Annotated in this window: 51 protein-coding genes and 4 riboswitches (1 of these 55 running past the window's edge); of the genes, 23 read left to right on the plus strand and 28 right to left on the minus strand. The window is 56.2% G+C overall.

The genetic code is table 11. The features are described 5' to 3' along the window. Window positions 1–41 precede the first annotated feature (41 nt). Both CIK74_RS10800 and CIK74_RS10805 read right to left on the minus strand, forming a co-directional pair. The gene (locus CIK74_RS10800; protein WP_096256222.1) at window positions 42–1391 is read right to left on the minus strand and encodes a TIGR01777 family oxidoreductase; all 1350 of its coding nucleotides are present in this window, start codon (window positions 1389–1391) and stop codon (window positions 42–44) included. Between the two features lie 76 nt (window positions 1392–1467). Continuing rightward, window positions 1468–2022, minus strand: coding sequence for a DinB family protein (locus CIK74_RS10805; protein WP_096256223.1), 555 nt, complete (start codon window positions 2020–2022; stop codon window positions 1468–1470). Between the two features lie 77 nt (window positions 2023–2099). Between CIK74_RS10805 and CIK74_RS10810 the strand changes: the two genes are divergently transcribed. From CIK74_RS10810 to CIK74_RS10820, 3 genes are all read left to right on the plus strand, one after another. Further along, window positions 2100–2999, plus strand: coding sequence for a 3-methyladenine DNA glycosylase (locus tag CIK74_RS10810; protein WP_096256224.1), 900 nt, complete (start codon window positions 2100–2102; stop codon window positions 2997–2999). Window positions 3000–3200: 201 nt separating this feature from the next. After that, window positions 3201–3488, plus strand: coding sequence for a hypothetical protein (locus tag CIK74_RS18530; RefSeq protein WP_141392930.1), 288 nt, complete (start codon window positions 3201–3203; stop codon window positions 3486–3488). Between the two features lie 61 nt (window positions 3489–3549). After that, entirely contained in the window at window positions 3550–5133 is a 1584-nt protein-coding gene (locus tag CIK74_RS10820) for a sodium:proton antiporter (RefSeq protein WP_096256226.1), read from the plus strand. Window positions 5134–5141: 8 nt separating this feature from the next. Here CIK74_RS10820 and CIK74_RS10825 read toward each other — a convergent pair whose 3' ends face one another. Beyond that, complete coding sequence (locus tag CIK74_RS10825) at window positions 5142–6272, minus strand: methyltransferase domain-containing protein (protein WP_096256304.1); 1131 nt, start codon at window positions 6270–6272, stop codon at window positions 5142–5144. 472 nt (window positions 6273–6744) lie between these two features. Between CIK74_RS10825 and CIK74_RS10830 the strand changes: the two genes are divergently transcribed. Further along, on the plus strand, window positions 6745–7419 hold the full coding sequence (locus CIK74_RS10830) for an ankyrin repeat domain-containing protein (protein WP_170947848.1): 675 nt from the start codon (window positions 6745–6747) through the stop codon (window positions 7417–7419). An 11-nt stretch (window positions 7420–7430) separates the two neighbouring features. Here CIK74_RS10830 and CIK74_RS10835 read toward each other — a convergent pair whose 3' ends face one another. Further along, on the minus strand, window positions 7431–7841 hold the full coding sequence (locus CIK74_RS10835; protein ID WP_096256228.1) for a YchJ family metal-binding protein: 411 nt from the start codon (window positions 7839–7841) through the stop codon (window positions 7431–7433). 219 nt (window positions 7842–8060) lie between these two features. Here CIK74_RS10835 and purS point away from each other — a divergent pair, with 219 nt between their 5' ends. From purS to purL, 3 genes are read left to right on the plus strand one after another with little or no spacing between them, the layout of a single operon-like run. Beyond that, window positions 8061–8312, plus strand: coding sequence for a phosphoribosylformylglycinamidine synthase subunit PurS (gene purS / locus CIK74_RS10840; RefSeq protein ID WP_096256229.1), 252 nt, complete (start codon window positions 8061–8063; stop codon window positions 8310–8312). Next, window positions 8312–9064: a phosphoribosylformylglycinamidine synthase subunit PurQ gene (gene purQ, locus CIK74_RS10845; protein WP_096256230.1), complete on the plus strand. Its 753-nt coding sequence runs from the start codon at window positions 8312–8314 to the stop codon at window positions 9062–9064. The genes purS and purQ overlap by 1 nt, the downstream gene beginning before the upstream one ends. After that, the gene (purL, locus tag CIK74_RS10850) at window positions 9061–11376 is read left to right on the plus strand and encodes a phosphoribosylformylglycinamidine synthase subunit PurL (protein ID WP_096256231.1); all 2316 of its coding nucleotides are present in this window, start codon (window positions 9061–9063) and stop codon (window positions 11374–11376) included. The genes purQ and purL overlap by 4 nt, the downstream gene beginning before the upstream one ends. A gap of 69 nt (window positions 11377–11445) precedes the next feature. Here purL and CIK74_RS10855 read toward each other — a convergent pair whose 3' ends face one another. Further along, the gene (locus CIK74_RS10855; protein WP_240520528.1) at window positions 11446–12057 is read right to left on the minus strand and encodes a GerMN domain-containing protein; all 612 of its coding nucleotides are present in this window, start codon (window positions 12055–12057) and stop codon (window positions 11446–11448) included. 324 nt (window positions 12058–12381) lie between these two features. Then, a complete protein-coding gene (locus tag CIK74_RS10860; RefSeq protein WP_096256232.1) occupies window positions 12382–13155 on the minus strand; it encodes a type 1 glutamine amidotransferase domain-containing protein in 774 nt (257 codons plus the stop codon). Between the two features lie 259 nt (window positions 13156–13414). Here CIK74_RS10860 and CIK74_RS10865 point away from each other — a divergent pair, with 259 nt between their 5' ends. Next, window positions 13415–14539, plus strand: a complete 1125-nt coding sequence (locus CIK74_RS10865; RefSeq protein WP_096256233.1) for a siderophore-interacting protein — start codon at window positions 13415–13417, stop codon at window positions 14537–14539. A gap of 35 nt (window positions 14540–14574) precedes the next feature. Here CIK74_RS10865 and CIK74_RS10870 read toward each other — a convergent pair whose 3' ends face one another. After that, the gene (locus CIK74_RS10870) at window positions 14575–15144 is read right to left on the minus strand and encodes a hypothetical protein (protein ID WP_096256234.1); all 570 of its coding nucleotides are present in this window, start codon (window positions 15142–15144) and stop codon (window positions 14575–14577) included. A gap of 274 nt (window positions 15145–15418) precedes the next feature. Here CIK74_RS10870 and CIK74_RS10875 point away from each other — a divergent pair, with 274 nt between their 5' ends. Together CIK74_RS10875 and CIK74_RS10880 are read left to right on the plus strand one after the other, a co-directional pair. Beyond that, window positions 15419–16129 (plus strand): HNH endonuclease family protein, encoded by a 711-nt coding sequence (locus tag CIK74_RS10875; protein ID WP_096256235.1) that lies wholly within the window; start codon window positions 15419–15421, stop codon window positions 16127–16129. 167 nt (window positions 16130–16296) lie between these two features. Next, the gene (locus CIK74_RS10880) at window positions 16297–16497 is read left to right on the plus strand and encodes a hypothetical protein (protein ID WP_096256236.1); all 201 of its coding nucleotides are present in this window, start codon (window positions 16297–16299) and stop codon (window positions 16495–16497) included. A 10-nt stretch (window positions 16498–16507) separates the two neighbouring features. Here the strand turns inward: CIK74_RS10880 and CIK74_RS10885 are convergent, their stop codons facing one another. Beyond that, window positions 16508–16864: a zinc ribbon domain-containing protein YjdM gene (locus CIK74_RS10885; protein WP_096256237.1), complete on the minus strand. Its 357-nt coding sequence runs from the start codon at window positions 16862–16864 to the stop codon at window positions 16508–16510. 168 nt (window positions 16865–17032) lie between these two features. Between CIK74_RS10885 and CIK74_RS10890 the strand changes: the two genes are divergently transcribed. After that, a complete protein-coding gene (locus CIK74_RS10890) occupies window positions 17033–19267 on the plus strand; it encodes a bifunctional UDP-sugar hydrolase/5'-nucleotidase (protein WP_096256238.1) in 2235 nt (744 codons plus the stop codon). Window positions 19268–19334: 67 nt separating this feature from the next. On the opposite strand, the gene CIK74_RS10895 is transcribed toward CIK74_RS10890, so the two are convergent. From CIK74_RS10895 to CIK74_RS10960, 14 genes are all read right to left on the minus strand, one after another. After that, window positions 19335–20702, minus strand: coding sequence for an FAD-dependent oxidoreductase (locus CIK74_RS10895; RefSeq protein ID WP_096256239.1), 1368 nt, complete (start codon window positions 20700–20702; stop codon window positions 19335–19337). A gap of 156 nt (window positions 20703–20858) precedes the next feature. Further along, complete coding sequence (locus CIK74_RS10900; RefSeq protein WP_170947849.1) at window positions 20859–21182, minus strand: putative quinol monooxygenase; 324 nt, start codon at window positions 21180–21182, stop codon at window positions 20859–20861. Window positions 21183–21187: 5 nt separating this feature from the next. Next, window positions 21188–21604: an MmcQ/YjbR family DNA-binding protein gene (locus tag CIK74_RS10905; protein WP_096256241.1), complete on the minus strand. Its 417-nt coding sequence runs from the start codon at window positions 21602–21604 to the stop codon at window positions 21188–21190. A gap of 81 nt (window positions 21605–21685) precedes the next feature. Beyond that, on the minus strand, window positions 21686–22102 hold the full coding sequence (locus CIK74_RS10910) for a CoA-binding protein (protein WP_096256242.1): 417 nt from the start codon (window positions 22100–22102) through the stop codon (window positions 21686–21688). A gap of 129 nt (window positions 22103–22231) precedes the next feature. Further along, window positions 22232–23650 carry an NtaA/DmoA family FMN-dependent monooxygenase gene (locus CIK74_RS10915; RefSeq protein ID WP_096256243.1) on the minus strand — a complete coding sequence of 473 codons (1419 nt, stop codon included), beginning with the start codon at window positions 23648–23650 and terminating at the stop codon, window positions 22232–22234. Window position 23651: 1 nt separating this feature from the next. Beyond that, window positions 23652–24875 carry an acyl-CoA dehydrogenase family protein gene (locus tag CIK74_RS10920; protein WP_096256244.1) on the minus strand — a complete coding sequence of 408 codons (1224 nt, stop codon included), beginning with the start codon at window positions 24873–24875 and terminating at the stop codon, window positions 23652–23654. Between the two features lie 47 nt (window positions 24876–24922). After that, a complete protein-coding gene (locus CIK74_RS10925) occupies window positions 24923–26542 on the minus strand; it encodes an ABC transporter ATP-binding protein (protein ID WP_096256245.1) in 1620 nt (539 codons plus the stop codon). 39 nt (window positions 26543–26581) lie between these two features. Further along, the gene (locus CIK74_RS10930) at window positions 26582–27478 is read right to left on the minus strand and encodes an ABC transporter permease (protein WP_096256246.1); all 897 of its coding nucleotides are present in this window, start codon (window positions 27476–27478) and stop codon (window positions 26582–26584) included. Window positions 27479–27495: 17 nt separating this feature from the next. Further along, window positions 27496–28452, minus strand: coding sequence for an ABC transporter permease (locus tag CIK74_RS10935; RefSeq protein WP_096256247.1), 957 nt, complete (start codon window positions 28450–28452; stop codon window positions 27496–27498). Window positions 28453–28463: 11 nt separating this feature from the next. Beyond that, window positions 28464–30101: an ABC transporter substrate-binding protein gene (locus CIK74_RS10940; RefSeq protein WP_096256248.1), complete on the minus strand. Its 1638-nt coding sequence runs from the start codon at window positions 30099–30101 to the stop codon at window positions 28464–28466. A 121-nt stretch (window positions 30102–30222) separates the two neighbouring features. After that, a riboswitch (SAM riboswitch) is annotated at window positions 30223–30314 on the minus strand. 293 nt (window positions 30315–30607) lie between these two features. Then, a complete protein-coding gene (locus CIK74_RS10945; protein ID WP_096256249.1) occupies window positions 30608–31519 on the minus strand; it encodes a MetQ/NlpA family ABC transporter substrate-binding protein in 912 nt (303 codons plus the stop codon). Window positions 31520–31544: 25 nt separating this feature from the next. Beyond that, entirely contained in the window at window positions 31545–32240 is a 696-nt protein-coding gene (locus CIK74_RS10950) for a methionine ABC transporter permease (RefSeq protein WP_096256250.1), read from the minus strand. Then, entirely contained in the window at window positions 32237–33271 is a 1035-nt protein-coding gene (locus tag CIK74_RS10955) for a methionine ABC transporter ATP-binding protein (RefSeq protein ID WP_096256251.1), read from the minus strand. The genes CIK74_RS10950 and CIK74_RS10955 overlap by 4 nt, the downstream gene beginning before the upstream one ends. Before the next feature lie 146 nt (window positions 33272–33417). Further along, window positions 33418–33508: riboswitch (SAM riboswitch) on the minus strand. A gap of 269 nt (window positions 33509–33777) precedes the next feature. Then, the gene (locus CIK74_RS10960; protein ID WP_096256252.1) at window positions 33778–34299 is read right to left on the minus strand and encodes an ASCH domain-containing protein; all 522 of its coding nucleotides are present in this window, start codon (window positions 34297–34299) and stop codon (window positions 33778–33780) included. 411 nt (window positions 34300–34710) lie between these two features. On the opposite strand from CIK74_RS10960, the gene ggt reads away from it, so the two are divergent. Further along, a complete protein-coding gene (gene ggt, locus CIK74_RS10965; RefSeq protein WP_096256253.1) occupies window positions 34711–36534 on the plus strand; it encodes a gamma-glutamyltransferase in 1824 nt (607 codons plus the stop codon). Between the two features lie 72 nt (window positions 36535–36606). On the opposite strand, the gene CIK74_RS10970 is transcribed toward ggt, so the two are convergent. Together CIK74_RS10970 and CIK74_RS10975 are read right to left on the minus strand one after the other, a co-directional pair. Continuing rightward, the gene (locus CIK74_RS10970) at window positions 36607–38010 is read right to left on the minus strand and encodes an LLM class flavin-dependent oxidoreductase (protein ID WP_096256254.1); all 1404 of its coding nucleotides are present in this window, start codon (window positions 38008–38010) and stop codon (window positions 36607–36609) included. A gap of 63 nt (window positions 38011–38073) precedes the next feature. Then, window positions 38074–39408 (minus strand): acyl-CoA dehydrogenase, encoded by a 1335-nt coding sequence (locus CIK74_RS10975; protein ID WP_096256255.1) that lies wholly within the window; start codon window positions 39406–39408, stop codon window positions 38074–38076. Window positions 39409–39424: 16 nt separating this feature from the next. Further along, window positions 39425–39524, minus strand: a riboswitch (SAM riboswitch). 265 nt (window positions 39525–39789) lie between these two features. Then, window positions 39790–39897, plus strand: a riboswitch (SAM riboswitch). On the opposite strand from CIK74_RS10975, the gene CIK74_RS18790 reads away from it, so the two are divergent. Both CIK74_RS18790 and acs read left to right on the plus strand, forming a co-directional pair. Continuing rightward, window positions 39897–40049: a hypothetical protein gene (locus CIK74_RS18790; protein ID WP_170947851.1), complete on the plus strand. Its 153-nt coding sequence runs from the start codon at window positions 39897–39899 to the stop codon at window positions 40047–40049. Its footprint overlaps the riboswitch before it by 1 nt. Then, a complete protein-coding gene (acs, locus tag CIK74_RS10980) occupies window positions 40046–42010 on the plus strand; it encodes an acetate--CoA ligase (RefSeq protein ID WP_096256256.1) in 1965 nt (654 codons plus the stop codon). Before CIK74_RS18790 ends, acs begins: the two co-directional genes overlap by 4 nt. Window positions 42011–42072: 62 nt before the next feature. On the opposite strand, the gene CIK74_RS10985 is transcribed toward acs, so the two are convergent. Further along, window positions 42073–43926, minus strand: coding sequence for a BCCT family transporter (locus CIK74_RS10985; RefSeq protein WP_096256257.1), 1854 nt, complete (start codon window positions 43924–43926; stop codon window positions 42073–42075). Window positions 43927–44455: 529 nt separating this feature from the next. On the opposite strand from CIK74_RS10985, the gene CIK74_RS10990 reads away from it, so the two are divergent. Beyond that, window positions 44456–44887 carry a Fur family transcriptional regulator gene (locus CIK74_RS10990; protein ID WP_096256258.1) on the plus strand — a complete coding sequence of 144 codons (432 nt, stop codon included), beginning with the start codon at window positions 44456–44458 and terminating at the stop codon, window positions 44885–44887. A 117-nt stretch (window positions 44888–45004) separates the two neighbouring features. Further along, the gene (gene katG / locus CIK74_RS10995; protein ID WP_096256259.1) at window positions 45005–47182 is read left to right on the plus strand and encodes a catalase/peroxidase HPI; all 2178 of its coding nucleotides are present in this window, start codon (window positions 45005–45007) and stop codon (window positions 47180–47182) included. A 70-nt stretch (window positions 47183–47252) separates the two neighbouring features. Here the strand turns inward: katG and CIK74_RS11000 are convergent, their stop codons facing one another. From CIK74_RS11000 to CIK74_RS11010, 3 genes are all read right to left on the minus strand, one after another. After that, window positions 47253–47885, minus strand: a complete 633-nt coding sequence (locus CIK74_RS11000) for a methylated-DNA--[protein]-cysteine S-methyltransferase (protein WP_096256260.1) — start codon at window positions 47883–47885, stop codon at window positions 47253–47255. Then, window positions 47882–48379 (minus strand): sigma-70 family RNA polymerase sigma factor, encoded by a 498-nt coding sequence (locus CIK74_RS11005; protein WP_096256261.1) that lies wholly within the window; start codon window positions 48377–48379, stop codon window positions 47882–47884. Before CIK74_RS11005 ends, CIK74_RS11000 begins: the two co-directional genes overlap by 4 nt. Window positions 48380–48480: 101 nt before the next feature. Further along, window positions 48481–49098 (minus strand): histidine phosphatase family protein, encoded by a 618-nt coding sequence (locus CIK74_RS11010; RefSeq protein WP_205738276.1) that lies wholly within the window; start codon window positions 49096–49098, stop codon window positions 48481–48483. Between the two features lie 239 nt (window positions 49099–49337). Between CIK74_RS11010 and CIK74_RS11015 the strand changes: the two genes are divergently transcribed. The 7 genes from CIK74_RS11015 to ptsP form a co-directional block, all read left to right on the plus strand. Beyond that, window positions 49338–50702, plus strand: a complete 1365-nt coding sequence (locus tag CIK74_RS11015) for an O-acetylhomoserine aminocarboxypropyltransferase/cysteine synthase family protein (RefSeq protein ID WP_096256263.1) — start codon at window positions 49338–49340, stop codon at window positions 50700–50702. Next, complete coding sequence (locus tag CIK74_RS11020; RefSeq protein WP_096256264.1) at window positions 50702–51196, plus strand: CoA-binding protein; 495 nt, start codon at window positions 50702–50704, stop codon at window positions 51194–51196. Before CIK74_RS11015 ends, CIK74_RS11020 begins: the two co-directional genes overlap by 1 nt. 374 nt (window positions 51197–51570) lie before the next feature. Next, window positions 51571–52260 carry a polysaccharide deacetylase family protein gene (locus CIK74_RS11025; protein WP_205738277.1) on the plus strand — a complete coding sequence of 230 codons (690 nt, stop codon included), beginning with the start codon at window positions 51571–51573 and terminating at the stop codon, window positions 52258–52260. Window positions 52261–52419: 159 nt separating this feature from the next. Further along, on the plus strand, window positions 52420–53196 hold the full coding sequence (locus CIK74_RS11030) for a DeoR/GlpR family DNA-binding transcription regulator (protein WP_096256266.1): 777 nt from the start codon (window positions 52420–52422) through the stop codon (window positions 53194–53196). Then, the gene (locus tag CIK74_RS11035; protein WP_096256267.1) at window positions 53193–54170 is read left to right on the plus strand and encodes a 1-phosphofructokinase; all 978 of its coding nucleotides are present in this window, start codon (window positions 53193–53195) and stop codon (window positions 54168–54170) included. Before CIK74_RS11030 ends, CIK74_RS11035 begins: the two co-directional genes overlap by 4 nt. A 2-nt stretch (window positions 54171–54172) precedes the next feature. Beyond that, a complete protein-coding gene (locus CIK74_RS11040) occupies window positions 54173–56185 on the plus strand; it encodes a fructose-specific PTS transporter subunit EIIC (protein WP_096256268.1) in 2013 nt (670 codons plus the stop codon). Further along, a protein-coding gene (ptsP, locus tag CIK74_RS11045) for a phosphoenolpyruvate--protein phosphotransferase (protein ID WP_096256269.1) crosses the window boundary here: on the plus strand, window positions 56182–57671 show its 5' portion. The gene runs 205 nt beyond the window's last position; only the first 1490 of its 1695 coding nucleotides appear in the window; it begins with the start codon at window positions 56182–56184; its stop codon lies off the right edge, out of view. The genes CIK74_RS11040 and ptsP overlap by 4 nt, the downstream gene beginning before the upstream one ends.

The raw sequence follows: 57671 nt of genomic DNA on the forward strand, positions 1-57671 counted from the left end.
CCCAATGACGCGGAGCTTAGTGTTTAAACAGTAGAACTCAGCTAGTTCCCGCCAAGGCAGTGGGCCAGTTCCAGTTCAATGTGTTCATGCCGAAATTCATGTCCAGTATCCAACAGCTTCTGCGGGACTACCCGCTGGTCCGCCAAGGCCAACAACTGGGTACCTTCCGTACCGAGCAGCAGCTTCGGCGCTGCCGCGGGCACAGGAATGATGGCTGGACGGCGCACTGCTTTGGCCAGAGCCTTGGTGAATTCGATATTGTTCACCGGGTGAGGTGCCACAGCATTTACCGGACCATCAAGCTGCGTGTCCCACAAAGCCCGGTGGTAAATATCTACTAGATCGTCAAGACCGATCCACGACAGGCATTGGGTACCAGTACCTAGTCGGCCGCCGAGTCCGGCGGTGAAGATTGGCCGAAGCACCGCAAGCATGCCACCGCGGGGGCTGAGCACAATACCTGTACGGATTTGCACTCGGCGCATCGAGGATACTCCGGCACCGGCTGCTTGTTCCCAGCGCTGAACAACGTCGGCTAAAAAATCTGAGCCAACGGGTTGCGGGATCGACTTTTCATCAACCGGGGCGGGCCCACTCTTTGCACCATATATTCCCACGGCAGAGGCGCTGACGAACGTTGACACGTTTGCTCGGGCAGCAAGTTCGGCCAGGGCCTGTGTCGGCTCAATACGACTGGATTCAATCGCCTGACGGTGTTTGTCGCTAAACCTGCCAAAGATGCTAGCTCCAGCGAGGTGAATCACCGCGTCGCACCCGTCAAGCAAGTCATCCGCCGGCGCCATCGAATCCCAACGTCGCTCATTGGCAGACTTCGGGGTGCCGCGCACTAGCTTGATTACGCGATGCCCGCCGGTGGATAAGAACGCACACAATGCTTCCCCGACCATTCCGCTTGAACCGGTCACCGCGATGGTCAATGGCTTCAGCCCTGCGGCGGCGGCTCGCTGGTGGGCGGCAAAGTCTGCGCCGAGCTGACGATGACGATAGGCAAGCATGCGCGCAGTCTGGCGGGCAGGAAGATTCGAATTGATACGGTCGATAACCGTCGTCGCATCTCCGTCGGCAGGTTCGAAGAGGTGCTCATGCTTCCAGTTCACCGCCCGTGTGGCGATGGCTCGCAAACCTTGCGGTTCTACTTCGTCGACAAATTTTCGTTCTGGAATATAACCATCTGGCTGGTGCTGGGCGAACCAACGCAGACCGCCTGGCAATCCCAGCACCGCCGTTCCGTCACGTAACGACTCGGCTTCGGCTACTACCTTCAGCGGAAGCCAGGGCGGCAGGAGTCTGCGAATTGCTCCGGGGCGAGAAAACCACGCAAAAACCTCGGCAGGGGGTGCTTGAATTTCGCTTGAACGCTGGTGTGTCATGGGGCAATACTACGTCGGACCGGGCGCCTGTCTTGCCCCCAAATTTTCTCTATCGTGCATTCATTGACATCTAGATTCAGGCATACCAAGCCGGAAGATAGTCGAAAGGTGCATCCTCGCCGACTCGTCCGTCGATAGCCTCACGCAGTAAGTCCGCATGTCCGGTATGCCGGCCATATTCCTCGATCAGATCACAGATCACCCGACGTACACTGGCGTGCCTGCCTTCAAACTCCAATGCCGACGGTGCATCGAGTCCCCCGGCAGCGACCACTCCGGCTTGTATTCTCCGACTTTTAGCGACCATGGTGTCGTAGCGCTGGTAAAGCGCCGAGGGGTCATCTTTTGGGTTTACCGCAAACTGGTCACGTCCTTCCGCGGTGAGTTCAAGAAGAACCTCTGGACGTTCACGAGCGATGAAGTAAGTGAACTTTTCATCCTCAACGGCCGCAAGATGTTGCAGTAATCCGCCAAGGCTCAACTCACTGCTGGGTAGCCTGAACATCAACTGCTTAATGTCCAGACCGTCGGCCTTATATCTGAAAGTGACTCGCAACCGGTCAAGCATGCCAAGCAGGTGCACTTGCTCGGTTCCACCCATTGGCGGTTCCCACGGGGGAAAGTTTTCCATGTTGCACTCCTTTATCCGAGATGTGAGTTGACGTACCAAACTGGTTTCGTCAGCTAATGAACTGAATAATTAGAAGTATGCTCCCGACCGGAACCACATTGGAAGCCCCGCAGTGGCTAGCACGCGCCGCCGCGCATGAAGAACGCGCGCGGACCTTTGGCGAACCATTTGTGCAACGGCGAATGACCGGAGCAAAACATCCCATCGAAGATTTTCTCTTCACCTATTACACGCAGAAGCCGGGCCAGCTTTACCGTTGGCACCCCGGAATTGGTGTGGCCTTACTCGGCGAAGAAGCTCAAGAACGTGCCGATTGGAAATTTTATCGCGCGGTACAAACACCTGACGGACCTGGCCTAGAACTTGATATACAGAAGTTCTCCGAGTCGCGAACACGTGTCACCGAATTTGCTCGCATCCTGTTGCGCAATACCGCACAGCGGCCAGCGAACTTTTCCTGTTTTGGATTACATGAGTGGGCAATGGCCTACAAATCTGAGCTCAACGGTATCCGTCATGAATACTTGCCATTACGCTTGGGCGCCAGCGGAACCGATCAGGTGGTTGAAAACCATAAGATTCGCTGCACCCACTTTGATGCGTTCAGGTTTTACACCCCTCAAGCGGTGCCGCTCAACGAATTGCAGCCAACGCGGGACACACAGGTGGACCTTGAACAGCCCGGATGCCTTCATGGAAATATGGACCTCTATAAATGGGCCTATAAGTTGAGCCCTGCGGTACCGACCGATTTAGTCATGGACTGCTTTGAGCTTGCATGGGACATTCGTACCATGGACATGCAAGCTTCCCCCTATGATTTGGCCAAGTGGGGTCATGCTCCCATCCGGATCGAAACTCCCGAGGGCAAGGCGCAGTACGTGAGGTTGCAAAAAGAGTTTGCACAGCGTGCGGATGTGCTTCGTTCCAAACTATTGCAGGTAGCACTTAGCCTGCCAATTGCCCCAAAACACTAGCAAACTCCCATGTTGGCCGAGCACAATGAGCTTATGGGACGACTCAAAGATCAGCTCAGCACCTCTGCTTTAGCGTGTCTAACACCGCTTTTGGCCGGGCTGTTGCTCGCCGGTTGTGCGACGTCGAATCCCCAATCGGCTTCCGCTCCCGCTAGCACATCAGCGGATCTAAAGATCAGCATTAGTTTTGATGGTAAATCTGTGGACAACGAATATCATCTTCAGTGCCGTGGCGCCCGAGCGACCGAATCCAGCACACTTCCGAACGCCAATGATGCCTGCGAATTACTGGTGAAAAATCCCGAATTACTCACCAGCAAACCCTCCGCACAACAAACTTGCACCGAAATCTATGGTGGACCGGTCACCGCGAAAGTTAAAGGAGAAATTGGGGATCAGCCTGTCCAAGCAAACTTTGACCGACACAATGGTTGCGCCATCAGCATCTGGGATTCGCTGGCTCCGTTGCTAGGCGAAGGACTGCGGTAACGAGTTATTTTTCCTCGCAAATACCTTGAGTTATAGATGCCGCGACTAGAATAGGAAGACTATGGAGTTCTTCCTGCTGATCATTGCGCTGTTATTCGCCACTATATTGATTGTCGGACTGGGTGAACGCATCAAGCTGCCCTATCCGATTTTGATGTTGATCGTGGCGACCTTGGCAGGGTTCTTGCCGTTCATCCCCGAACTGCATATAGAACCGGAATTGATCCTCCCAATTTTCCTGCCCCCATTGCTCTTCGCCACAGCGCAACGAAGCTCTTGGTCGGTGTTCCGGCTGCGCTGGAAAGCACTGATCCGACTGGCAGTGGTGTTAATCGTGGTGACTGCCGGTGCAGTCGCGGCTACCTCGCTCGTCTTCGCACCGTTCCTTTCTATTCCTTTAGCTATCGCTCTCGGAGCGATCGTGGCACCACCTGACCCGGTCTCCGTTGATGCCATCGCAACCAAGGTGAAGATGCCACGCAGGCTCACCTCATTATTGGAAACTGAGGGTCTCTTTAACGACGCGATGGCTATCGTGCTCTTCCAGCTTGCGGTCACCGCAATGCTAAACGGCACCGAGGTTGGATTTAATCTTGTCCCAAGCTTCTTGATCGGTGCAGCACTTGCCATACTCGTGGGCTTCATCATGGCCTGGATCGTCGGTGCATTGAACCGCTTCGTGCCTAACCTTGCAGCACGTTGTGCCGCAACCTTGGTGGCACCCTACGCGGTGTACATGCTGGCTGAAGAAATCCATGCCTCGGGCGTGGTCGCCGTCGTAGTTTTGGCCCTAGAACTTGGGCGGCGCGACCGCCCACAGGACTCCCAGGAGCGTCTAACTCGACGCGCGTTCTGGGAAGTACTCGAAATGTTAGCCACCGGTCTGGCCTTCGGAATGATGGGTTTGGAAATGAACTCGGTCATCCAAGAAGAAGGCAGCAACCTAATCCGTTTCATCCCCGGCGTCGCGGCGATCTGTGTGGTGGTGATTTTGGTGCGCACGCTATGGATGTTCGGGACCTATCACTTGCCAAATACCTTGCGGGGAATGAACAAAGTCTCCGCGGCAAAAGACTCCTTGGTGCTCACGTGGTGTGGCATGCGCGGTTTGGCGACGCTGGCGCTAGCCTTGGCGTTGCCGAAGGTCACCGCGGATGGCACACCTATCGAGGGAAGAAACTTCGTAGTCGTCGCAGCGTGCACGGTGTTGCTAGCGACCCTGGTGGTTCCCGGTTTAACGCTTCCGGTACTGATGCGCGTGCTCAAATTGCGGGACAATGACCAAGCGACCAAAAAGGCACGCCGGGCGTTGGCCCGACGTGCCGAAGATGTAGCGGTAAAGACGTTGAAGACAAATATGGATTTGCATGATCTACCGGAAAACTACCGACATGTAGTCACCCGACGCATGCACGATCTACACAACATCCTGCTGTCGGATCCTGATACCCACGATGCGATCACCGATGAGAAGTACACACAGTTGCGCGCGGTAATCACCAAGGCAGACGCGATCCAGTCCACCGCGCTAGCAGCAGCTCGTGATGAGCTGCTTCAGGCCAGGCGTGAACCGGGCGTCGATCCACACATGGTTGACGAGATCATGCTGCGCATTGATAGGCGCACCGCGACCTTGGATCGCTAAATCGGCGTCTAGCTCGCGATGCGTTCCAGACGAACAATGACCTCATAGTGATTTGTCTGTGGGAACATATCCATCACCCGCGCTTGTTTGGCGCTAAAGCCATCAAGGCGCTCCAAGTCGCGAGCCAGAGAATTAGTGTTGCAACTGGAATACACCAGATGTTGCACGCTGGAAGCATTCAGCCATTGAGCCAGCTCAGCAGAGATGCCGCGGCGCGGAGGGTTAAGTACTACGGCGTCCGGCGCTTGCTCTGCAGCTAATGCGAACTCGGTGGCGTCCATGGCTGTAAAGGTCGTATTTTCTTGACCCAGTTCTTCGGCCGCAAGATTAGCCGCCGCAACCGACTCGGTACTGGTTTCAATTCCTTGAACCCGACGATCGCCTTCGGCACAGTGCAGCGCAAAACCACCGACACCGCAATATAGATCCCAAACGCTGGCCGGGTTCGCGTCGTTAATCCACTGTCGCGCCTGACGGTACAACGCCGCGGCGATTTCGGTATTTGTTTGGAAGAAGCCCTGTGGGCGTAGGTGCATCGGCACCCCATTAAGACCGAATTCCAGGGTAGTGCGACGAGTGAGGATAATTTCTTCCTCGCCTTCCAATACGGCTTTGTGCTCGGGCAGGAAGTTCACCGAGACAACGCTATACCGTGGCAGCAGCTCCAAAAACTGCGGTAATGAATCACGCAGCGCAACAAAATGTTTTTTAGTGCGTAGTACCCAACGCACCATCACAGCACCGGTATCTGACAGCGTGAGAATGACGTGTTTGAGCTCGCCCTTACGCTTCGGCACGCTGTAAGGAATCATTTTCAGTTCCTTGATGAAGCGCTCGATCACGGGGAACAGCGCGCGCAACTCGGGGGCGCATACCCCGCAGTTACGTAGGTCAACGCCGTGTCCATCGGCGTCGAGAATACCGATGGTGGGATTGTCGGTAGTTCCGGAGATCACCATTTTCGCCTTGTTGCGGAATCCTGATTCCGAGCTGGCCTGTGGCGGCAAAAATTGTAGATCGGGGAACTGCGCCAGCGAGGTGGCGCAGTGATCGACTTTGGCTTGGAGCTGATCAGCGTATGGCACCGTCATTTGCGTGCAGGAGTGGCAACGGTCGGCGGAGAAGTAAAGGCATTCCATGGTGTCTTCGATTTTACCGAAGTTCTCTGAACGTTCGGCACAAAGCAATTTCGACGGTTATTGACCGCAAATCTTCAGCTTTCCCCGATATGCTCACTAGCAGATCGATATTAGGTATGAACTACGGTGACTACCCAGAAACTTCCGATTTTCGAAAGGAAAGATGGCACTTCGACACGGGCATTCCACTCAAATGCGTGGTTACGCATTACTAGCGCTCCCCTTGGCAGCCGTAATCGGAGCATGCACGAGTTGCTCTTCCTCAGTTCCTCAAGCTGCGCCCGTCCCGTCGACTGCCTCTTCCAGCGCTCCAGCAAGCCTGCCGGTTCAAAGCCCAGCTGCAGCGCCTTCTGCCACTCAACCTAAAAAAGCCACAGCTTCTAGTGCCCCAGCCAGCGCGGCAACTAAGACTGTCACCAACAACCGGTCTAAGCCAACAACATCACCGACAACCTCCGCTACGCAGGGAGACGTGACCCCGCTGTCCAGCGCCGCGGCCTCCGGTTCTGGTTCGGCTAGCTTCAAGCAACTTCCCGGAAGCACTCCAGCACTTTCGGCTTCTACCACTGCTCTTTATGCGGCGGTTGCCGACCGGAATCCGAAGGCCGCACGCAAGGCCTTAAAAGCCGGCGCCGAGCTGGAAGCACAGGATTCACGGGGGAACACTCCGCTGATGCGTGCGGTACTCAATCGCGATCAGAAGGTCGCAAAGACCTTGATAAACGCTGGTGCCCTACCTGATGCAAAAAATTCTTCCCAAGATTCACCCTTCTTAAAGGCCAGTGCTTTGGGCTTAGAAGAAGTTCTGCGTTCGGCTCTGTCCCACGGAGCGAATGTGAACAGTGTGGACCGCCTCGGCAGTACCGCCCTCTTCTTAGCTAGTGAAGAAGGCCAGGTCGAGTCGGTACGGATCTTGTTACAGCATGACGTTCCATTGGACAAGGTTAATGACCTTGGCTGGAGCGCGTTGCATGTGGCTATCGCCTTGGGGCAAGGATCAAATAGTTCGCTGTCAATCGTCCGTTTGCTCTTAGCAGCCGGAGCCAATCCACACCTGAGCGACCCGTCGGGGTCCAACGCATTTGATTTGGCAGAGAAGCGTAATCTCACCCAGATGCTGTCAACTCTTCGCACTTCAAGCAAGTAGCCTCCAGCGCGTTATAGGGCATCGACGTAAAACCAAGCACCATTTTCGCGCACGAATGAGCTCACTTCACGTTGGCTAGCTTGTCCACGTCCATGGGCGTAATGCGCCTCAAAGTCCACGACCCCTCGTGTAGCGTCCGGACCTCCAGCTCGGGTTTGATGAATTTCCAAGCCCAACCAGCGCATACCGGCATCTAGTTCAAGTTCCTTAGGACGTGTGGTTTCGTGCCAGGTATCAAGTAAATACTGCGTTTTCCCCAGCACAAAGGCGCTATAGCGTGAGCGCATTAATTCTTGGGCGGTCTGTGGCAGATTTTCTCCGTTGGCACGCCCGTCATGAAAACGTTGGCAGCAGTCTAAATATCTGCGCTGTTCGGCGTCGAGCTCACGGCAGGGACAACGGGTTTCCTTGGAGTTTTGCACGTATTTAGTTTACTTGGGAGCTACGGTGGCCCGGCCCACGAGCCGAAGATCACATGACTTATAACGGGCTAGAACTGTGCTTATACACACCTATGCGTTTTACCTCTCGCTTACCCGGTAGACTGATTAAGCAAGCTCGCGGAGCGCCAAATCCCCCTGGTGTGAGACGGCATCTCCGTGTGGCATTTAACTTAACCTCGCCAACAGGAGATATGCCGGATGCCCCGCATCGTTGTAGATGTCATGCTCAAGCCAGAAATCCTTGACCCTCAGGGCAAGGCCATCGCGGGAGCACTTCCCCGCTTAGGCTTCACCTCCTTCGAAGCTGTCCGCCAGGGCAAGCGTTTCGAACTCTTTGTCGATGGCGAGGTGACCGACGAAGTTCTCGCCCAGGCGCGCGAAGCTGCAGAAACTCTGCTTTCTAACCCGGTTATCGAAGACGTTGTCAACGTCGAGGTCGTCGCAGACTAATGAGCACCGAACTTCCTTTAATTGGCGACTACTCAACGCCAACTACGCAACTGTCTGGTGCACGCATCGGTGTGGTGACCTTCCCGGGCACCCTCGATGACCGTGACGCCGCTCGTGCGGTTCGCGCTGCCGGTGCCGAAGCGGTGTCCTTGTGGCACGCCGACACCGATTTGCAGGATGTCGACGCCGTGGTGATCCCCGGCGGATTCTCCTATGGCGATTACCTGCGCGCCGGAGCGATCTCCCGCTTCGCACCCATGATGGACAAGATTGTTGATGCCGCAAATTCGGAGGCGAAGCTTCCGGTTCTGGGTATCTGCAATGGTTTCCAGATCCTCACCGAGTCGCATCTGCTACCCGGTTCGATGATTAAAAATGATCACCTGAAGTTCCTCTGCCGTGACCAGCTGTTGCGCGTTGAGAACAATCAGACCGCCTGGACCAACGGCTACGAAGCCGGCCAGGAGATCACCATCGTGCTGAAGAACCAGGACGGCCAGTACGTGGCTGACGAGAAGACCCTGGACATGCTCGAAGCCGAAAACCGCGTGGCATTTAGCTACGTGGGCTGGAACCCTAACGGCTCGCGCCGTTCGATCGCCGGCATCAGCAACGAAGCGGGCAACGTGGTCGGCCTGATGCCGCACCCAGAGCACGCCATCGAAGCCGGTTTCGGTCCAGATCACCGTGGTACCGACGGGCTGACGTTCTTCACCAGTGTTTTGACCCACCTTGTTGGAGGCAAAAAATGAGCCTAGAAGCCACCAAAGAATTTAACATCGACACCGTCGAGAACGCCGCAGCTACCCCAAAGGTGGAACTGCCTTGGACCGAGCTTGGCCTGAAGGACAATGAGTTTGCCGAGATCGTCAAGATCTTGGGACGCCGTCCAACGGCGGCGGAACTGGCCATGTATTCGGTGATGTGGTCCGAGCACTGCTCGTATAAGTCCACCAAGAACCACCTGCGCCAGTTTGGCCAGAAAGTCACCCCGGAGATGAAGAAGGACCTGATGGTCGGCATGGGCGAAAACGCCGGTGTCACCAACTTGGGCGATGGCTGGGCCGTCACCTTCAAGATCGAATCGCACAACTCCCCTTCGTTTGTTGAGCCGCACCAGGGTGCTGCTACCGGCATCGGCGGTATCGTGCGCGACATCATCTCCATGGGCGCACGCCCCATTGCAGTGATGGATCCATTGCGTTTCGGCGCAATTGACCACCCGGATTCCCAGCGTGTGGTGCACGGCGTGGTTTCCGGTATCGGTAGCTACGGCAACTCACTGGGTCTGCCGAACATCGGCGGCGAAACTGTCTTCGACCCTATTTACCAGGGCAACCCACTGGTGAACGCACTAGCCGTAGGCGCACTGCGCCACGAAGATCTACGCCTGGCTAACGCCTCCGGCGTGGGCAACAAGGTCGTGCTCTTCGGTGCACGCACCGGTGGCGATGGCATTGGTGGCGCCTCGGTGCTGGCTTCGGAATCATTTGATGACACCAAGCCATCCAAGCGCCCAGCGGTACAGGTTGGCGACCCGTTTGCCGAGAAGGTACTCATCGAGTGCTGCCTGGAACTGTTCAAGGCTTCGCTGGTTGAAGGTATCCAGGATCTGGGCGCCGCAGGCATCTCCTGCGCCACCAGTGAATTGGCAGCCAACGGCGACGGCGGCATGAACGTCGAACTGACCAGCGTCCTACTGCGCGATCCAACCCTGACCCCAGGCGAAATCCTGATGTCAGAGTCCCAGGAACGCATGATGGCTGTGGTGACCCCGGATAACGTCAAGGCTTTTGAAGCCGTGATGGATAAGTACGCCGTGGAATACTCCTGGCTAGGCGAGGTCACCGACGATAACCGTCTGACCATCACCTGGAACGGTGAGGTCATCGTAGACGTTGACCCAAGCACCGTGGCAGTAGACGGTCCGGAATATGACCGCCCCTACGCACGCCCACAGTGGCAGGACGCGCTGCAGGCCGACACCTTCAAGGCTTCGGATGCCGGCAAGAACTTGCCAGCTTCCGGGGATGAGATCAAGGCTGCGGTGCTTGAACTCATCGCTAGCCCGAACATGTGCGACAAATCGTGGATTACCCGCCAGTATGACCGTTACGTCGGCGGTAACACCGCGTTGTCTTCCCCGGATGATGCTGGCGTTGTCCGTATCGATGAGGAAACCGGCCTAGGCGTAGCCATCGCTACCGATGCTAACGGCCGCTACACCTACCTGGACCCTTACCTAGGGGCCCAGCTGGCGTTGGCCGAGTCCTACCGTAACGTCGCTACCTCCGGTGCGATCCCGATTGCCGTCTCCGACTGCCTGAACTATGGATCCCCCGAGGATCCTGATGTGATGTGGCAGCTGGCAGAAGGTATCCGCGGACTGTCCGATGCCTGCCAGGTGCTCGGCGTTCCGGTCACCGGCGGTAACGTGTCCCTGTACAACCAGACCGGCACCACTGCGATCCACCCAACCCCGGTGGTTGCGACTCTGGGCAAGCTTGATGACGTAGCACGTCGCACCCCTTCGGGCTGGCGCGAGGATGCAGACGGACAGGCAATCTACCTTATTGGTAAGACCTTCGATGAGCTAGACGGGTCGGAGTTCGCCAACCTGCGTGGGCACCTGGGCGGTCTGCCTCCGAAGGTTGACCTGGAAGTTGAGAAGGAACTCGGTGAGATCCTGATCAACGCCAGCCGCGACGGCATGATCGACGCGGCGCACGACCTGTCTGAAGGTGGCCTTGCAGCTGCCTTGTCAGAAATGGTTCTGCGCTACGGCGTCGGCGCCCGTGTGGCCTTGGATGACATCAAGAAGCGTGACGGACTGGATTCCTTCACCACCTTGTTCTCCGAGTCACAGTCACGTGCAGTGGTTGCAGTTCCACGCAGCGAAGAAGTTCGATTCAACGACATGACCAGCGCCCGCGGAGTTACCGTGGCACGTTTAGGTATCGTCGATGCGCAGTCAAAGTCTCTTGAAGTACAAGGTGAATTCACCGTGTCTGTCGAGGACCTACGCGAAGCGCACGAAGGCACCATGGTCAAGTACTTTGGCTAAGCCATAGTTACTGCTCTGAAACGGTGGTCTTCCTCAATTTGAGGAAGACCACCGTTTTTTGCATACCGGTCATTTGGAACTGAGCGCCTCTTCAATTTTCTCGCCCTCCACCAAGATTTCGGCTTCCCCGGTACCCGCTGCGGTCATCGCCGTGTATTTGAGCTGTTCGACAATACGCGGATCATCACAAGTACCACTTGAACTGACGGTACCGTTTAGCTGGACCGTCACCACATCACCGTCCACCATGGACGACACGTATTCGAGGTCCGAGGCGGTCAATGCATTGCGTAGACCAGAACTTCCAAGCTCCTCGGAATCGTTCGCAAGCAGTGCCGCTACCGACGCCTCGACCTGGTTAGTGAATTCTTTCGGCCCGGTTTCGGTAGCAACTATCGAGTCACCACAGCCAATTTCGGGTCCTGATTTACCTGCGTCGCCTACCGCTACGTAAAACAGCGTCAGGCTGGCACTCGTCGCCGACGTCGAGCTTCTCGCACCGGCTGGGGCAGAACTGACGGGAGCTGGGGAATCTTGTAACGGAGTTGAGCTCTGGGTAGCGGCTGGAGGCGCAGAGCTTTCGGTCATGCCTTCACCATCGTTTGCGCTGCAACCGGCAGCAAGGAAAAGTATTCCGAGCCCGAACGCTATGGGCAGTTGAGAAATCCGTTGAGGTCGCATGGTTTCCTCCTCAGGAGCCTGCACGAACAGTGCTTCAACTGTAACGACGCGCGTTGGGGTCATACCAGCACGGCTGGATTGCAGTTTGACGCCTTTGCGGCCACCTCTTTCTAACGGGCGCGCACCTAACTGTTGTCGGAAACCACCACGACATTTGGTCTCGTAAAACAGGTCAATGGTGCTCCCCCGCGAAGACGTAGATTCCAATGACAACTAATTAATGCAAAATGGTTCGGGGTGGCAGATANNTATCTGCCACCCCGAACCATATTCTAGGTTCTTCTGAAGTGAGAAGCGCGAAGCTAGTTCTCACGAAACGGGAGGTTAGTGTCCCTCGCGTTCCTTATGCGATGAGGATTTCTTGGCGTCATGGGCCGCGCGCAGATCCTCGGAGTCATGCTGCTCAGCGGCCTTTTCCTGATGAATGGCTTCGGCAAAAAGCTTCTCCATCTCTTTCGCCACACCACCGGCCGACGCAGGGTTTTGACCTGTGACTAGGCGCTCGTCGACAACAACTTTTTCTTCAAAGTTCTCGGCTGCCTCATGAGTCGCGCCCTGCTCAACGAGCTTGTCCTGCAAGAGGAATGGAACGATCTTCTCTTTACCAACAGCTACTTCTTCGTCATTCGTGAATGCTGCGACGGTGCGCCCCTCGACGAGCCGCAGACCGTTCTTCAGTTCCACGTTGACCAGTCCTGCTGGACCATGGCAAACGGCTCCAACCAGTCCACCTGAGTCGTAGATGCTGCCCACTAGCTTCTGCAGCCCTTCGTTGTCTGGGAAGTCCCACATGGTGCCGTGCCCACCGACGAGATACACACCGTCGTACTGTTCCGGATCGACAACGTCGATTCGGGCGGTGTTATACAAACCTGCCCGCGTAGTCTCGTCCTGCGTGAAAGCCACCTGGATTGGATCATCTTTATCGACGGTATCTTGTGGCGGCTGACCTCCCTTGATGGAAGCAAAGTCAACAAAATGCCCGGAATCTTTGAAGACTTTCCATGGGTGCGCAGCCTCGGCCACGTTGTACCCGGTCTTCTCTCCGGTCTCTTCAATTTCGGAAACGCTAGTTAGAACCATGAGAATTTTTTTCACGGAATGCTCCTTTCGCCCTTTTTACAGCCTAGGCACGTGATCTCATTCTGGCTAGCAATCTCAGCGACCTTTCAGCCGGGACTCAGCAAAACCATCATGCTTGTTCTACTTTTCCTAAGGTGGCCAAAGTTCAAGATTTGACGCTATCGGTTCGCATAACCGTAGACATCAAGAGCCATGGGCTTGTCAGCTTGCGTGACGTGACGGACACTCAAGGAAAGAGCATTGTCGGAAAATATAAGCAGCGGGGGCACCGGTCATGTCTAAACACCATAAACATAGTAGGTACGGTCCTCAGCTCGTCGTCGAGGCGCCAGAACATTTCACCTTGCAGGTGCTGAACCAGGCAGAAAAATCTGGTGCCAAAGTTGGGGCTAAAATTGCCAAGCGGGCGCTGAAAAATGCTCGCGGTAGCGGTGCCGAACTCAACGCCCTGCAAACCGATGAGCTACTCCTTGCCGCACAACAAGCAGGAGCCGCTGCTGCGATAGCCGCGGCACGTCGCGTTTTGGGAAAATCCCTGCGCTCAAAGGAACCGATTCCCCAAGTTATCGATATCGGCGATACATCTCTTCGGTCTGAGCGGGAAAGAACGCCGTCTACTAACAACGGATTCGGCCAGCATGTGCTCGTCGTTAAACGTGTTGAAAATCTAAGCCCAGAAATGATTCGCGTTATCGCTGGCGCCAAACAACTTGCTGGATACCGACCGAATGGCAAAGCAGACCAGTACGTCAAGGTTTTCTTTGCCGATCCGGCACTTGCCCTCAACGCACCGTACGACCTCAAAACCTTGCGCCGCTCACTGCCGCGCGAACAGGTTCCTTGCACCCGTTCTTATACGATCCGATGGATCGATCAGGAGGCAGAGGAACTAGCCATCGACTTCGTATTGCACGGTGATGGTGGTCCTGGCAGCGCATGGGCCGCGACTGCTAAGCCAGGAGATCCATTGGTCATCTCTGAATCGCGCGGGAAATTTAGTCTAAGCGGCAGGGTCGATAACTACGTGTTCGCCGCAGACGAGGCCGGGATACCAGCAGTCTCTGTGGCCATGGGGATGCTCCGAAGCGATGCCAAGGGTGTTGCACTTCTTGAAGTTGATGGTCCGGAGAGTGAATTTGATATTGACCATCCGTCGGGAATTGAGTTGCGCTGGGTACATCGTAATGGGCTCCATCCTGGAACCAGTGACGTGCTCGTTAATGCCTTCTCCTTGCTCGCGCCGCCTAACACCAGCACTAGCGTGATGGTGCATGCCGAGCGCTCCACAGCAAAGACAATTTCGCATATGGCCAACAGATGGGAGCTTAACAAGCGAGACGTTCATGTCTCCTCCTACTGGACCTTGCGAACTAAGCGTCCAAGAACCCAACCGCAGTAGTTTCGGGTACGCAGCTCACCCACGAACACTGCGGGCTATCCGTGAAGATGGATTTCATACCGGCCTCGGACGCTTGGTTCTGGGTCGATATTTACACGTAGCGACTCAGCCGTTGTCTTTAGTTCAAAACTCTTTTTGACCGTGGATAGCGGCTGTTCGCAAAGGAGTGACGTCGTCATGAGCCGTTTGTCGTCAGCGAAAGCCGAGATTTCAACTTGACCTTCACCCGAGCAAGCTAACAAGACCCCATAGGTTCCTGGTTTATGTTCACCCGATAATTCGAGGGCATCCCCCATGGCCCCGTATTCGGTATCGACGGTAAAATACCCTGCGTTGCTGAGGCCCATCGTGACCCCATCATTATCCAGCGACTCATCGTCAATCAGATCAACCTCCCTGACCGCGTTAAACACCTCTTCCAGAGGAACCTTCGGTTCTACATAGGTGCCTGTCTCGATTGCAACCTGCTCCTCTTCCCAGGCACTGAGCTGTTGTTCATGTCGTATCTGGAGCTCTTCTAAGCCTGCTTGCTTCTCCAGCACGGAGGCTGGAGTGCCGGTACAAGCGGTCAAGGCCATCATCGATGCAACCAATACAGATAGCATTCTTCTCAACGGTATCGCTCCTCAATTAGCCACCCTGACCTCGCTCTAGAAAAGATTATTTCATCGGATGAAGTTAAACAATAGGAGTCAGAATGCTTGATTCGCATTACGACGCTCAATCTGGTGCGAAGTTTGAATTGCGCACGCGCTAACGGAGCCATCTCACAATGCCACACGCCTTCGAATGCGTCTTTTCGTCGGTTGCTCAAAATATAGTGCAAAGGGTGGAGCGTATCTCCACGAAATTTAATTTGAGCAGGAGAACCACCCGAGCATGCGCTTGTTGCGTCGCACTTTATCTATTGCATTACTTGCCAGCACCCTCGCATTGGGTGGTTGCGCTTCGCTGGGATCCATCGAATTTTCTGATTTTCAGGCCGAAAGCACTACGCCAGTTACAGCTCCCACGCTGGGCAATCCGGAAGAATTCACGACTTCGCTCAAACAATTAGAGACCATCAGGATTAAAGGTCGCGCCCCAAAAACAGGCTACACGCGTGACCAGTTCGGCAAGGGATGGAAGGATCCGGACCGAAACGGCTGCGACGCCCGCAATGATGTCTTGGCACGCGATCTGGTAAATGTAGTGTTCAAGCAGGCCCGGGTGAACTGCGTAGTTCTCAGTGGTGTTTTCCACGATCCTTATACCGGAGAATCAATCGATTTTCAGCGCGGTCAGACAACCAGCTCGAAGGTTCAAATCGATCACGTAGTCGCACTATCGGACGCCTGGCAAAAGGGAGCTCAAAAATGGGATCCGCAGACTCGGCTCGAATTCGCGAATGACCCGCTGAATCTAATGGCCTCGGATGGTTCTGCCAATGCTTCCAAGGGTGACAAGGACGCGGCAACGTGGCTACCGCCGAACAAACAGTTCCGTTGCGCCTACGTTTCGCGGCAGACGCAGGTCAAAGCAAAGTACGATGCTTGGGTGACTAACGCGGAGCATGCGGCGATCAGCACGATCCTAAAATCTTGCCTCTAAGCCGCACTCGGAGGTAGGCATCCTACAAAAGGATGAGGGCAATAGGTCAAAGTTGCACCAAAAGTTTTATATTCAAAGCAGACAAACTGTGGCAGAATTCTATTAGTCCAGCGTTTCGCGTATGCACTTGGGCGCGACCGATGATTTTCTACAGAAACTGGTGCACCATGAAGACACGACTGCTCGGCTCATCAATCTTGGCCGTCAGCGTCTGCGTCTTCCTGCTCGCTTTGAACATTGGGCAACGTGAAATTGCGACGACCTGCTGGGTAACGTCCTCATTGATGTTCATCGCTGCAGCAATGATCCTAGTGACCGGCACCCTTGACCGCTCAAACGTCACCGCCGGCGATCCACATCGCCAATAGGTTTAACAGACTAGATTTTCTTCACGATCGAAGACTTCAATTCCATTGATCCAAAACCATCAACTTTGGCAAAAATATCGTGGTCTCCGCTACCTGGCGTGAGTCGGATATTGCGAACCTTAGTTCCAGATTTTAGTGCACTCTGCGCGCCTTTGACCTTCATGGTCTTCACGATGGTGACCGAATCGCCGTCCTGCAAAACATTACCAACGGCATCTTTAATCTCAGCGCTTGCTTCATCGCTCGATTGATCGGCTGTGGGAGCCGCATTCCATTCGTGGGCACATTCAGGGCAAACCAACAACGTGTCCATGGCGTAGGTGTATTCGCTGGCGCATTCTGGGCACGGCGGCAAAGTTTCACTCATGGGCTGTAGTTTACCAAGGCCATCGAATCAACAGCCAACACAGCGTCCCACCGTGTGTCCGCCTAAAAATTTACCGAACGATGGACAAATTTCATAAGAAAACATCGACAGGTTCACCTTCTTGCGATAGACATGATGCATGTCACTCGCACACTACTAGGAGGACCTATGTCTGCAATCAGGCAGATAAGGAACACTGGGCTAGCATCACTAGCCACTTTGTCCCTGCTCACTACGGGCGCATTCGCCGCTCAGGCAACAACCACCGCAACACCAGCGGCGGACGAAAACGTCACCCTCAACCTGCTGGGAATCAATGATTTTCACGGCCGCATCGCGGCCGATGGCGATTCGGCAGGCGCTGCGGTACTCGCCGGCGCAGTTGATGCGCAACGAGCCGAAAACCCGAACACGCTATTTGTCTCTTCCGGCGATAATATCGGCGCTTCCACTTTCGCTTCCGCCTCGCAAGAAGACAACCCGACCATCGATGCACTCGCCGCCGGCGGATTAGATGTTTCGGTCGTTGGCAACCACGAGTTTGATCGCGGGTTCGCTGACCTCACCGAACGGGTCATCCCACGTTTCGGCGATAAAGCTGGAGAAGACGGTGCTGACTTTGCCCTCGGAGCAAACGTCTACGAGAAGGGCACCAAGGAGCCTGCTTTACGCGAATATGCAATCCGTGATGTAGCTGGCATCAAGGTGGGCTTCATCGGCACGGTCACCGCAGATGTTCCATCATTGGTGAGCCCAGAAGGTATCAAAAACCTAGACTTCGGCAGCGAGCTGGAAGCCGCAAACCGTGTCGCCAAGCAACTCTCTGACGAGGATCCCGCAAACGGCGAAGCAGACGTATTGGTCTTGCTGACTCACAACGGTTCAGACAGCACCGACTGCGGCGCGATCGCCGGCGAAAAAACTGATTACGGAACACTGATCCGCGACGTAGATGACAGTGTCGACGCAATTTTCTCCGGCCACACCCACCAAGCATATAACTGCGATATTGACGGACGTCCGGTCATCCAGTCGCACCAGTACGGAACAACTCTTGGCCAGATTTCCCTCGAAATTAACCCGGCCACTTTTGAGGTCGCGAAGAGTACCAGCGCATTGATTCCACTGGCCGAAGAAGACGCCAATGGTGACTGGTCGCCGTTGTTCGAGGCCAATGCCGAGGTGCGGAGCATCGTGGATCAGGCTGTGGAAGATTCAGAGGTAGTCGGCAGTGAACCGGTCGGCCAGATTTCCGAAGACATCCTGCGTGGCGGCGAGGAGCCAGGTTCTGACCGCGGTGTCGAATCAACCCTTGGCAATACCGTGGCAGACATTCATCTATGGGCCACGTCTAATAAAGATTTTGCTGGTGAGCCAGCAGAAATTGCATTCATGAACCCTGGCGGATTGCGCGCTGACTTGCTCTATGGCGAGGACGGAACGGTGACCTACAAGGCTGCCGCGGATGTCCAGCCATTTGCAAACACACTGATCACCTTCGACATGACCGGTAAGCAGATCCGTGAAGCGCTAGAGCAGCAGTGGCAGCCAGAAGGCTCCGAGCGTGCCAAATTGCACCTGGGAATCTCCAACGGCTTGGAATACACCTACGTCGAAGATGCAGCTTTTGGTAAGCACATCAAAGACATCACCTTCAACGCAGAGCCACTCAACGAAAGCGCCACCTTCAAGGTAGCTGCTAACGCATTCTTGGCTACCGGCGGCGATAACTTCTCAGCCTTTGCCTCCGGAACCGGTCACACCGATAGTGGTCAAATTGATCTGGATGCAACGGTCAACTACTTCAAATCACACGATCTAGTTTCGCCAGCACCATTAGGCCGCGCCTCACTGGCTGGCACCGACTGGGCCACCGTGGAAATTGACCCAACACAGGTAGTTGTCGGCGAAAGCGCTCAGGTTTCAGTTTCCGGTTTGGAACAGGGTGCAGAGCTCAGCGCAACGGCCTTCGATGGTGCTCTTGTCGTTGAGGACATCCCAGCCGCAGACGCTGAAGGCAATACTTCCTTCGAACTTGCCGTTCCTTCCGATGCAACCCTGGGTGAAAATTCACTGGTCGTCTCGCAGATTCAGCGCGAAGGCATCTCGGTGGACTTCACCGTGATCGAAGGGGCAGTCGCTCCGACTCCAAGCGATGAACCAACCGAAGAGCCATCGCAGAGCCCATCGGCATCGGCCGAGGCGACGCAAAGCCCTTCGCAGTCGCCAAGCGTTTCCCCATCAAATGACACCAACGAGTCTCCGAGCAAACAGCCTCGGGACAAGGATTCTTTGGCTGACACCGGTTTCTCCGCAAGCTGGATTGGAATTGCCGCTGGCGTAGTAATCGTGGCCGGGATTATCTTGTTGCTGATTCGCAGTCGCAAGAAGAACTCCCACTAAATAACGCTAAGAATTATGGCACCTCGGAATTTTCCGGGGTGCCATAATCCTTTAAATCCTTTTGGAACTATTTAAAGCTACCCAAGACATCATTGAGTGCTTCAGTAGAAGAGGGATGAGTGAAGATCGAATCACGCAAAGTGCTCGCGTTGATCCCTGCACGCATGGCCATCGCAACTAGGTTGATGACCTCTTGCGAATCTACGTGCATTAACGCGGCGCCAAGAATTTGGTCGGTCTTGCGCTCCACGACAAATTTGATGATGCCCCGCGGATCACCCACAATTTTGGGACGCGGCATCGCCGCGATATCTGCAACCTTTTTCGTCGCGACCTTGATGTCTAGTCCTTGTGCACGAGCTTGATCTTCATTCAATCCCACGCGGGCCAAGGGTGGTGTGACAAACATGGTGCTCGGTACCGCAACACGATCTTCGAGGTTTCGTTTACCTTCGCCTAAAAATTTGTCTTTGAGTATCCGGTTGTCATCCAACGAGGTGTAGGTGAATTGGGCTCCACCAATGACGTCGCCAAGTGCGTAGATCCCTTCCGCATCCGTCGCCAGGTATTTATCCACCTTGATTTCACCCTTGTCACCGAGCTGCACGGCAGTGTTCTCAAGTTTTAGTGGCGCGGTGTTTGGGGTTCGGCCCAGAGCCAGCAACACTGCATCTGCGTGCAATTGGTGCTCTTCTCCATTTCGGTCATAGGTGACCGTGGCGCTGTGTGCATCTTGGCTCAGACTGGTGACGCTGGCCGAAGTAATGATGGTGACTCCGGCGTCGTTCAACGCCGAGACTACTTCAGCAGCGATATCTTCGTCTTCTTGTTTCAGCGCTCGTTCTCCACGGTCCAAGACACTGACTTCAGATCCGAACTGAGCGAACATCGAAGCGAATTCGAGGCCCACGTAACCGCCGCCGACCACCACGAGTTTTTTCGGAAGTTCGGCATGTTGCAGGGTAGTTGAATCATGGATGCGCCCGCTAATTTCCGCACCCTTGATCGGTGGAATAGCCGGCACTGCACCGGTATTGACTACGATTTTTGGCGCGCTCAGCTCGACAACTTCATCGCCACCTTCCACCTTGATGCTGTGTGCTCCGGTGAAGCTGGCCCGTCCGGTAAGCACCAAGACGGAATCCAGGTCGTCAAGCATGGAGAAGTTCTTTTGGCGCATTTTGGCGGTGAGCTCATCGCGGCGTTCAACCGCGGTATTAAAGTAGTCGGCATCTGCGCCATTGCCGCGGTGCTGTTCGGCGTCGTGAATTAAGATCTTCGTTGGCACGCAGGCAATATTGATGCACGTTCCCCCGTACATCTTTTCCGACTGTTCCACGATAGCTACGCGCCAACCTGCACGTGCCAGCGTTCCGGCCAACGTTTTGCCGCCTTTGCCCCAGCCAATAACGATGACATCAAGTTCTCTAGCCACAGTCGCGTCCTCACAGTTGTTTGGTTGCTTTCCTTACCGAGTCTTCACCACGTAGTGCACTAATGCAACCTACTTTTATCAGTGCAACAACAAAAACGCGGCCCGTGAGTGGAGATTTCTCCATTCACGGGCCGCGCCGATATTTGGTCTTGGGGACTAGCCGATCTGCAGCTCGCCCATTTCTTCCCAATCTTCGCCATCAATCTTGCGAGAGATGATCTTCGGGGTCTGGACAAGCAATGGACGCATGGATTCAAGTCCAGCAGCGAAGTGCTCAGAGTTAACGTGAGCCGAAGCAGCTTCGTCATCGCGGAATGCTTCGACTAGAACGTACTCATTTGCATCTTCAACACTGCGTGACCAGTCAAACCACATGTTGCCTGCTTCGGCGCGGGTGGCCTCAGTGAACTGTGCAACGTGGGACATGAAGCTCTCGGAAAATTCCGGCTTTACCTGATATTTAACGACAATGAAGTACATATACGTCAGTCTAACGATTCACCCGAGATTTTGGTTTGAAACCGAACGAATTCTTGGTCACGCCTGGGCATGCCTTCGATCACCAGATCATATGAGTCTTCAATCAGTTCTCTCACGTGCTCGGTTTCCAGCCCAGGGAGCAGAGAATTCCAGTGCTTTTTGCTCATATGATATCCGGGGATAATCTGCTCATATTCGTTCCGCAACTGATCTGCAATCGCTGGTTCGCATTTCAAGTTCAGTAACAGCTGACCGTCGCGTTCCATCAGCAATCCGAACATCTTGGCTTTTGCGCGATCACGACCGGCAATTTTGAACACGGCGCTGCCTTCACCGAAGGGAAAATCTTCAAAAGCTCCGGGCAACTCCAGACAGAGAGCACGCCACCGCTCATGAAGTACTCCGAGCGAATCATCTGGCATCAAATATCCTTCAGAGGTAAGACAGAGCTGGTTCTTTTACCGTATCAATATGGTTTGACTAGCATCCGCTAGTTCAATGGTTCAGAGCAGCGGATACTCAATTTTTGGGCAGGTATCCATGACCACTTCAAGGCCCGCATCCTTGGCGCGCGCAGCGGCGGCCTCATCGATAACCCCCAGCTGCATCCAGATAGCTTTTGCACCGACCTCGATTGCCTGGTCCACAATATCGCCGACCTTTTGCGAATTGACGAAACAGTTCACCACTTCGATCTGCCCAGGAATCTCATCGAGTCTCGCATAGCCTTTTTCACCAAGCGCATCTTCGGCACGTAGCGAGACAGGAATGATTTCCATGCCTAGGTCATCGCGGAGATACCTAGCAATGGAGGGCGCCACCCGATGCGGATTCGCGCTCAGTCCTACGACCGCCCACCGCGCAGGTGTCGTCAATAATCTCCGGACTATTGCCTGATCGTTGACATGTTGCTTACTCATGCTCGTCACCCTACCGTGCGCGGCCAAACGACCAAAGCTTCGCAGAGAATTCTCGCGAGATCACCAAGGGACAATAATTCGCGGTCCTCGATTTCACTGCAAATCACCGCCCAACGCTCTGCGTTCGGGCTAGCGGGCCCGCTGTAGATCCTTCTCCAGATGAGCGGCAGACAGCGCACCGAAAGCGCCACGATACTGAGCCGCTGGGTGGTTTTCTGGCAGCCTGTCTCCCCTACCGAAAACCTTCTGACGCAGGCTGCCCGGAGCGTATTCAGTCTGCGCCAATCCGCGACGTTGCAATTCGGGAAGTAGCCCCTCGATGAAGTTGTCATAGGATCCAGGCAAGATGTGGTTGATGACGTTCAATCCGTCGATACCTGCATCCTGCCATTCGAGCAGCTTCTCGGTGATCTGTTCTGGGGTTCCCACGATCTGCTGCGCCTTCGCCCGGTAATGTGCGAGGTCCCGCAAAGTTGGGTTACGTCCCGGGGTAGAAGCCAACGCGGCCTCCAACACGCCCTGAGCGCCCTCCGTTTTAACTTCGCCGAGCGGCGTATCCAAGTCCAGTCCGCCCAGATCCACGCCAATGCCACCCCCGATATGCGCAATGATTGCGTGTGGATCAAGATACTGATCGTATTCGGCTTCCAAGGCCTTTGCCTCAGTCTCGGTAGAACCCACCACGAAGGACAGGCCCGCGAAGACTTTAAGGTCTTCACGGCTTCGACCGGCAGCCTGCAGATTCTGCGTCAGGCCGGCAACTTTCTTCGCCACATACTGTGGGTGCGGCGCAAAGAGGAAGGTGGCTTCGGCATGGGTTGCCGCGAACTGGCTTCCGCGCGGTGAAGAGCCCGCTTGGAAAAGGAACGGTGTGCGCTGAGCGCTCGGAAGCGCCTGGTGCGGACCATCAATTGAATAGATTTCACCACGGTGATTGATCTTGTTAATGCGAGCCGGGTCGGCGTAGATCCCGGTTTTTTTATCAGCCTTCAACGCGTCGTCTTCCCAGGATCCTTCCCAGAGCTTGTAGGCGGCGTCCACATATTCCTCGGCCCATCCATATCGGTCATCATGTGCCATGAGGCTTTTCGCACCAAAATTTCGGTGCGTATTTTCAAGAACACTGGTCACGATATTCCAGGCCACTCGCCCTTGAGAGAGGTGGTCCAGGGTAGAAATCTGCCGCGCAAATTGGAACGGGTGGGATTGCACCACAGAACTAGTCATGGCCAGACCAATATCCTTGGTCGTAGCGGACAAAGCCGAAAGCAAAACCATCGGATCATGGCTAGGAATCTGCAGCCCCTTACGCGCCAGTGAGGCCCAACCACCTTCATGATCCCCATAAAGCCCAGCCACGTCAGCAAAAAAGAGGTTGTCGAATTTAGCGTCTTCCAGCTTCTTGGCCAGATCTACCCAAAGCCCAAGTTCGTGGAAGCGGTCTTGTTGCGCGTCTGGATGACGCCACATTCCGCCAAGAATATGGCTGGAGGTGTTCATCAGGAACGCTGAAAGGATGAAACGAGGACGTGTGTCGAAAGTACCCAATTTATTTTGCTCCCGTGGCGTCGCCAATTGAATTAAGACCTGTAGGGATGGTGCCGTTGATAAAGTAGTCGCCCACCGAGCGTGCTTTGAATGCAACTGGGTTGTGCGTGGCAACAGTGCGTGCGTTACGCCAGAAGCGGTCCAGCGATTTGCTGGTGGAAACCGCCGAGGCTCCGGTAACGTCAAAGAGTTCGCTGGTTGCATCCAATACAAGCTTGGGTGCCGCAACGTGTGCTTGCTGCACCGCAAGTTCCGCACGCAGATAGGCTGTCTCGTGATCAAGGTTCAATGATGGATCATAGGCCGCGTCAAGTGCACGCGCGGCCGTGACCACGATGGATTCGGCGGCATAAACGTTGGCCGCGAGCCGTCCTACCAACTCTTGTATCTGTGGGTCGTTGCGGAACAGTTCACCCGATCCGGTGTTGAAAGTTCGGGTGCGTGTTGCCACGATACCTGCGGCTTCGTCACGTGCAGCTTTTCCGATGCCAACTAAGACTGCAAGCAAGCAGAGCTGAAAGAAGGCAGGCTCCAGGGTGGACGCCACCTTACGCTGCAGGATATTCGCATCCTCTACCGGAACATTGATGAAAATACCCGTCCCGGTACCGGTTAACGGCTGGCCGAAACCGTCCCAGTCATCCAGGATCTCCACACCCTTGCTATGGCGATCAACAATTGCATATTGACGTCCTTCGACTCCGTCGGTGGAGGCCATGACCACCACCCAGTCGGCAAAAATCGAACCGGTCGTGTAGTACTTTTCGCCGTTCAGCACCCAGCCTGCGGAGGTCTCCTTCAACCGCGTATTGGTAGTTCCTAGCGCGTTACCGCCACGCTCGGTGGCAGCGTTGCCGAAGATCTGACCTGCAAGTACTCGAGGGAACCAGCGATCCTGAAATTCTTGGGGCTGTAAGGCGATAGTTTCAACAAAAGAGAAGTGGCTACGCAGCAGATGGGCAACGTTCGAATCAGCGGCGGCAAGTTCAATCAACAAGCGGAAAAGTTGTTCGTGACTGACCGGATCACCACCATGGCTGTGTGGCACACGCAGCGTAGTGAAGCCTGAATCTTTGAGCCACCCAACCTGTTCAAAGGGAAGTACACGCTGCTGCTCACGTTGTGTGGCGCCCTCAGCAATACGCTCAAAAACCGGGTTAAACCGGTCAATCAGGCGTTGATAAGTAGCTTCGGGGCTTAAGGTTTCGGTGAAGTTAATACTCATGGGCTTCTCTTCTCTAATTTTGTATCGGCGCAACGATGTTCTGATCTCTAGGCGCGGCGCAGGTGTTCAAGCTCGCGCAACTTCTCTCCGGGATTTGCTGCCAGCAAGGTACGCGTGTATTCGTGGGTCGGATTGGAAAATACCTGATCAACGGTTCCTGTTTCCACCAGTTCTCCTTGGCGCATTACCCCAACGTGGTGGCTGATGCGTTCGACCACGTGTAGGTCATGAGAGATAAATAAATAGGTCAATTGTTGTTCGTGCTGGAGCCGATCAAGAAGGGTGAGGATCTGTTCTTGGGTCAGCACATCCAGCGCGCTGAGCGCTTCATCAAGCACGAGAATCTTTGCCCCGCTCGCCAGCGCACGAGCAATGGCCACACGTTGGCGTTGACCGCCCGATAGTTCCGGCGAGCGCTTTTCGGCAAGTTGTGGTGCGAGACTTACTTGCCCCAGCAACTCGTTGACACGCGCTTCGCGCCAAGGGGCATCGCCAAGCTTGTAATTGCGCATCGGCTCGTCGATGATCGCGCGGACCGTTTGGCGTGGGTCCAACGCGGAGTCGGGGTTTTGATAAACCAGCTGTGCCTGACGCCAGAGCTCGTAACGTTGTTTACCGCTGATCGATGAGACATCTTCGCCGTTTACCTCGACGCTGCCCTGGCTTGATGCGAGTAGTCCCATGATGATTTTTGCGGTAGTGGATTTGCCCGATCCAGATTCTCCTACGAGTGAGAAGGTAGTTCCGCGAGCTACTTCAAAGCTGACGTGGTTCACCGCCTTATGAGCATTTGAACCACGGCCGAATTCTTTTCCGAGGTCCTTAACCCGGATGACCACGTCGTGGTTTTCGCTGAGCTCACGGCGCTGATTGTTTGCGTAGGCCTGGTCTAGCAGAGCCTTGGTGTAGTCATTGGTGCTAGCCGAGATCAGCTCACTTACCGACCGGTCTTCGAGCACCTTGCCGCCGTTCATCACCAGGATTCGGTCGGCAATATCTGTGGCTACCGCGAGGTCATGGGTAACAAAAAGGACGGTAGTTCCCTTCTGCCTCGCAAGGGAGACAAACACTTCAAGTACAGTGCGTTGCACCGTGACATCCAGTGCGCTGGTTGGCTCATCGGCGATGAGCAACTGCGGATTCAGGGCGAAGGCGATAGCGATCAGCACTCGTTGCTTAAGTCCCCCGGATAGTTCGTGCGGGTATTGGCCCAGTCGCTGCTCTGCCCTGTCGACTCCTACGCTTGCCAGCAATTCGATGGCCTTGTCACGCCACTGTTTTTTGGGTACCGAACGTTTCGGATGCAGGCGGAACACTTCAATCAGCTGCGATCCGATGGTCTGCACCGGGTCGAGAGAGGCCCCCGGATCCTGTGGGACCAAGCCGATGCCGGCTCCACGAATCTCACGCCACTGGCCAAGATCTAGCGTGGTGACCTCGGTTCCTCCGAAGCGGATGCTGCCTGAGGTGTTGGCGTTATCTGGAAGCAGGCCAATGAGGGCCTTGGTAAGTGTGGATTTTCCGGAACCAGATTCACCAACAATCGCGACAATTTGTCCTGCGGGAATTTCTAAGTTGATACCTTGCACCGCGTGGGTTCCCTGCGCATAGCGAACAGCTAGGTCTTCGATGCGCACTACCGGGTGAGCGTGCTGCGTGGCAGTCATAGTCTGCCCCCTTTACAAGTTTATGGATACCCTCACGGGTTAGAAGCGGAAGGTTTTGCTGATGGCCCGGCCAAGCGTTGCGGTGAGCATGACGGCAGCAACAATAACAAGTCCTGGAAGGGTGGTCAGCCACCAGGCCACGGTAAGGTATTGGCGCCCTTCGGATATCAGCAGCCCCCATTCGGGAGTAGGCGGTGGCGAACCGAAACCCAGAAAGCCCAGCCCGGAAATCGCTAGAATCGCCGCGCCGAGGTCTACCGCCAGGAGGGCGAGGATCGGACCGATCACGTGCGGAAAGATGTGGCGGCGCAATACGCTGAAGTAGCCACCCCCGCTCATCAAGGCCGCCTGGACAAAGTCACGTGCGCGCACCCGCAGCACCTCGGTGCGTACTAGTCGTGCGAAGGCAGCGATCGAGGAAATACCCACGCCGAGACCCAACGAGAAGGGGCCGGGTTCGGTTGCGGTAACAAGAATCAGTGCAATCAAAAACGCCGGAATCGCCAGCACGACGTCGACAAAGCGCATCGCCACCGAGTCTGCAAAACGTCCGGCGGTGGCCGCCAACAGGCCAAGTAAGCTACCGACCACACTACCGATGAGACAGGCAAGGCCGGCCGTCATCAGGGTTTGGCTGGTTCCGTGAACCACACGGGCGTAAACGTCACGTCCCAGATGATCGGTACCGAACGGGTGTGCCGTCGAGGGCGCCGAGAGTTTCTCCTGTGGAACACCGGTAATCGGGTCCGCGCCGGTGAACAGGCCAGGCAGCAACGCCCACGCCACGAGGACCGCAAGTGGAATGAGCACCCACCAAGCGCCCAACCACGCGCGCACCTTGCTCCGGGTTGTCGGTGTTGGCTCTGGGCGTTGTGGCGCCGTGGCTGTGGAACTCACGGTCACATCGTTGTTAGTGCGTTCGGTCAATAGACTCATGATCGTTTCCTCATCCCTTAGACAACTAGTGCGCGGGGCGAGCCCGCGTGGGCGGTAATGATGCGTGGATCAAGCTTCGGATGAATCAGGTCAACGAGCAGGTTCACCACGGTGAATGCTGCAGCCGTGAGCAAGACCAGCCCTTGCACCAACGGAATATCTTGTACGGTGACCGCTTGCAACACCAACTGCCCCAAACCGGCACGGGCGAAGACGGTCTCGGTGATAACCGATCCAGCCAGCAGCGTGCCGACCGTAATACCCGCAATGGATAGAGCCGAAGGTGCCGCATTTTTCAGGGTGTGGCGGTAGAAGATCCAGGATTCACTGGCTCCCTTAGCTCGCAGCACATCAACGAATGGCTGCCGGTTCACTTCCTGCACGCTTTTGATCAGCACCTGCGCTATGGGTGCGCTGAGGTGAATTGCTAAGACGATGATCGGCACCGCCAACGCGAGCAATGAGCCGTCGGGGAATAAGGACATCACACCGAGCTGAACAGCGAGGATCTGCAACAGCACCAACCCAAGCCAGAACACGGGAATCGAAATCATCAACGGTGGCAAGTTGAGCAACGCTTTGCGCACTGTGTTGTTGCGCGACAGGCTAGCTGCCGCGGTCAAGAGCACCGCGAGCACAATGGCCAATGCGAAGGCGCTACCGGCGAGGATCAACGTAGAGCCGATGACCTCACCGATGCGGGTGGATACCGCCGACCCCGAGGACAACGAATACCCCAAGTCCCCGGTGAATAGCCCGCCAAGCTGATTGAGATACTGAACGATCAGCGGCTGGTCATATCCGTAGTAGGCCTTCATCTGTGCGATGGTGGCCGGATCGGCAGAGGAGTCTGCGGAAAGGAAGATTGTCACCGGGTCGTTCGGCAATGCCTGCACCGCCAGAAATACTGCGGTGTAGGCCAACAAAATCACCAGTAGTGCCTGCCCTATGCGTTTAGCAATGTATCCACCCATGATGTGTTTCCTTAACCGTTGCTCTTCCAAGCACCCTGGAAGATTGGTGCGGTGCCGGAAGTGAAGTCGATATGCGCGTCCTTATTGGCGCCGTATACCTGCACTTCATCCCACAGCACGAGGGTCAGCGCCTTGTCGAGTACCAGCTCACGCTGTTCTTCTTCCACGAGTTTCAGGTGTTCTTCCTCGGTGGTCGCCGCCTGCTCACGGGTGAACAGGTCGTTCAGTTCTTTGTCTGCATTGAGGGTCTGGTTATTAGTGGCCGGTGCATAAACCGGGCCCAGGCCTCCGTAGGCAAACTGCCTTGTTCCGAAGAATTCGATCTGGTCATCGACCATGGCGTTAGTGAGGAAAGAATTATCTGCAGCACGGTTCACCAGCTGAACACCGATCTGGCGCCACTGCTGCTCAATCAGTTCAAAAGCAGGCTTAATGACCACAGAGTTATTCGAGCTGGCTACTGTGATTTCAAGTTTCTTGCCGTCCTTTTCACGGATCCCATCCGTACCCACCTTCCAGCCAGCCTCCTCGAGCAACAACTTGGATTTTTCCGGGTCATAGCCAAGCTCTGCGGAAAGGTCCACAAAACCTGGAGCCTGATGGTTGAGGATCGAACCGGCGAGGACATAGCTGTCAGAAAGCACCGTGTCCTTCAACGCCTGCCGGTCGATACCTACCTGCAATGCCTGGCGCACCTTCGGGTCATTCAGCTTGCCTGAGCCGATGCGTATCGCTGCGTGGTTAGTTGTCAGATCGACGCCCTGCGCGGCCAATACCTGGCCACCGCCAGCGCTGAGCACATCCTCGTCTACCGGTTGCAGCCCGCGGACCAGATCAACCTGGCCTGATTGCGCGGCACCAGCACGGTGGGCCACCTCGGGCAGGTATTTGATCACCAACTTTTCCAGGTAGGCATCTGCCTGGTTTGCTGCGGTTTCTGGCGCCCAGGCGTAATCATCCCGGCTGGTAAAAACAACTTCTTCATCGGCTTTTTCGGATTCAAAGACAAACGGGCCGGAACCAACAATTTTCGCGATCGCTGTTTGTCCTGCGTTATCCAGCTTCAGGGTCTCCGGGGAGACTAGCCCGGCAGTGACCGAAGACGTCGCACGGAGGAAGTTAGCATCCGGGCGCTTCAGCGTCACCTTGACCTTGTTCTTGTCTACAACTTCGGAGCTTTTGTAAGCGGCGAAATCTACGTTGGGCTGAATCTGTGCCGATTTAATGCCTAAGCCCAGGGCATCTAGGTTCTTTTGCACTGCTTTGGCGTCTAGGTCCGTGCCGTCCGAAAAAGTTACACCGTCGCGGATAGTAAAGGTGAATTCCGTTTGCGTCTTATTCGCGGTGAAGTCCGAGGCAATCCAGCCCACAACTTTCCCGGATTCAACGTCAAAGTAGGTCAATCGGTCCAGTACCGAGTTGAGCACATTGGCCTTCTCATAGAATCGTGCGGCCTGGGTCTGCCAGTTATTGATCGGGGTGACTTCCGCGAAGGTAAAGGTTCCGCCTTCCACCGGCGTTCCGCTACCTGCGGCCGTCGTAGGATCGGAGCTTTGACCCGTTGCGTTGCTTCCGCCGCAGGCTGTCAACGTTAATCCAACTGCTGCCAGCAACGCCACGGTCTTAAGACCAAGGTTCTTATTGCGCATTTTCTGGTGTTCCTCTCGGTAAGTTCCCGAGGATTACGCCTAGATCCTGGCCCTACCGCAAGGTTGCGGGAAGGGAAAAGACAGACTTCTCCCCTGTGTGGACCGTTGCGAAATCTAGCAATCTCCATCGGTCCTGGCCTTAGCACCGCTCCTGCTAAAGGACGGTTGCTGCGACGTCAACGAGCCAGGTCTCTCAGTCGCTCTGGATGGTTAGCATTCGGTGTGTTTTCCGAATAATTCAAGTCTGTGCCCGGGGCTATGGTGTGACCAACCATGACGTCATATACGCGTCACGAAGCCATCTGCGAGCTGCTCGACACGGAAAAACGCGTCACATTCTTCTCAAGATCTCGTCATAAGTCACTTCGTGACGCTGTTACAAATTATTCCTTGACGGTACTCCAAAACTGCGCGTTAATTTCAGCTGAAAAATCTTAAAAGTTAAGGTCAGTTCGAACCGAGATAGTTCGAACTGACCTTTCAGTTCGGCTTGGTTGCCAGATACGCTACTTCGCCGATACCGGAGTCAGTACACCGTGCACTAAGGGATCTTCCGTGCTTTCCAGATACTCCTGCAACCGCGGGTCGGAGAAGACCTCAATCAGTTTTGCAGCGTCAGGGGTCTTGGAGAATTTGGTACCAAAAATTAGCTTTGAGGCGAAAGTCCTCGGTGGTTCAGGGAACAGGAGTCCTTTATCTCGACCCACTTTTCCGGCATCAAACTGTGAGACATAACCAATCGCGACATCCACGTCGTCAAGCATGCGTGGCATGGTCATCAGCTCCGCTTCCTTCAGCTTGAATTCATGCGGATTGTCTACCACGTCAGCCATTTTGGCAGTGCGTGGTTCGATGTCTGGGTTCAGGCCGAGCAGACCTTCGCGTTCGAGCAGCCAGAGCGCCTGGCCCTGGTTCGCGACGTCATTGGGAAGTAGCAGTGTCGCCCCCTTGGGCAGTTCCTCGACCGAGCCATACCGGCTGGAGTACAACCCGAAGCCCCACTGATAGAGCTCTACGGTTGCGGTGAGATCAACACCGGCGGCCTCTGCAGACTGTTTCATGTACCACTCGTGTTCAAAAATGGTCGCATCGAATTGCCCCTCGGCCACGGCGCGGTTGGCCTGGATCGAATCCTGCAACCCAACGGCTTCAATTTCAATTCCGTAGTCCGGTGCAATGTTCTCGGCGACGTATTTCAGTATCTGCTCTTCCCCGGCCATCGCTGGTTCGTAGTGGACCTTGAACTTTGTCTTGCTTGGCTGATTGGCTGCGAGTGCGGGCGTAGATCGTTGCTGTACTAAAAGTGCGCCAAGTACGAGTGCCACGATGGTCGCGCAAGCGGCGATGGTCCAGGGCAACTTGGCGGTGTTTTTGCGAAGGGTGAAGCCGTGAACGTGGCCATTGGGTGAAGTTGTCATGATCTTCTCGTTTGTTTGAGGGCGCTTAGGGGCGTGCCAGCGCACGGGCGATACGGTCGCCGAGGAATTGGACTATTTGCACGGTCACGATCAGTGCGAGGATGGTCGCAATCATGACGTTCATATCAAAACGCTGGTATCCGTAGGTCACCGCAAGATATCCGATACCACCGGCTCCGATAGTTCCGGCGATCGCCGAGTACTCGACCATGGAGATGGTGTTCAGTGTGATCGCTGAGGCAAGTGCTGGCAACGCCTCGCGTACTTGAGTGGAGCCAATGATTTGCAACGGGGATCCACCGGTCACCAAACCGACTGCAAGGTTTTCCTTGGGCAGGTCGTTCAACGCGTTTTGTACTAAACGGGCGAAGAATGGAATACCCGCAATAGTCATGGGTACAACGGCAGCCCAGATGCCGATGGTAGTTCCCGTGATCCATTTGGTGAAAGGAATAATGGCAGCCATCAAGACTAGGAAGGGCAGCGAGCGGCCCATATTCACGATCCAGCTCAATGTGGCATGGCTCTGCGTGTGCGGGAAGAGGCCTCGCCTGTCGGTGTTGAACAGAGCCAGTCCCATGATGCCGCCAAAAATGATCACTAAGACCATCACGATTCCTACCATGGCCCAGGTCTCTGCGTAGGCAGGGAGCATCAGGGAACCCAGCTCACTCCACGGGGTATCTGTACCCACAGTGACGCTTTCGGTTGGAAGACTCATACCGTCACCTCGATTCGTGTTTCACCATTGATCTTGTCTGTGCGCAACGCCTGCGAATGGGCGGTGGCGTGTAGTCCCCAACCGTCGAGTACCTCGATGGCTCGTGCTTCGCCGATACCAGATAGCCCTATTTCAACGCGGCCCAGCGTGCCTTCTTGGTGGGCTTCTACGGATCCGCCAAGCAGTGCCACCGTGGCACCATATTCGCTGCCTAATTTGGAAATCCATGAAGGATCAATCTGCGTCCCGCGGTAAGCGACGGTCAAGGCAAAGTCGTAACCGGCTGGCACCAGGTCTGGGTGCAAGGGCAAAAGCTTGGAACCAGTTACCGATTCCGGGTTTGCCACCAGTGCGCGCAGTTCGCCGTATTCGGCGATTCGGCCACCATCTAGCTGTGCCACGCGGTCGGCGATATGACGTACCACATCCATCTCGTGGGTAATCAAGATGATTGCCAGCCCGAGGTCGGTACGTAAGGAAGCGAGCAGTTCGAGGATCTGCGCAGTTGCTTCCGGGTCGAGGCCCGAGGTTGCCTCGTCGGAGAGCAGCAGTCGCGGGCGCAGGGCCAGAGCCCTAGCTATACCCACGCGTTGGCGCTGCCCACCGGAGAGTTCGCCCGGATAGGAATTGGCGCGGTCGGCCAACCCGACTCGTTCTAAAAGCTCGGCAACTCGATGTTCCATCTCATGATGGACTACTCCGAGGTTGCGCAGCGGCAACGCCACATTTTCGGCGACTGTCATGCGGCGCAGCAGAGCCGAATTCTGGAAGATCGTGCCAATGGCACGGCGTTCGGCACGCAAGGCCTTGCCTGAGAGGATCGAAAGGTCTTTGCCATCGACCAAGATCTGCCCACTGCTGGGCTTCTCCAAGAGGGAGATGCAGTGGGACAGCGTGGATTTCCCTGCGCCCGAGGGACCAACCACGGCGGTGATGCTGCCCGCTTGGACCTCCAGATCAATTCCTTTGAGGACCTGTACCCGACCCTGGGCCGTGTCGTAGTGCTTGTGTAGCTGACGGATCTCAATCATTTGAGGGCCCGAAGAAAGTTGTTTGCATTTGTTCTCCCTGGTGCTGGCGCCGCGCAGAGCCCGAGTCAAGTTTGAGCTGCAGACTCGCAATGTAGCGGCGTGAGGCAGCTACGGAATCTTGCAGAACAGTGTTGTATCTACGGACCGCTCCATCGGTCCTGGCGGTAGCACCGGCCCCTCTCGGGGTGGTTGCTGCGACGTCTACGAGCCAGGTCTCTCAGTCGCTCTGGATGGTTACCATTCGATGTCTGAATCGAACAGTTTCAGTCTGTCCGCGAGCAGCTTCCATGAACAACCATGACGTTATAAATGCGTCATGTAGTCACCATCGGTGCTCAGCTAGCAGTAAAACGGGCCATAAATGCGGTACTCACTCGTCATATTTCGCTGAGTGACGGCGCAAGGCGTACATCTTGACTTAAGAACTTAATTCAAACGCCATGATGATCCCCTTCAAGGGCGCAAGGCAAAAATCCTGAACAGCAAGGTAGAGAAAATTATGAGCCTTAAATCTGCTTGCGCGGCCAGACTACCTCGAAGCTTTCGCATACGATGCGTTCACCGGGGATGCTGGTGATTGCCGGTTCCCACTGCTTGGCAAAATCTGCTTGCTGCGTCCGCTTCCAGAACTTCTCGTGCTCCCGGCGCCAGCTAGCCAAGCTACGGTCGTCCTCGCCCTCGGCATAGGCGAATTCGGCATCCACCTGGTCGAATGATCTCAGCGTCACCTCGCTGGTCCGCAGGATAACTTGTGGCGTCCCGGTGCCGTCGCAAGCAATCCAGTGCGAGCCGACCTGCGGGAGGGGTTCGTTCTCGGCAAGGTACTCGTTTTCGAGGCTTGAGGTGGCATGTTTCTGCCCGTGGGTTACTTCTCGCAATAACGAGTCGGCCAGCGCAGGGCTGTCTCCGAAGTATTCCACCACGTAATCACCCGGGTCGCTGGCGCAGCTTTGCCGGTAGTCATCCCACATCTGTGCGGCTGAGGCGAGATCTAACGGTGGCATCTCGGCGGCGTGTTCGTTGCTCATGCTCTTAGCCTAAGCGCAGTCCGGCCACCGCAGTTGTTGACCTCGGCGATTGTTTGAATGTTCCCGTGTTGGCGTGAGCTTGGGTAGCCAGTCTCATGGCGATCGCGGGGTGATCCGTTGGCCTCTTCGGCCATGCAAACGCAACGCGCCCTCAGCTTGGAAAGCGCAAAGCCCTCGCCGGCTACAAAGGTTTCCGATAGTGGCAGTAACCGACGAATCAGATGAACTTGATGACTACGCATTCGCGCCGAGAGCGCCCGGCCGTGTTGGCGAAACCTAAGTTAAAGTATGTCCCGACCTGCGCGAAATTGCGGACAAGCTTGCACAGTGACGCGTGTCACGGAACTCGTCTCGGGGTTTCTCCCGTAAATTGGCGCATACTTCATCCCCACCTTTTCAGGAGATCAAAGAATGTCACGAGCATGTACGAGAGCTATTGCCAGCGTCGCGGCACTCGCACTGGGACTGGGTACTTTCACCGCCCTTCCGGCCAACGCCGATCCCAGGGCAACCGACAAAACTCCAACAGCCAAAGGCAGCGGCGGCGCTGTCTCATCCGTGGACCCGGAAGCGACCGCCGCCGGCATTGAAATCCTACGCAAAGGCGGCAACGCAGTTGATGCGGCTGTCGCAACCGCGGCAGCGCTGGGCGTGACCGAACCTTATAGCGCGGGTATCGGTGGCGGCGGCTATTTCATGTACTACGACTCAAAAACCGGAAAGATCAGCACCATTGACGGCCGCGAGACAGCACCGGCAGCAATACCCCAAGATGCCTTTGTCGACCCGGAAACCGGCAAACCCTACAATTTCACGCCCGAACTGGTGACTAGCGGCGTGGCGGTAGGAGTACCGGGAACTCTAGCCACCTGGCAGCGTGCATTGGATAATTGGGGTTCCCAAAGCTTGAAGAAAGTTTTGCGCCCGGCCACCCAGGTGGCCTCACGCGGTTTTGTCGTCGATGAAACCTTCCGTGAACAGACCCTTGATAACAAGGAACGCTTCGCTGCCTTCAGCTCGACGAGCGAACTTTTCCTGCCCAACGGTGATGCACCCCAGGTTGGCAGCATCTTCAAGAACCCGGATCTTGCCCAAACCTACCGGTTACTTGCCAAGCAGGGCCCCTCAGCGTTCTACCAGGGCGAGATGGCCGAGGAAATATCCCAGACGGTGCAAGCTCCACCCAAGGTTGAAGACACCGAGCTCCCGGTTCCAGCCGGGTATGTGAGCACCGCCGACCTGGCAGACTACGAGGTTGCGGAGCAGCAGCCAACCAAGGTGACCTACCGTGGACTGGATGTCTTTGGCATGGCACCATCGTCCAGCGGAGGAACCACCATCGGAGAATCGCTGAACATTCTTGGCGAATTCGACCTCACAGGCATGGAGCGGCCCTCCGCGCTTCACCACTACTTTGAAGCGACGGCCTTGGCTTATGCCGATCGTGGCAAGTTTGTGGGCGACCCGGCATTTGTGGATGTTCCCACCGCAACCCTGACCGACAAGCTGTTCGGCGTCGACCGGGCGTGCGCGATAAACCCCGAACGGGCCGCGGTGAAGCCGGTAGCGCCGGGCGACATTGAGGGCTACGACGGAACGTGCCCGGCGGCAACCAGCGAACCGGTGATTGAGCAGGATACCGAGAATATTTCCACCACCCATCTTTCGGTGGTGGACCGCTGGGGCAACGTGGTTTCCTACACACTAACCATTGAGCAGACCGGCGGTTCGGGAATGGTGGTGCCGGAGCGCGGCTTCCTGCTGAATAACGAGCTGACCGACTTCTCCACGGCGTATGACCCGCAAGACCCAAACCGTATCGAACCTGGCAAGCGTCCGCGCTCGTCGATGGCGCCAACGATTGTGCTGCGCGACGGCGAACCGATGCTCGCCATCGGCTCCCCTGGCGGCTCCACCATCATCACAACGGTGCTGCAGACCTTGGTGAACCGCATCGATTTGGGCATGGACCTCAGCCAGGCAATCGCGGCGCCTCGCGCCTCGCAGCGCAATACCGCGGCAGTGACGGCAGAACCCGAATTCATCGAGGCCTACGGCTCAGCGCTTGAGGCTTTCGGCCACAAGCTTACCGCCGCTGGTGATTCCTTCACTCCACAGGCCGAGATCGGCGCGGTTGAGGCGGTGGAAATCGCCGCTGATGGGTCTCTGATCGCGGCGGCCGAACCAAGCCGCCGCGGCGGTGGTTCGGCCATGGTGGTCACGCCCGCTAAATAGCCGCTAAAACCAGCAAGTCCCCGCGNNCGCGGGGACTTGCTGGTTTTGCGCCACTACTTGATTTTTAAGACCTTAGGCCTTGGCGACCAAGCGGTTGGAGATCTTGTACTGTGCGGCGCGGTGGGTATCCTTCACCCGGTCGCCCTCGCCGAACAGCTTGTGGCGCAGCGAACCTTCGGTGTATTCGGTCTTGTATGCGCCGCGTGTCTGCAACTCTGGGACCACGTACTCGACGATGTCTTCAAAAGTTGCCGGAGTAACCGCGTAGGCCAGGTTGAAGCCGTCTACGTCGGTGTAGTCCACCCAGTCGATGAGCTTCTCGGCAACTTCAGCACCGGAACCGACGGTGATTGGACCGAACCCGCCAACGCCGACCCACTCGGCCAACTGGCGGATGGTCCATGGCTTGCCGGAATCGCCGCTGGCCTTCTGGAAGGTCTCCACGGTGGACTGGATGGCGTTGGACTTTACGTTCTCGCCAATGACGTCATCTGGACCGTATTCGGAGAGGTCAATGCCCATCCAGCCAGACATCAGCACCTGAGCGCCTTCGATATCCGCGTAGGACTTGTAGTCCTGGTACTTGGCTTCCGCCAGCTCGGCGGTCTCATCGGTGATGATGGTCTGCATTGCGAAGATCTTCACGTCGTAGCGGTCACGACCGGCTGCCTGGACCGCATCGCGGATCTTGGCTACGGCAACTTTGAGGGTCTCACGGGTTGGGCAGGTGACGAAGACCGATTCGGCGTTTCCGGCGGCAAATTTGATGCCGCGGCTAGAAGCTCCGGCCTGGTAGATCACCGGGGTACGCTGGGTGCTTGGCTCGGTGATGGCGATGCCCGGAACCTTGAAGTACTTTCCTTCATGGTTGATCGAGTGCACCTTAGCCGGGTCGGCATAAACGCCGGTTTCCTTGTTGGCCTGTACTGCGTCGTCTTCCCACGAACCTTCAAGAAGCTTGTAAACAACCTCTAGGTACTCGTCTGCGTGATTGTAACGCTCATCGTGTTCCATCTGGTCTTCCTGGCCCATGTTCCGGGCAGCGGACGGCAGATAACCGGTGACTACGTTCCAGCCCACACGGCCTTCGGTCAAGTGGTCCAGGGTGGCCAAACGGCGGGCGAAAGCATATGGGTGCTCATAGGCGGTGCCAGCGGTGACACCAAAACCGAGGTTCTCGGTGACTGCGGCCATCGCTGAAACCAGCATCATCGGATCGTTGACCGGAGCCTGCGCGCCGGTGCGTAGTGGGCTTTCGTTGGAGCCCTTGTACACGTCGTAGGTGCCCAGCACATCGGCGAGGAACAGTCCGTCGAACTTGCCCTTTTCCAGCACCTTGGCCAGGTGTGTCCAGTAACCCAGGGTCTTGTAGGTCGAGGCCTTGTCAGCCGGGTGACGCCACAGTCCTGGTGACTGGTGAGCCACGCAGTTCATGTCGAAGGCGTTAAAAAGGATTTCGCGCTTGTTCTCGCTCATTGGTGTACCCCTATCCATGGAAATGAATTCTTGTAAATCTAACGGTGCGTTCAAAAAACTTGTTTAGCTTCCAGAAAATTGTGGTGTTCCAGAAACCGTTCCGGTGACCGAGAGCCGTTGGGGTTGCACCCCATTGATCTCGTAGTCCCCTACGATGCGTGCCTTATAAATTGCCGGGTTATGCGTTGCGATGGTGCGTGCGTTGCGCCAATGCCGGTCCATGTTGCAGCTGTTGCGTGTAGCCGATGCCCCGAGCCCGTCAAAGAGTTTGCTCGTCGCCCCGATCACCAAGGGCTGCACAATGGTCTGGGCGCGGTTTGCCGCCAGCTCGCACACGGCGAAGCGTTCCTCGGAGTTCAGGTTCGCATCGGCCATCGCCGATTCGACTTCCAGCACCGCCCCCATGACCACGGAGTCGGCGGCAAAAACTTCGGCGGATACCTCACCGACCAGCTGCAGTACCTGTGGTTCGCGGTGTACCGGAACCCCTGTTCCGGTACTGAAGCTGCGGGTACGTGCCTGAACCGAAGATCGCAGGTCGTTTAGTGCGGCCCGACCAATTCCGGCTTGCACCGCCATGAGTACCAGCTGGAAGATTGCGGCCTCCGGGTCGGTGGGATCTTCGGGCATGAAGGTATCCACCGGAACATTGTGGAATTCGGTACTGCCGGTACCGGTCAGCTGCTGACCAAACCCGTCCCAGTCATCAAGGATCTTCACACCACTGTGTTGCGTTGAAACCACGGCGATCTGGCGACCAGGGATCTCTGGGTGGGCTACCGCAACGGTGGTCCAGTCCGCAAAAATGGTACCGGTGCAATAAAATTTGCGGCCGTTGACCAACCACCGCGAGTCTTGCTCAGTTACCTTCGTGTTCAGTACGCCCAGCGCGTTTCCGCCCTCTTCGGTATAAGCATTGCCAACGATCTGGCCGGCGCTGATTCGCGTAGTCCACTTGCTGCGTAGCACTTGGTCTTCTAAGCGCACCACATTTTCTACGAAGGCAATATGGGCTCTCCAGAGTTGTGCCACGTGCGAATCAGCTTCGGCTAGCTCAATAAGCAACCGAAACACATCGCTTAGCCGTGCGCCATGACCACCTTCGGCAATGGATAGTCGCAACGCGCCGAAGCGTTCACGATTAAGCAGCCCGACCTGTTCGAAGGGGAGTATCCGTTGCCGGTCACGCTCACTAGACCCGGCGGCAATCTGTGCGAAGACGGGACGGAAGATATCTGCAAGTCGTTCATACTGTTCATCTGCGCCAGAACCTGGAGTTATTTTGAGCAATTGTCGTGTGGGTAGCTCTACAGGCAGCTCATCAAGCTCCGCAGCGTTACCGGCCACAGACGGATCGCTAAGCGCATTAAAGTCGCCAGCTAAATCGCCAAATGACATCAAAAGTCCTCTATTCTTTCCATCGGTTCTGGCTGTAGCACCGTCCCGGGCCAAAAAATGGTGGGTGGTTGCTGCGACGTCTTCGAGCCAAATCTCTCGGTCGCTCTGGATGGTTCGTAATCATTTGTAGCCTGAGAATTACGTTGCCTTCAACCCGGCAAGTCATATTTCTTCGTGCTGGCATGACCCTTGAATTGCATCAAGGACTCCACTTATCCGGCATAGTCGAACGCCACACCCAGCGTTTCGCGATTTTTCAGCCAAATACGTTGTTGATGAAATAAAAATCGAAACATCTTGATGATGTGACGTAGTTATCGAATATTTTTCATATTACGACGGATTTGCATTGAATTCGTTCGAAAGCCTGTAATGGTCATATAACCATCCCGAGCGGCCAAGAGATCTGGCTCTGTGACGCCGCAGCAACCACCACACACGATTTGTAAATAGATGTGTGGCCGGTGCTACCGCCAGGAACGATGGAGATGAATCATGGTTTTCATATTGCCCTGCCCCAGCTGGCTTACTCGAAGAAGTTGCTCGATGATGTGCCAGCAACTGGACACCCGCTAGCTAAACAACGCGCACGTAAGCACCGCAGGAACAGCCGCCCCAAACTTTTCAAGGAAACGCAATGACTATCACCAAGTTGCCCACTACAACCTCACCTGCTGGCACCGAGAACCGTCAGGAGTTCTGGGACGAAGCAGCAAACTTGCTCGACTGGGACACCAAATGGCACACCACTAGCCAGATCATTGCCGCGGACCCACAAGCAAAGCGTGGACCACAGATCTCTTGGTACCTCGGTGGCAAGCTCAACGCCGCCGTGAACTGCGCGGACCGCCACGTGGAATCCGGAAATGGCGACAAGGTCGCGCTCTACTTTGAGGGCGAGCCTGGCGATCGCATTGCGGTGACCTACCAAAACCTGCAAGATCGCGTTAGCCAAGCGGCCAACGCGCTATTGGAACTCGGTATTACCAAGGGTGACCGCGTGGTCATCTACCTACCGGTGCTCATCGAAACAATTGTGATCACCCTGGCCTGCGCCCGTATCGGCGCGATCCATTCACTGGTCTTCGGAGGTTTCTCCGCGGAGGCACTCAAATTTCGTGTGGAAGACACCAAAGCGAAGCTGCTGGTGACCACCGACGGTCAATTCCGTCGTGGGAGCTCGGTTCCCGTCAAAACCAATGCCGATATTGCGGTCTCCGGAGAAAATGACATTGAAAAGGTGCTGGTTATTCAGCGCACCGGGGACGACATTCCTTGGACCGAAGGACGCGACCTGTGGTGGCACGAAACGGTAGAGAACCAGCCCACGCACCACAAAGCCGAAGCCTTCGACTCTGAGACGCCGCTGTTCATCATGTACACCTCGGGAACTACCGGACAGCCTAAGGGGCTGGTGCACACCACCGGCGGTTACCTCACTCAGGCTGCTTATAGCCACAATCTTTTGTTCGGCAATCCTGATGAGTCTCAGCGCTCCGATGACGTGCACTGGTGCACCGCGGATTTGGCTTGGGTTACCGCACATACTTATGAAATTTATGGGCCACTAGCCAACGGTGTCACCCAGGTGATCTACGAGGGTGTGCCTAACGCACCGCATCCCGGACGCCACTTTGAAATTATCGAGCGCTACAAGGTCACCAGTTACTACACTGCACCCACACTGGTCCGCTCGCTGATGGGTTGGTTCCCCGACGGCATTCCGGACAATTACAATTTGTCCTCACTTCGTGTGGGCGGCACCGTGGGCGAAGCGGTCAATCCCGAAGCGTGGCGTTGGCTACGCGCCCAGGTGGGACGAGACACCGAGCACGGGATCCCGATGGTTGACACCTGGTGGCAGTCCGAGTCAGGAGCTACAGTACTTTCGCCGTTGCCTACCGATGCGCACTTCAAGCCAGGCTGTGCCTCGCGCGCCCTACCGGGTGTATCGGTGGACATTGTTGATGCTGCGGGAAATACCGTGGCTGCAAACGAACAAGGAAATATCGTAATTACCCAGACCGGCCCATCGATGGCCCGGACGGTCTGGGGAAATCCGGAACGTTATTACACCAGCTACTGGGAGCAATATGTTGCCCAGGGTTGGTTCCTTGCCGGTGATGGTGCCCGCTTTGATGAGGACGGGGATATCTATATCCTGGGCCGCACCGATGACGTAATCAATATTTCCGGGCACCGGCTGTCAACCATTGAGATTGAGTCGGCTTTAGTGACCCATGCAGGTGTCGTCGAGGCCGGAGTCTGCCCCACCCCGGATGCGAAGACCGGCCACGCGGCCACCGCCTTTGTGGTTCCGCTGGATAAGACACTGATCTCAGCAAACCCTGATGCGCAAACGCTTGCACGTCAGCAAGAGTTCATCACCATCCTGCGCGCAACGGTCACCGAGCAGATCGGCCCAATCGCTAAACCACGCGATATCGTATTGGTCCCAGATGTTCCTAAGACCCGTTCGGGCAAGATCATGCGCCGCCTGCTGACCCAGCTCTTCGAAGGAACCAAGCTCGGCGACACCACCAGCTTGCAAAATGAGCCGTGCATCGCCGAGCTAGAGGAGATTTGCCGGGCACGGAGCTAAACAGTTTCAGCTACAAATCTGCCCCGCAGNNCTGCGGGGCAGATTTGTAGCGTTTTACATCATTACTCGTCGATACGCTCAGGCTTGGCCGACCCAGTTGAGCCGGAGTCTTCCGTCGCGGAGGACGAATCGGCTGCCTTCGTCTTGAGCACAAATTCTTTGCCCTCTATCAACGGGATTTCCGTGGTCATCAAGCTGAACTGGCTTCCATCGTGGCGTTCTACGCCCTCGGTGACCGATTGCTCCAAGACCTGACGAGCTACCTTGTCGCTTAGCACCAGAGGGTCCTTACTCAGATCCTTCCAGATGGCCACGCAGAGCAGGAGCATCACTAGGACAAACGGCAGCGCGGAAACGATTGTAATATTCTTCAGACCGTTCAACGCTTCGGCTGGCTTGTCGCCACCGGCAAGTAGCATCACCGCAGCTACCGCGCCTACGGCAACGCCCCAGAAGATAATGGACTTCTTTGATGGTTCCGCGGCTCCGCGTTCGCTGAGCGCACCCATCACGATGGATGCAGAGTCAGCGCCGGTGACGAAGAAGATCGCAATCAGCAACACAGTCACGATCATGAGCAGCACCGCAATCCAACCCGGCAATGGTAGCGCTTCAAGCAGATCAAAGAGGATCAAGTCAAAGTTGAGGTCCGGGACTCCGTCCACCATGTTCACCAGGGCAGCACCGGTATCCCCAGATTGTTCGGCACGTTCCTGCAAGCCTATGGCGCCGCCGCCAAAGATCGAGAACCAGATGAGGGTAACGCTCGAAGGTACCAACAGCACACCGGTCACGAACTGACGAATGGTGCGACCACGCGAAATACGGGCGATAAACAAGCCAACGAATGGGGCCCATGAAACCCACCAAGCCCAGTAGAACACGGTCCAGGAGGACAGCCAAGCAGACATTGCTTCGCCGCCGGAACCGGCGGTACGCGATGCCATCTGCGGAAGGTCACCAATGAAGGCACCCACGGCATTTGGAATTACGTTAAGAATGAACAGCGTTGGTCCGCCGATGAAGACGATCAATGCAATGACGAGAGCCAAGACCATGTTGATATTTGAAAGCCACTGAATTCCGCGTTCAATGCCGGATACGGCCGAAGCGACGAACAGCGCAGTCAAAATGGCAATGATAACAACCAAGACACCGGACCCAACCTTGGCCATTACACCGCTGGCCTGTATGCCGCCACCGATCTGCAGCGCACCAAGACCCAAAGAACACGCGGAGCCGAACAGCGTGGCCAAAATGGCCAAGATGTTAATGGTGCGGCCACCCCAACTATGGGTGACCCGTTCGCCGAAGATTGAGGAGAACATCGCGGAGAACAGCTGTGGGCGTCCGAGCCGGAAGCTACCGTAAGCCATTCCTAGACCAACAATTGCGTACATGGCCCATGGGAACAAGGTCCAGTGGAAGAGCGTCGTGCCCATCGCGGTGCTCAATGCAGCAGGAGTTTGCCCGTCTACGGTTCCTGGTGGAGGTGACATGTAGAAGTACAGCGGCTCGCCGACACCGTAGAACACCAACCCGATGCCCATACCGGTAGCAAACATCATGGAGATCCAAGAGACGGTGCTAAATTGTGGCTTCTCACCGTCTTTCCCGAGTGGGATGCGACCGAAATTTTTGGCAGCAACAACGAGGACAAATACGGTAAATACCGAGGCTGCGATCACAAATAGCCAGCCGGTATTCGTTATCACCCAGTTGAGTGCGGCATCAGAAGCGACGCCTAGCCCTTTGGGAGTAACGAATCCCCACACGATAAACGCCAAGGCCAAGCATCCGGCAATGCCGAACACCCAGTAATCCATTCCGGACTTGTCATATTTTTTAGGTCGTCGTTGACGAGCCGTATGCAGCTCGCCGACTAAATCTTCGAATGATTGTTCATTCTGCGTCATTTGTTCTTCCTTCACCAGCGGAATTCATTTCGCCTAAACGTCATGAGTTCCGGCGGCAACCATCCCGGTGAAGGTTCGGTTGCCAGATCGTGGACTCGGTTGAGCATTGCTTTGAGGGCATCGTGCACTGGCTTCTTAATCAACAGCGGAAGGCGCTGAAATAATAGCCCTCGGGTGCCAGCTTCTGCGGAGGTTGACTAAATCAACTCAGTAGAGCGGGGAAACATATTTGCTCCTTGACCTCTTCAAAGGCCTTATCCATCATGGTCCCACCGCGAATAAGGGTCAAACCTAGCAGGATTTGACGTGCTGTTTTAAATGCAACCTAAGGGCTTACGTCCCTTGTGAGACACAGTTAACGGTGGGCTCATGTGAATTTCCTCGCCAAGCAAGATTTTCTGCATTAGTCAGCAAAACCGACCAGATCAGAGGTTCTTTTCCCAGTTCAAAAAAATTTGAGCAGAAAAATTTAGGACAAACGTCGCGCTTTATCTTGACCGATTCAAAATAAATAGGGCAAGCTAGTGTTATGACTACATTCGGGGGAATCGAGAAGGTGCTACGCGAAGCATCCATGCGGGTCACTCGTCCGCGCGTTGCGGTGCTTGCAGCGGTCACCGCTCATCCCCATGCGGATACCGAGACAATTATTGACGCGGTCCGCCAAGAACACCCTACGATTTCCCATCAAGCGGTGTACGACTCATTAAAACTCCTCACCAGCCTGGGGCTGCTCCGTCAGATTCAACCCCACGGACATATCGCCCGCTACGAGGCCCGCGTGGGAGATAACCATCACCACGTGGTCTGTCGCAGCTGCGGAGCATTGGCCGATGTTGACTGCGCTATTGGAGCCTCACCGTGTCTACACGCCTCCGATGATCACGGTTTCAGCATCGATGAGGCCGAAGTTATCTACTGGGGGCTCTGCCCAGAGTGCCAGTCAGCCAAAACAGCCTAACCAGCTAAACATTTTATTTAAAAAGAAGTACCGCAAGGAACTAACCTTCATCTTCGCGGGCCATTGCCCTGCGGACGTGAAAAATCACGCCCAATTCAGTACCAGAAGGAAAACTATATGTCAGAAACGACTGCAGGCCAGTGCCCAGTAGTAGGAGCCGGACGCGTTCACCCTACCCGGGGCAATGCGAACACCGAATGGTGGCCAAATAAGCTCAATCTGAAGGTTCTATCCAAGAACCAGGAAGCCACCAACCCGCTTGATGCCGACTTCGACTACCCAGCAGCATTCGAAGCACTGGATTTCGCAGCCGTTAAGGCCGATATCGCCGAGCTGATGACCAAGTCCTACGACTGGTGGCCAGCAGACTTCGGTCACTACGGTCCATTCTTCATCCGCATGGCCTGGCACGCGGCAGGCACCTACCGCTCCCACGACGGTCGCGGTGGCGCAGGCGCCGGTCAACAGCGTTTTGCACCGCTGAACTCCTGGCCAGATAACGTGAACCTGGATAAGGCACGTCGTCTGCTCTGGCCAGTAAAGAAGAAGTACGGCCAGTCGCTGTCCTGGGCCGACCTCATCATCTTGGCCGGTAACGTTTCCCTCGAAGACATGGGATTCGAAACCTTCGGTTACGGTGGCGGCCGCAAGGACGTCTGGGAAGCTGATGATGACGTGTACTGGGGCCCGGAAAAGGTCTGGCTGGAAAGCGAACGTTACACCGGCGCACGCAACCTCGAAGCTCCACTGGCAGCCGTCCAGATGGGCCTGATCTACGTGAACCCTGAGGGTCCAGATGGTGTTGCAGATCCTTTGGCCTCGGCCATCGACATCCGCGAAACCTTCCGCCGCATGGGCATGAACGACGAAGAAACCGTCGCACTGATCGCCGGCGGCCACACCTTCGGCAAGACCCACGGCGCCAGCGCCGAAACCCACAAGGGCGAAGACCCGGAGTCCGCTCCGCTGGAAATGCAGGGACTGGGCTGGAAGTCCGACCACGGTACCGGCCACGGCGATGACACCATCGGCTCAGGTCTGGAAGTGACCTGGACCTACCACCCAACCCGTTGGGACAACGAGTTCTTCCACATCCTCTTCGCGTACGAGTGGGAACTGTTCCACTCCGAGGCCGGCGCACAGCAGTGGCGTCCAAAGAACGGCGCCGGCGCCGATATGGTGCCGATGGCTCACAACCCAGCCGTGCGTCGCGAACCACGCATGCTGACCAGTGACCTGGCCCTGCGTTTTGACCCGGTTTACGGTCCAATCTCGGAGGACTTCAAGAACAACCCAGAGAAGTTCGCGGACGCTTTCGGGCGTGCGTGGTTCAAACTGACCCACCGCGACATGGGCCCGAAGTCCCGTTACTTCGGACCAGAAATCCCGGCCGAAGACCTAGCTTGGCAAGATCCCCTACCGGCAACCCCGGCAGTAACCTTGGGCGCTACCGAGATTGCGGCATTGAAGGCTCTCATCGCGCAGTCCGGCCTTTCGGTACAGCAGTTGGTTTCTACCGCATGGAAGGCAGCTGCAAGCTTCCGTTCCTCTGATAAGCGTGGTGGCGTTAACGGTGGCCGTATCCGTTTGGAACCACAGGTCTCCTGGAGTGTGAACCAGCCTGAACAGCTCAAGGTAGTAATCACAGTTCTTGAGCAGATCGTGGAAGAGTTTAACGCTACTTCCGCCATCAAGACTTCCTTCGCAGACGTTGTAGTTTTGGCTGGCAACGTCGGTGTTGAGCAGGCAGCATTGGCTGCTGGCCAGCAGATTGAGGTTCCCTTCACTCCTGGTCGCGTTGACGCTACCCAGGAACAGACCGACGTGGAGCAGTTCGCTTGGTTGGAGCCAGTGTCCGACGGTTTCCGCAACTACGATTCCGAGTTCTTGAATTTGCCTCCGGAATACCTGCTCATTGACCGCGCTAACCTGTTGGGCCTCAACGCACCGGAGATGACCGTATTGCTCGGTGGTCTACGTGTACTAGGCAACAACTGGGATGGTTCGAACCACGGTGTCTTCACCGACACCCCGGGCGCATTGACCAATGACTTCTTCGCGAACCTGATGGAATTGGGCCTTGAGTGGACCCCTGACGCCGAAGAGAAGACCTATGCAACCACCGACGGCCGCTGGGTTGGTAGCCGTGTGGACTTGGTCTTCGGCTCAAACTCCGAGCTACGTGCATTGGCCGAGGTTTACGCCGCGGATGATGCGAAGGAGACATTTGCTACGGACTTCGCCGCAGCCTGGGCCAAGCTCATGGATGCTGACCGGTTCGACCTGCGTAAGTAAGTAGTTTCTTCGCTCATAGATGTGGCTGTCACTCCCTGGGGTGACAGCCACATCTATGTGTTTCTACAACTTAAAACAGCACTGGGTCCGACTGCGTCTGTCGTTGCGGGTTTTCAAGTTCTAGTAGCTGCAGCTTGGTGGGTAATCCGCCAAGGTATCCGCCGAGCGCACCATCGGTGCGCAGGACTCTGTGGCATGGCAAGACAATCGGTAGTGGATTGGTCGCGCAGGCGGTGCCCACCGCGCGTACTGCTTTTGGTTTACCAATCTTCGCTGCCACCTGTGCGTAGCTCAGGGTCTGCCCGTAGCCGATCTGTCCCAGTTCTAATTGCACGGTTCGGCGAAATTCTGTAGATAGTCTTAGATCCAGCGGGAGCTGGAATTCGTGCCGTGTGCCAGCAAAGTATTCATCAAGCTGACGCGCTACCCCATCGAGTTTCGCAGGTGCTTGAAGGATTCGTGGGCTCACCTTAGTCGCAAGACTTTCAAGGATATGGTCATAGCCTTCGCTTTCAAAAGCAACTCTGACCAGTCCGGCCTCGGTGCTCGCCAGCAGCAGTTTTCCAATCGGCGTATCAAACACACGGTAGGAAATGTCGGTCAGCTGTGACTTATCAGCTTCTGTTTCCAGACGCGAATGCAGTTGGGCCAGCATTGTTGTTTCCTCGGTGGTGGGGCCGGAATTCACCTTGTCAATATTCATCTTTTGGCTCCCGGGGTTTGTGCCTCATTCAGCTTGCTTCGTAAGTTTTTGATGCCGTCGGCCGCAGCTCTCCGGGCGGCTTCCGGCGTACCCGACAGCACCTCGGCAATTTGCGCATAACTTAATCCGCCAAGATACCTGTAGGCGATTACTAGCCGTTGTTTTTCTGGCAGCGTTTTGACCACTTGCCAAAGTTCCAGATTTTCAAGGTTCTGTGCCGGAGTTGAAGCATGGACGCCGTCGCCATTTTCGACCTCGGCTTGCACGGTTTCGGGTCGATGCTTGCGCAGTTCGTCGATTGCTTTGCGGTGGGCAATGCGTACCAGCCAGGCCTGCACATTGGCTTCCTGGTCTAACTGCGGATAGGCCTTGAGCGCCGAGAGGAAGGTTTCGGACCAAGCATCTTGAGCGCGATGCTCATCGAGTAGCGCGCGGCACACTCGCAGGACACTGAGCCCATGGGTCTGCACGACCCGTTCGAATGGTTGCTTCATGTGACTCCTCGTTGGCGGCTGTCACTAGGTAAACGTACCGTGTGGCCATTATGTGAGGTGCGTGAGCTAACTATTTCAAAAACTTTTTACGTCGTTGCATTTTAGTGAGCGGTGACGAGGCCTAGTTCTTCGCGCAGTTCATGCATCCGCTCAAGATCAATTTTCAGTAGCTCCCCGTTAGCCACGCCGTCGTGGATACGTACCCCGGCGAGCGCGTCACGCACAATCCGCATGGCAGCTCCATGACTAATGACCAAGATCTTTCGTCCAGGGTTTTCCTGCACTAAAACAGACAAGGCACCAAGCATGCGGTGTAAGACGGTTTCTCTGTCTTCAGTCTCAGCAGCAAGCGTCGCTGCTTCGGCTTCGCTGACTTCAGCCATAATCCGGCCTTCAAGTGGGCCAAAACCTCGCTCAATCACGTCCGCCACCGGCGCTGCATGTTCAACGTCAAGTTCTGCTGCGATCAGCAAGGCTGTTTCTTGAGCCCGCGACAGCGGAGAAGCGACAACCAGATCCCAATTCTGGCCGTTCAGTTCCCTACCAAGCTCCCGCGCTTGCGCTCGACCGGTGTCATTCAAATCGATATCGGTACGTCCTTGCATGCGCCCGGCAAGGTTCCAATCGGTCTGCCCATGCCTGACCAAAGCTAACGCTGTATCCATAGCTCGAGCATAAGCTAACCCCTGAACCACGCCCGAATCGGATTCCTCCTTCAAGAACCGAAACTTTAGGACTCATAGTTGGGTCATTCAAAGACATATTGACAGACTGTTACTAACCATCCCGAGCGGCCGAGAGATCTGGTTTGATGACGCCGCAGCAACCTGCCACAGCCGGTGGACTAGGTGCTACCGCCAGAACCGATGGAGCTGCTTTCCACTGAATTCCAGGGGTTAAGCGACATTGATCCGGGATTCCTGCCGAAGCATCAATCGACAAGGAGTCGTACGCCACCATGGCTGACCACAAGTTTGGATTTCGCACCCGCGCTCTACACGCCGGCGGCACACCCGACGCGGAGCACGGCGCACGCGCCGTGCCGATCTACCAGAGCACTTCATTTGTTTTTAAAGACACCGATGACGCGGCTAATCTCTTCGCACTGCAAAAGTACGGGAACATTTATTCGCGCATTGGTAACCCCACGGTGGCAGCTTTCGAGGAGCGCATGGCGTCACTCGAAGGCGGCATCGGTGCGGTAGCTACCGCCTCAGGCATGGCAGCTGAGTTCGTCACCTTCGCGGCACTGGCTCAGGCCGGGGACCACATTGTTGCTTCCTCCAAACTCTATGGAGGCACCATCACCCAGCTGGACGTGTCCTTGCGCCGTTTCGGGATCGAGACTACCTTCATCGATTCTAATGACGCCGCAGATTTTGAAGCAGCAATCCAAGAGAACACTAAGGCCGTTTACACCGAGATCGTGGCAAACCCTTCGGGCGACATCGCTGACCTCAAGGGTCTGGCAGAGGTCGCCCACCGCCACAACATCCCGCTGGTGGTTGACTCGACGCTGACCCCGCCGTATCTGTTGCGCCCCATTGAACATGGCGCGGACATCGTGATCCACTCAGCCACCAAGTTCATCGGAGGGCACGGCACCACCTTGGGCGGTGTAGTCATCGAGGCTGGCACGTTCAACTGGGGCAACGGCAAGTTCCCCACCATGACTGAACCCGTACCAAGCTACGGCAACGTGTCTTGGTGGGATAACTTCGGCGAATACGGATTCCTGACCAAATTGCGTAGCGAACAGCTACGAGACTTTGGCCCCTCCCTGCCTGCGCAGTCTGCATTCCAGTTGTTGCAGGGCTTGGAAACCCTGCCACAGCGCATGGATAACCACCTGACCAATGCGAAGCAGGTCGCCGCGTGGCTCGAAGCCGATGACCGCGTCACCTACGTCAATTACGCGGGTCTCGAATCCCACCCACAATATGCCCGTGCCGCCGAGTTACTGCCAATGGGCGTTGGTTCGGTCTTCAGTTTCGGAGTAAAGGGTGGACGCGAGGCTGGCACCAAGTTCATCGAAGCTTTGCAACTGGCAAGCCACTTGGCCAATATCGGTGATGCTCGCACCTTGGTACTACATCCTGGGTCTACCACCCACCAGCAACTGAACGCCGAACAGATGGTTGCCGCAGGAGTTCCTGAAGATCTGATCCGCCTCTCCGTCGGTTTGGAAGATGTTGAAGATATTCTCTGGGATCTAGATCAGGCACTGACTGCTTCCCAGAAAATCGCAGCCAAGCTGGATGAGGCTCCCACCTATGACGGCGCTGCCTGCGCCGTGCCAGCAGCTTCGAAGGGAGCAAACTAATGAGCACTGAGCAACGTACTTGGCAGGGCCCTGGCGCCGCAGAACGCCTGAATATTCTGCATGAAACAAAGTCTATTGCTATCGTTGGTGCCTCAAATAAGCCATCCCGCGCCAGCTACTTTGTTGCCACTTATCTCTTGTCTTCCTCGAAGTACAAGGTATATTTCATCAACCCCGTGCTGGACGAGATTCTCGGGCAGCCGGTCTACAAGTCATTGGCTGATCTGCCGGAGACCCCTGATCTGGTCGAGGTTTTCCGTAAACATGATGACCTTCCCACCGTGCTAGATGAAGCGCTGGCCGTGGGCGCGAAAACCCTATGGTTGCAGCTTGGTTCGTGGCACGAGGAGGTTGCCGCGCGCGCCGAGGCTGCCGGGATGAATGTGGTCATGGACCGCTGCGTCAAGATTGAGCATGCCCGCTTCCATGGTGGATTGCGCCTTGCCGGGTTCAACACCGGAGTGATCTCCTCTAAGCGCCAGCTACTGGCATAAAGTTCTGCATCTTTTCATTCTCGCCGGAGCCTGTGGTGACCTCACCACAGGCTCCGGCCATTTGAGCTGGCATCCTCACCATTCCAATCCCCCGACCTGAAACATCACATGACGCTAGGGTGTGAAATCACGTTTTACATAACGATTCAGCCGATTTTTCCTGCCTATCGGATGGTCGAATTGATTTCAGCCGGTGAAGGCGAAATGGTAAATACATGCCTTCCCGTTCCCGTGTCAACGCGGTTATTTCCGTACTTTGCTGTGTCCTTTTCCTCACCAGCTGCGGTTCTCCAATAACCCAACAGGCCTCCCGGGCGGGCCATGCAGTTGCAGGTTTCTTTGCCAATACATCCTCTGCCCGAAGCGAAGGCTCCATGCAGGTCGCACGGGTTGCTGATTACAGTGCAGTTCCTGCAGTCCAGGCTCCTATCACCGCGATGGTGCTCAAACCACAACCTCGCGTTAATTGCGAAAAGACCAAATGCGTAGCCTTGACCTTTGATGACGGTCCAGGGAAGTACACCGCATCATTACTGGACATGTTGGCCAGGGAAAACGTCCCCGCAACTTTCTACATGCTCGGGCAGAACGTTGCCAATTTTCATGGCGCGGTAAATCGCATGGCGTACGAGGGACACCAGCTGGGCAATCATACTTTTGACCACCGAAGTCTAACCGGTTTGTCCGCAGAAGAAATCAAGAATGAAATCTCCGCAACCGAATCGGCCATCCGCAAGGCGACCGGATTGACGCCGGATACTTTACGCCCGCCGTATGGGGCTCATAATTCTGCCGTTGACCAACTGGTGAATACACCGATGGTGCTCTGGGATGTTGACACCTTAGATTGGCAGCATCATGATCCGAAGAAAACCGTAGATCTCGCGTTGGCGCAGGCACACCCCGGGTCGATTATCTTAATGCACGACATCCATGACAGCTCGGTCAAAGCAGTGCCGGAACTGGTCAAGCGGCTCAAACATGAAAACTACACCTTGGTGACGGTCAATGAACTATTCGAGGGAACGAATTTTGGCGGCAAAACCGCCTACACTCGGCGCTAGCGTTTTTACATTCAGCGCCATCTTACGTAAAAAACCCACTCAAAAACAGATAAACCCAAAAGTTCTTCACAAATTCGCTTGACGACCCCACACAATCGGACATAAAGTCATGGAAACACAGATTCGTGTGTTGCATGTCATGACTTTATGGAGGCGTAGATGTTTGCCGAGGAAAGACATCGGCTAATCACCGATCAGCTTGCCGCCGAGGGGAAAGTAACCGTCGCGCAACTGGCTGAACGCTTTGAGATTACCGCGGAGACCGTTCGCCGTGATCTAGCCCAGCTGGAGTCTGAAAATCTCTTGCGTCGTGTACATGGTGGAGCGGTCTCCATCAGTGAGGCAAGCACCCGCGAAGAAAGCTATATGGCACGCACCGCCATCCATGCCGAAGCCAAGGCGCGTATCGCGCAACGTGCACTCAGCCTGCTACCGGTCTCCGACGCTTCGGTCATCTTAGATGCAGGAACCACCACAGAATTCCTCGCCGAACGCATGGCCAAAACCAATGCAGGGTCCGGACTCGTGGTGATCACCCACGCACTGCCCATCGCCACGGCACTGGTGCAAAGCCCAGAGATTGCCTTGGAACTGATTGGCGGACGAGTTCGCGGAATTACCGGTGCCACCAGCGGTGCACGCACTGCGCAGGAATACTCCAACTATCGCGCCGACATTGCTTTTATCGGAACCAATGCCCTGCATGCCGATTTCGCCTTGAGCACGCCTGACCCCTTGGAAGCCGCCGTTAAAACCGCCTTGATCGCGAGCGCACGCCGTGTTGTGCTCCTCGCCGACAGCTCAAAATTTGACCAAGAAACCCTGGTTCGCTTCGCCCGCCTGGATGCCATAGACACCCTGGTGACCGACAGTGCACCGCAAGGCGGTCTTGCTGCGGCCTTGGAACTGGCCGAAGTGGAGGTAGTTGTCGCATGATCATCACGCTAACCTGCAACCCGGCCTTGGATAAGACCATTGAATTACAAGAGCCGCTGGCTCACGGAGCTGTCCAACGCGCCGCAACCAGTCATACTCAGGCTGCCGGCAAAGGAGTGAACGTGAGCCGGGCGCTTTCCGTGGCTGGAGCCCAGACTCACGCGCTGCTACCGGGCGGAGCTAATGATCCGCTCATCGCCGCGCTACGTGGTGACGGACTGAATTTCACTTCACTGCCCATCGATGAATCGTTGCGCACCAACATCACCTTGACCGACCCGGATGGCACCACCACCAAAATCAACGAGTTAGGCCCGACGTTGAGCGCCGAGGCAGTATCTGCATTGAGTGCGTTAGTACTTGAGGCAAGCGCCGAAGCCACTTGGCTGGTGATGGCCGGATCCCTGCCCCCAGGAGTACCTGCAGACTTCTATGCGCAGCTCACCGCCACGCTTCGCGCTTCACTGGGCACCAAATGTCCGAAGATCGCAGTGGACACCTCCGGAGAACCGTTGCGCCAGCTTTACGCCCACACCGCACACCACATCCCAGACCTCATCAAGCCAAACGCCGAGGAGTTGGCAGATCTTGTCGGTGCCAGACTCAGTGAAAAACAGCTTGAAACTTCCGCGCAGCTGACCGCAGAGACCTGCCAAGCTTTGCTTGAGCGCGGGACCGGTGCCGTGTTGGCAACGCTCGGAGCCCACGGTGCGGTGCTGGCCACAAGCCAAGGGGCATGGCATGGCTGGCATGAACCCATCGCCGCCCGGAGCACCGTGGGAGCTGGAGATTCTTCGCTGGCAGGATTCCTGTTGGCAGCCATTTCTCAGGGCTCATCAGAACAATGTCTTAAGTCAGCCATCGCCTACGGGGCGGCGGCAACTTCGCTCCCCGGTTCGACTATCCCCTCACCATCTGACCTCACCGCGGACGCCGTCACCGTCGTCTCACTCAACCCAAGGCAAAGATCATAGCAATGAGCGACCTGATCACCACCCAGCTCGTCACCCTCGACGCACACTTGGGCACCTCAACCACCGAGGTGATCAATCACCTGGCGAACCTGGTGGCCAAGGCCTCCCGCGCTACCGATGCATCGGCCCTGGCCGAACACGCATTGGCCCGTGAAGCAAAAACCGCCACGGGAGTGCCCGGCGGCATCGCGATTCCGCACTGTCGCTCGGCCGCCGTCACCACCCCCACCCTGGCCATGGCACGACTGGCTACCCCGGTAGATTTCGGGGCCAAAGATGGTCCAGCAGATCTGATCTTCTTTATCGCTGCCCCAGAGGGCGCCGATAAAGAGCATTTGAAGCTGCTCTCCAAATTGGCTCGCGCGTTGGTGAAGAAGACCTTCACCGCAGCACTTCGCGAGGCGACCAGCGCCAGTGAAATCGTCGCGTTAGTCTCCGCGGTTATCTCCGATAATCCGACGGTTCCTGCCGCCGCCCCGGTAGCCGCGCCGGCACCAACCACCGACCCCTCACGCGCAAGGGTCTCCAAGATCGTGGCGGTCACCGCCTGCCCCACCGGCATTGCCCACACCTATATGGCAGCCGACTCGTTGGCACAAACCGCCGAAGAGCTTGGCATTGATTTTGCGGTGGAAACTCAGGGCTCTTCCGGTTCCACCGCGTTGGATCCTGCAATTATTGAAGCTGCCGACGCGGTGATCTTCGCCGTCGACGTTGATGTGCGTGACCGTGCACGTTTTGCCGGCAAGCCGTTGATTCAGGTTCCGGTTAAACGCGGTATCGACGAGCCTGAGAAACTTCTCAAGGATGCCATCGCGGCAGCGAGCGATCCGCAAGCGCGCCGGGTGCCTTCCGCTACGGCATCGGCCGAATCGGAACAGACCAGTGACAAGCAAGGCTTCGGCGCACAGCTCAAGCGCGCGCTGCTGACCGGCGTTTCCTACATGATTCCGTTCGTGGCCGGCGGCGGCTTGCTGATTGCATTGGGCTTCCTGCTCGGCGGTTACGCGATCACCGACGTGGCAGACAAGTATTTGACCGATAACACGCTGTTCAACCTGCCAGATGCAGGACTCATGGCCTACCTTGGAGCCGTCGCATATAAGATCGGTGGCCTCTCCATGGGCTTCCTGGTTCCCGCTTTGGCCGGTTACATCGCTTATGCGTACGCAGACCGCCCAGGTATTGCCCCGGGCTTCACCGCAGGTGCGGTGGCGGGCTTCATGGGTGCCGGGTTCCTTGGCGGTATCGTCGGTGGTTTGATTGCCGGTTTGGCCGCTCGCTGGGTCAGCTCCTGGAAGGTTCCACGCTGGTTGCGTGGTCTGATGCCAGTGGTGATCGTGCCGCTGCTCGCGTCCATCATCGCCTCGGGTCTGATGATCCTCTTCCTAGGCGGACCGATTGCGAAGCTCACCGAAGCACTCAACTCATGGCTCTCGGGTATGTCGGGTACCGCAGCTGCGATTCTTGGTTTGATCCTGGGACTCATGATGGCCATCGACTTGGGTGGACCGGTTAATAAGGTTGCCTACGCCTTCGCGGTAGCGGGACTGGGCGCCGGTTCACTGACGGAAAATCCTGCCCCACTGATGATCATGGCAGCTGTGATGGCCGCGGGTATGGTGCCACCATTGGCCATGGCCTTGGCTACGACGGTTTCCCCGAAGCTATTCACCGGAGCCGAACGCGAAAACGGCAAGGCGGCTTGGTTGCTCGGTGCCGCGTTCATCTCCGAAGGCGCTATTCCCTTCGCCGCGGCAGACCCATTGCGTGTCATCCCTGCTTCGATGGTGGGCGCCGGAGTGACCGGTTCGTTGATTATGACCTTTGATGTGGTCAGTCAGGCACCGCACGGCGGAGCATTTGTCTTCTTTGCAATGAATAACACCTGGCCGCTGTTCCTGTTAGCCACCGTCATTGGCACGCTCATCTCCGCTGCACTGGTGATTATTCTGAAGAAGTTTGTTCGTAAGACTGCGGTGCCAAACGCTGAAAGCGTCAAGGTTGCAGCATGAGCACGCACAAGGTAGAAAAGTTTTCCGGGGTAGGCGTCAGTGCAGGCCGAGTCATCGGTACCGTACGTCGTATGCCCGATGCGATCCAAGCCCCCGCCGACGGCGCACCGCTTCCTGCCGGTGCCACTATCGACAGTGAAACCGCCCGCTTGGCCCAGGCCACTCAAGCGGTTGCCGCGCAGCTCAAGGCACGCGCCGCACTGGCTACCGGGGACGCGCAAGCGGTGCTCAAGGCCACCGCACTCATGGCTAGCGACAAGAGCTTACTGAAGTCGGCAACGAAGCTGGTTGCCTCGGGCACCTGTGCGGAGTCGGCTCTCTGGGAGGCCGCCGATGCGGTAGCCACCCAACTGTCCGCACTCGGTGGCTACATGGCCGAACGCGCCGGAGACGTACTCGATGTTCGCGCCCGTATCGTGGCCGAGCTACGTGGGGTGCCTGCCCCGGGTATCCCCGATTCGGAAACCCCCTTTGTACTCGTAGCCGTTGACCTAGCGCCGGCAGATACCGCTACCCTGGACCCGGCGAAGGTTTTGGCCTTGGTAACCAGCGATGGCGGGCCACAGTCCCACACCGCGATTATTGCCCGTTCCTTAGGGTTGCCGGCTATCGTGGCGGCCAGCGATACCACCGCCCTGGTTGATGGCGACGTAGTCTACGTGGACGGAATTGACGGTCTCGTGGTGCGCAACCCCACCGAGGTTGAATCAGCGACCGCACGCACCTACGCAAATCGTGAGCAGCTACCGGAATTTGATGGCCGGGGAGTACTGGCTGATGGCCACCGCGTTCCCCTGCTAGCCAATGTAGGAAGCGGCACCGATGCGCAGGCTGCGGCCAAGGCAGGCGCCGAGGGCGTAGGCCTATTGCGTACCGAGTTCTGTTTCTTAGGACGCGAGAAGGAACCAACCCATGAGGAACAGGTAGCCGCCTATGGTGCGGTTTTTGAGGCCTTCGCGCAGAAAAAAGTTGTGGTCCGCACCTTGGATGCCGGGGCCGACAAACCGCTTCCGTTCCTCACCGATTCGACGGAGCCAAATCCGGCACTCGGTGTTCGCGGCTACCGCACGGACACCACTAGCCCCGGAGTCCTCGCCCGTCAGCTCACTGCAATCTCTGAGGCCGCCGCCAACCACCAGGCCGAGGTCTGGACCATGGCGCCAATGATCTCTACGCCTGCCGAGGCCCAAGATTTTGCGGCACTGGTGCGCACGGCAAACCTCGCAACCGCTGGAGTGATGATTGAGGTTCCCTCGGCCGCGCTGATGGCCGAGCGGATCTTGGAACGTTGCGATTTTGTCTCTATCGGAACCAACGATCTGACGCAATATACGATGGCCGCAGATAGGCAGCTGGGCTCATTGGCTGAACTGAATGACCCGTGGCAGCCGGCCGTGTTGCACATGATCGCGGCCACCAGTGCCGGGGCACAGGGCGCCGGTGCTAAACCGGTGGGAGTATGCGGCGAAGCCGCGGCAGATCCTGC

This window comes from Glutamicibacter sp. BW77, from assembly GCF_002332285.1.
Classification (GTDB): Bacteria; Actinomycetota; Actinomycetes; order Actinomycetales; family Micrococcaceae; genus Glutamicibacter; species Glutamicibacter bergerei.

Bases quoted from the DNA above. Each gene is read 5' to 3' on its own strand.
- CIK74_RS10800 (WP_096256222.1), bottom strand. From the start codon at position 1,391: ATGACACACCAGCGTTCAAGCGAAATTCAAGCACCCCCTGCCGAGGTT.
- CIK74_RS10805 (WP_096256223.1), bottom strand. From the start codon at position 2,022: ATGGAAAACTTTCCCCCGTGGGAACCGCCAATGGGTGGAACCGAGCAA.
- CIK74_RS10810 (WP_096256224.1), top strand. From the start codon at position 2,100: ATGCTCCCGACCGGAACCACATTGGAAGCCCCGCAGTGGCTAGCACGC.
- CIK74_RS10820 (WP_096256226.1), top strand. From the start codon at position 3,550: ATGGAGTTCTTCCTGCTGATCATTGCGCTGTTATTCGCCACTATATTG.
- CIK74_RS10825 (WP_096256304.1), bottom strand. From the start codon at position 6,272: ATGGAATGCCTTTACTTCTCCGCCGACCGTTGCCACTCCTGCACGCAA.
- purS (WP_096256229.1), top strand. From the start codon at position 8,061: ATGCCCCGCATCGTTGTAGATGTCATGCTCAAGCCAGAAATCCTTGAC.
- purQ (WP_096256230.1), top strand. From the start codon at position 8,312: ATGAGCACCGAACTTCCTTTAATTGGCGACTACTCAACGCCAACTACG.
- purL (WP_096256231.1), top strand. From the start codon at position 9,061: ATGAGCCTAGAAGCCACCAAAGAATTTAACATCGACACCGTCGAGAAC.
- CIK74_RS10855 (WP_240520528.1), bottom strand. From the start codon at position 12,057: ATGCGACCTCAACGGATTTCTCAACTGCCCATAGCGTTCGGGCTCGGA.
- CIK74_RS10865 (WP_096256233.1), top strand. From the start codon at position 13,415: ATGTCTAAACACCATAAACATAGTAGGTACGGTCCTCAGCTCGTCGTC.
- CIK74_RS10870 (WP_096256234.1), bottom strand. From the start codon at position 15,144: ATGCTATCTGTATTGGTTGCATCGATGATGGCCTTGACCGCTTGTACC.
- CIK74_RS10875 (WP_096256235.1), top strand. From the start codon at position 15,419: ATGCGCTTGTTGCGTCGCACTTTATCTATTGCATTACTTGCCAGCACC.
- CIK74_RS10880 (WP_096256236.1), top strand. From the start codon at position 16,297: ATGAAGACACGACTGCTCGGCTCATCAATCTTGGCCGTCAGCGTCTGC.
- CIK74_RS10885 (WP_096256237.1), bottom strand. From the start codon at position 16,864: ATGAGTGAAACTTTGCCGCCGTGCCCAGAATGCGCCAGCGAATACACC.
- CIK74_RS10890 (WP_096256238.1), top strand. From the start codon at position 17,033: ATGTCTGCAATCAGGCAGATAAGGAACACTGGGCTAGCATCACTAGCC.
- CIK74_RS10900 (WP_170947849.1), bottom strand. From the start codon at position 21,182: ATGTACTTCATTGTCGTTAAATATCAGGTAAAGCCGGAATTTTCCGAG.
- CIK74_RS10905 (WP_096256241.1), bottom strand. From the start codon at position 21,604: ATGCCAGATGATTCGCTCGGAGTACTTCATGAGCGGTGGCGTGCTCTC.
- CIK74_RS10910 (WP_096256242.1), bottom strand. From the start codon at position 22,102: ATGAGTAAGCAACATGTCAACGATCAGGCAATAGTCCGGAGATTATTG.
- CIK74_RS10920 (WP_096256244.1), bottom strand. From the start codon at position 24,875: ATGAGTATTAACTTCACCGAAACCTTAAGCCCCGAAGCTACTTATCAA.
- CIK74_RS10925 (WP_096256245.1), bottom strand. From the start codon at position 26,542: ATGACTGCCACGCAGCACGCTCACCCGGTAGTGCGCATCGAAGACCTA.
- CIK74_RS10930 (WP_096256246.1), bottom strand. From the start codon at position 27,478: ATGAGTCTATTGACCGAACGCACTAACAACGATGTGACCGTGAGTTCC.
- CIK74_RS10935 (WP_096256247.1), bottom strand. From the start codon at position 28,452: ATGGGTGGATACATTGCTAAACGCATAGGGCAGGCACTACTGGTGATT.
- CIK74_RS10940 (WP_096256248.1), bottom strand. From the start codon at position 30,101: ATGCGCAATAAGAACCTTGGTCTTAAGACCGTGGCGTTGCTGGCAGCA.
- CIK74_RS10945 (WP_096256249.1), bottom strand. From the start codon at position 31,519: ATGACAACTTCACCCAATGGCCACGTTCACGGCTTCACCCTTCGCAAA.
- CIK74_RS10950 (WP_096256250.1), bottom strand. From the start codon at position 32,240: ATGAGTCTTCCAACCGAAAGCGTCACTGTGGGTACAGATACCCCGTGG.
- CIK74_RS10955 (WP_096256251.1), bottom strand. From the start codon at position 33,271: ATGATTGAGATCCGTCAGCTACACAAGCACTACGACACGGCCCAGGGT.
- CIK74_RS10960 (WP_096256252.1), bottom strand. From the start codon at position 34,299: ATGAGCAACGAACACGCCGCCGAGATGCCACCGTTAGATCTCGCCTCA.
- ggt (WP_096256253.1), top strand. From the start codon at position 34,711: ATGTCACGAGCATGTACGAGAGCTATTGCCAGCGTCGCGGCACTCGCA.
- CIK74_RS10970 (WP_096256254.1), bottom strand. From the start codon at position 38,010: ATGAGCGAGAACAAGCGCGAAATCCTTTTTAACGCCTTCGACATGAAC.
- CIK74_RS10975 (WP_096256255.1), bottom strand. From the start codon at position 39,408: ATGTCATTTGGCGATTTAGCTGGCGACTTTAATGCGCTTAGCGATCCG.
- CIK74_RS18790 (WP_170947851.1), top strand. From the start codon at position 39,897: ATGAATCATGGTTTTCATATTGCCCTGCCCCAGCTGGCTTACTCGAAG.
- acs (WP_096256256.1), top strand. From the start codon at position 40,046: ATGACTATCACCAAGTTGCCCACTACAACCTCACCTGCTGGCACCGAG.
- CIK74_RS10985 (WP_096256257.1), bottom strand. From the start codon at position 43,926: ATGACGCAGAATGAACAATCATTCGAAGATTTAGTCGGCGAGCTGCAT.
- CIK74_RS10990 (WP_096256258.1), top strand. From the start codon at position 44,456: ATGACTACATTCGGGGGAATCGAGAAGGTGCTACGCGAAGCATCCATG.
- katG (WP_096256259.1), top strand. From the start codon at position 45,005: ATGTCAGAAACGACTGCAGGCCAGTGCCCAGTAGTAGGAGCCGGACGC.
- CIK74_RS11000 (WP_096256260.1), bottom strand. From the start codon at position 47,885: ATGAATATTGACAAGGTGAATTCCGGCCCCACCACCGAGGAAACAACA.
- CIK74_RS11005 (WP_096256261.1), bottom strand. From the start codon at position 48,379: ATGAAGCAACCATTCGAACGGGTCGTGCAGACCCATGGGCTCAGTGTC.
- CIK74_RS11015 (WP_096256263.1), top strand. From the start codon at position 49,338: ATGGCTGACCACAAGTTTGGATTTCGCACCCGCGCTCTACACGCCGGC.
- CIK74_RS11020 (WP_096256264.1), top strand. From the start codon at position 50,702: ATGAGCACTGAGCAACGTACTTGGCAGGGCCCTGGCGCCGCAGAACGC.
- CIK74_RS11025 (WP_205738277.1), top strand. From the start codon at position 51,571: ATGCAGGTCGCACGGGTTGCTGATTACAGTGCAGTTCCTGCAGTCCAG.
- CIK74_RS11030 (WP_096256266.1), top strand. From the start codon at position 52,420: ATGTTTGCCGAGGAAAGACATCGGCTAATCACCGATCAGCTTGCCGCC.
- CIK74_RS11035 (WP_096256267.1), top strand. From the start codon at position 53,193: ATGATCATCACGCTAACCTGCAACCCGGCCTTGGATAAGACCATTGAA.
- CIK74_RS11040 (WP_096256268.1), top strand. From the start codon at position 54,173: ATGAGCGACCTGATCACCACCCAGCTCGTCACCCTCGACGCACACTTG.